Below are 57215 nucleotides of genomic sequence, written 5' to 3'. Positions count from 1 at the left end.
GTAGTTGGCACCGGCCACTAGCTCTCCCTGGCGCGTCGGCGCCGCCTGGCCGTGAACACCGTCGCACCCGCCAGGAGCACCACGGCACCCGCCGCGACCCAGGGCGCGTAGTCGCTGGAGCCGGATTGGTCCTTGATGAGCTGGTTGACGTCCGCCGCGCCCTCGCCGCCGGTGAAGGCCACGTTCTGCGCGGGATCCGGTTTGGCGGACGACGGTCGCGGCTTGGGCGGCGGCAACACCCGCTCGCTCGACACCGGCGCCTCAGTCGGGGCGGGAGCCTGCTCCGGAGTACCTGGGGCAGGCTTTGGAGTGGTCGCCGGGCTTTCCGCGCGGGGCCGCTCCCCCGCCGGTGGCGCGGGCTGCTGGCGCTCGTTCGGGTCGTTGGTGTTCGGCTTGACCTCCTCGGGCGCGTTGCACAGCCGCCCTTCCGTGCCAGGGCGAACAGGTGCGACGCGGGGAACCGGGTTGGAGTCGGCGGTCGCGTTGAGCGAGTACGACCAGCCCTCGAACCCGCCGGGGATGAACTGCCGGTTCTTCACGCCCCACTGGCTGTAGGTCCACGAGCAGTTGTTGCCCGCGTGCCAATAGGACCAATAGCCGCCCGCCGGCGGGGTGTCGAGGCACAGCTCGCGGTACTTCTCGCGCCCGTTCACCGGCACGACCTCCACAGCGGACGGACGGTTCTCCACCCGGCAGATGAACGCCTCGCCCCACCGCTGCACCCCGGCAACCTGGAAACCCGCGCCCTTCAAAGCATCCAGGCCGGTCCCCGCAGTCGCCCCCGGGAAGCAGCGGACGATGGTGGTGCCGCCGAGCTGCTGGAAGTCCACCACGACGGTGACACCCGTGTCGCCGCTGCAGAAGCCCGGGCGGCCCTTGCTGTGGTCGATGGCGGACGCGGGCGTGGCGGTCGCCAGAACGGCGACCGCCACGGCCGAGAGTGCTTTCGCTAGCCTGCGGGTCATTGCACCGTCAGGGTCGCGGTGGAGTAGACCGACCCGCCGGTTCCGGTCGCCTGGACCGTGTACACGTAGGTGCCCTTCGCGGTCGGCGTGATCGACTGGGTGCCACCGGGGTTGGCGAGCGAGCCGGTCCAGGTGCCGCCGCCGGAGCCGGGCGCGGTGGAGAACGCGGTCACACCCGTGGCGTTGGTGGAGGTCCAGGTCAGCGAGGTGCTCTGGCCGAGGGTGATCTTGCGGTCCAGATCGTCGACGGACAGGCTGACCGTCGGGTTGCTCGCGCTGACCGCCGGGTTGGTCGGGGTCACGCCCGGCGCCGGGTTGGTGGTCGAGGTCTTGTTCAGCGAGTACGACCAACCCTCGAACCCGCCCGGGGTCACGTTGCGGTTGAGCGCGCCGTAGCTGCTGTAGGTCCAGGTGCTGCCCGCGCCGTTGGCGTGCCAGTAGCCCCAGTACGCCTCGGCGGGCGGCGTCATGGCGCAGGACTCCTTGTAGGTCGGGGCCGACGTGCGCGGGATCGTCTCGGTCGACGACGGCCTGCCCTCGATGCGGCACACGAAGCCCAGCCCCCACTGCAGGGTGCCCGCCACCGCGATCCCGGCGTCCTGCAACGCCTTGATGCCGGTGCGCTGGGTGCCGGGGCTCGCGTTGGGCGAGCAGCGGGTGATCGTCGGCGCCGCGGTGCCGCCGTTGCCGTCGAGCTCGTTGAAGTCGATGACGACGGTGACCCCGCTCAGCGCGTCGGCGCCGGTGCAGATCCCGGCGTACCCCTTGGTGGGGTCGATCGCCGATGCCGAGGTCGGCGCGAGGACGGCGACGCCGATCGCCGCCGCCACGACGGCCAGGGTGGGGAGTCTTCTCATGGGGAAACCGCCTTGCGGGTCGTGTTCCGACGGGTGATCTGGCGAGAGCCGACAATGGCGGCGACGAGGAGCAGGGCGCCGATCCCGACCACCCACACGGCGGTCGTGTTCGCCACCCCCGCTGCCCGCGCGCGTTCCGCGGTGTCCGTCTTGACCGACGCGACCGTGGGCAGGCGCAGCACGGGGGCGATCGGCGCGGTGTCGAGGCCGACCCACGACGTCCCGGCGACGCCCTGGGCCACCGCGATGCTGGTGACCAGTTCGCTCTCGCCGTCGGGCAGCTTGGGCATCCCGCCGTCGGGGTGCAGCAGGCTGCCGAGGGTGGCGGCGGTCGACTTGACGTCCAGGCCCGCCGCCTGCCGTCCACTCGCGACGACCGCGCTCAGCACGGTGTCCGTGCCCGCGTTGCCGTCCAGGACGACGCCCTCCGGGGTGACCTTGGCGTTGAGCGCACCCGCGGCGGCGACGAGCCCGTCGAGCCGCTTGGTCGACCACCCGGTGGGGATCGCGGGCCCCTTCGCGCCCCCTGCCGGGGCGACGCTGCTCGACGACGGCTCGCTCGGTGTCGACTCAGGGCTCGTTGACTCTGGACTGGTGCTTGGCTCTGCACTGGTGGACTCAGTGCCGTTCGGCGTGCCTGCCTTGTGCGGAGCGGCATTCAGCGCGACGACCGCCTTCGCGGTGGCGGCCAGGTCACCGGAACCGCACCCCTGGATGCTGAGGTCGACCGGGAACGTGCCGTCCCGGCACTGGCGGCCGAGCAGGGCCCCGAGGGCCGCGGTGCCGTCGTTGTCGGCGATGGCGGCCAGGGTGACCCACACGTGCCGTTCGGTCGACTGCGAGGCGTCGCCCTGCGCACCGGTGTCGACGTAGGTCCCGTCCGGTTCGCGCAGGGCGTTGAGGCTGATCGCCAGGTCGCTGACGGTCTTGTCGACGTCGGCTGGTGCTCCGCCGTCGGCTTTCAGGAAGCGGCCGAGCAACTGGAGCTTCGCCAGCGGCTCGGCGTAGGCGGCGTCGGCTTTCTCGTAGGGCGCGCCGTGGGCGTATGCCTTGACCGAGTCGGCGTTCAGGAGGAACAGCGTCGCCTGCTGGACCGCGTCATCCTGGCCGCCCAGTGCGCGCAACCCGAACACGAGGTCCGCCGTGGCGTCATAGTCCACAAAGGACCTTCCGTCCTGGTTCACCTCGATGTGGTCGCCGTCGACGAGCCTGCCTGCCAGGAAGGCCGCGAGCTTGGCCGCGGGGGTGCTCGCCGGGGTCTCCACGGGTGGCGGGACAACCGGGATGACATCGGTCCGCGGCGCGGTAGCGGGCGGCGGGGCTTGGGCACCCGCACGCGAGCTGACGGGGCGCGGAGTCCTGGTGCGTGGGCGCTGGGCGGCGGTGACGGTCTCCGTCCTCGTCTCCGGCGCCACGGTGGTGGATGTCGTCTGCTCAGTCGTTGTCACATTGGGCGTCGTCACGTCGGGCGTGGTCGTCGGGGCAGGCGTGGTGGTCGACGTGGGCGTGGGCGTTGTGGACGGAGACGTGGGTTCCTCGCCCCCATCGGGGATGTTGCCCTTGGTGAGGTCGTAGAAGCCGACCTGGGAGAGCCCTAACGACGCCTGCGCGCTCGCCCGGATCCAGGTGGGCAAGTCGCTCCCGATCCCGTTGCGCCGAGCGCTGTCGTAGCCCGCAGGGGTGTAAGCGATGCCGCCGAGTTCGCCTGCGATGGGCGTGTCCTTGTCGGCGGCGGTGACCTGCGCGGACTTCAGGAACCGCACGCCCTTGGCCACCTCGGCGTCCGCCCCGCCCGCGTCGGCGAGGGCCTGGGTGATCAGCCCGGTGCTGTTGGCGTTCGGTGTCTCGGTGCCGACCCCGCCACTCCAGCCGCCGCTGCTCGCCTGGTTCTGCTTGAGCCAGGCGACGGCGCGCTCGATGGGGTCGTCGAGGTCGGGTGCGCCCGCGTGCCGGGCGGCGAGCAGGGCGGAGAGCGCGAGGCCGGTGGTGTCACCGTCCGGTGAGGACTGGTCGTACGGCTCGCCCTCGTCGCAGGTCGAGAACTTGTAGCCGTTGGGCAGCACGTCCTCGTCCTGCTCCGGGGTCTGCGCCGTCGGGATGACGCCGAAGAAGATGCGGAAGTAGCCGTCGGAGCACTGCTGGGTGAGCAGCCGGTCGATGGCGAGCTGGTCGTTCTCCCCCACGCCCGCCAGCCCGATGACGCCGAGGGACTGGCCGAACATGTTGGCCTCGTTGCTGACCATCTCCGACCACTCGGGATTCTTCGAGTAGTCGCTGATCCGGCCCTTGTGCGGCCCGGAGCGCGCGATCGACGCCTTCGTCTCGGCGACCATGTCGTAGCCACCGAAGTCGCGCGGGTTCCGTCCGGACACCTCGGCGGCGACCAGGGTCTTGGCCGTCTGTCCACCTCGGATGATCGCGTCGTAGCCCATGTCGGGCAGCAGACCGTCCCAGGTGAAGTAGTCGTTGGCGAACTTCTCGTCGTCGAGGTAGGTGACGATCGGCTCGACGAGGGCGCCGTTGCCCGAGGCGTACCCGGCCAGCAGGATGTCGATCATCAAGCCGTGGTCGGGGAGGCTGCCGCCGAGCGGGTTCTCGATCGTGCCGTCGGCGGCAAGTTGGCGGGCCAGCCAGTGGGAGTTGGACTTCGCGGCGGTCCGGTCGGCATCGGCCGCGGCGACGGTGGCCACACCAGCGGTGACCAGCGCGGCGACGGCCACGACAGCGGCAACTCGACGGAGGCCCTTGCTCAACGCCCCGGTCATCCATCCTCCTTGACGAGCACGGAGGGAGACCGACGCGGCAGCGCCCGATGTCACCTCTGCTCTCGCGACAGCGGTTCGACTGCTGGTTGCCCGCGCGGTGGTCCGACTCGCCACTGGTGTGGCCCACGGTTGCGCGACAGTGCCGGATTCCGACCGGCTTCCCCATCGCGGGCAACGACTATTCGGTTGTGACAGCCCGGGTGGAGCCGGGCGCGGGCAGCGTAACACCCGGATCGCGGGGCTCCACACCACCAAATGGTCTCCGCACCGGTGTGACGTGCGCACAACCGTTGGCACGGCTGCGAAAGTTCTTCGGCAATCCGGGCCCGCCGGGGCGGGGTCGCGTGGACCCCGCCCCGGCAAGGCGTCAGACCTGTGCGCGCACGCGAATAGCGGCCGAGACGAGATTGCGCAACGCGGGCTCGACCTCCGCGTAGCCGCGGGTCTTGAGGCCGCAGTCCGGGTTGGCCCACAACCTGGTGGCGGGCACCGCCTTCGTGGCCTCGGTCAGCAGACCGGCGACCTCGTCGGTGCCGGGCACCCGGGGCGAGTGGATGTCGTACACGCCCGGTCCGACCCCGCGCGCGTAGCCGATGGCGGCGAGGTCGGCGAGGATCTCCATCCGGGACCGGGCGGCCTCGATGGTGGTGACGTCCGCGTCGAGGCCGTCGATGGCGTGGATCACGTCGCCGAACTCCGAGTAGCACAGGTGGGTGTGCACCTGGGTCCACGGCGCCGCGCCGCCGGTGGCGAGCCGGAACGCGCCGACCGCCCAGTCCAGGTACGCCTTGCGGTCGCGTTCGCGCAGCGGCAGCGTCTCGCGCAGCGCGGGCTCGTCGACCTGGATGATCCCGATGCCCGCGGCCTCCAGGTCGGCGACCTCGTCGCGCAGCGCTAGCGCGACCTGGTCGGCGGTGTCGGCCAGCGGCTGGTCGGTGCGCACGAAGGACCAGGCGAGGATGGTCACCGGGCCGGTGAGCATGCCCTTGACCGGCTTCGGGGTCAGCGACTGCGCGTGCTCGGCCCAGCGGACGGTCATCGGCGCGGGCCGGGACAGGTCGCTGTGCAGGATCGGCGGGCGGACGCAGCGGGAGCCGTAGGACTGCACCCAGCCCAGTTCGGTGTGGGCGAACCCGTCGAGCCGCTCGGCGAAGTACTGCACCATGTCGTTGCGCTCGGGTTCGCCGTGCACGAGCACGTCGAGGCCGATCTCCTCCTGCAACCGGATGACCCGCTCGACCTCCTCGCGCATCCGCTGCTCGTAGCCCGCCTCGTCGATCGCGCCGGTGCGCAGGTCGGCCCGCGCCTGGCGCACCGCGCCGGTCTGCGGGAACGACCCGATGGTCGTGGTGGCCAGGGCGGGCAGCCGCAGCCGGGACTCCTGGGCGTCGGCCCGGTCGGGGTAGGGCACGCGGGTCCGGTGCTCGGGGGTGACCTCGGCCAGCCGCGCCCGGACGGCCTCGTCGCGCGTCGCCGTGCCCGCGGCGGTGTCGCTGAGCAGGTCGGCGGACTCCCCGCCGAGCAGGACGCGGCCGAGCCGGACCACCTCGTCGACCTTCTGCTTGGCGAACGCGAGCCGCGAGCGGACCTCGGGCGCCAGGTCGGTCTCGGCGTCGAGGTCGAGCGGGACGTGCAGCAGCGAGCACGAGGTGGACACGGCCAGCACGGCGCCGGTGTCGGCGATCCGGGCACCCAACTCGGCGGCGCGGTGCAGGTCGGTCCGCCACACGTTGCGGCCCTCGACCAGACCGGCGACGACGATCTTGTCGTGCAGCAGGGAGACCCGCTCGATCGCCTCGGGGGCCGCGACCAGGTCCAGCGAGACGGCCTCGACCGAGCTCTCGGCCAGCACGGGCAGCGCCTCGCCCCAGTCGCCGAAGTAGCCCGCGACCAGGATGTTCGGCCGGTCGGACAGGTTCGACAGCCGGTAGTAGGCATCCTGCAGGGCGGCCAGCTCGTCGGGGGTGCGGTCGGCGACGAAGGCGGGCTCGTCGAGCTGCACCCACTCCACGCCTGCCGCGCGCAGGGTCTCCAGCAGTTCGGCGTACTGCTCGACCAACCCGTCGAGCAAGCTCAGCGGCGCGAAGTCCGCGGGCGCGTCGGCGGACGGCTTGGCCAGCAGCAGGAAGGTCACCGGGCCCACCAGCACCGGCCGGGTCTTGATGCCCAGCGATGCCGCCTCGCGGTACTCGGCGACCGGCTTGTCCCCGGTCAGCGCGAACCGGGTGTCGGGGCCGACCTCGGGCACCAGGTAGTGGTAGTTCGTGTCGAACCACTTCGTCATCTCCAGCGGCGTCACCTCGTCGGTGCCGCGCGCCATCGCGAAGTAGGTGTCCAGCGCGTTCAGGCCCAGGTCACGGTGCCGCGCGGGGATGGCATCGAACAGCACGGCGGTGTCGAGGACCTGGTCGTAGTAGGAGAACGTGTTGCCCGGGACGCTGTCGAGCCCCGACAGCTCGCGCCACGCCTGCGCGCGGAGCCCGGCGGCCACGTCGTGCAGACCCGCCTCGTCCAGACGGCCGGACCAGTACCGCTCCACCGCCCGCTTGAGTTCACGCCTGCCGCCGATGCGCGGGTACCCCAGCACGGTCGACCCGATGGGAACGTTCACAGCTCTCTCCTCGTGAGCTCGGCGAACAGCCCAGGGCACGGGAGGACCACCATCGACCACAGCGGCGGCGGCCCACCCGAGAGGCCCCAGACCAGCGCGCGCCACAGCGACGCGCGCACCGAGGGCAGGTCTTCGGACTCGTGGGCACCACTCTCACGCCTACTGGCCGTCGCTTCCCAGGCTCGCGCCCAGTGCTCATCTGACGGCGGTCGTTCCCACTCACCGCTGCGGGGCAGTCCCGGATTCCCACCGGGTTCCCTGTTGCCTCGCCGGACGCGCTCCCGCGCACCCGGCGAACCATCGGCATCCCCGACCCTAGCCGACCCCCAGCCGCACCGGCACCGCCCAAACGCGCCATCCCACGCCCGGACGTGCCCCTGCGATGGGTGCGGGTCAGCGGCCAACCACCGGCAGGCGTCGACGGGACCCGACGCTCACCGCTCCTGTTCAAGCCTGGCGCAGGTCGCTTCCAGGACGCCGAGTGCGGCGGAGAGTGCTGGGCGGCGGCCGGTGGGGGTGCGCCAGACGCCGTAGATGCGGCGCAGGGGTGGGGCTTTGACGGTGAGGGCGCGGACCGTGGGGGGCAGGGTGCCGCGGCCCATCCGCGGTACCAGGGCCAGGCCCAGTCCGGCGCCCACCATCTCGATCTGGCTGGCGTACTCGCTGACGATGTGGGTGAACCGGTCCGGGTGCGGTGAGCGGCGGTAGGTGTTGAGCAGGAAGTCGTGCGCGACCGACCCGGGTTCGTAGAGCCAGGACTCGTCGGCCAGCTCGTCGAGTTCGACCGAGGCGCGGTCGGCCAGCGGGTGGGTGTGGTGGGCGAGCACGTCAGAGAAGTCGTTGCCCAGGTGCCTGGCCTGCAGGCCGTCGGGCAGCGCGAGCGGGATCGCCAGCCAGTCGTGCGCGACGCCGAGGTCGACCGTGCCCCTGGCGACCAGTTCGACCGCGCGGTGCGAGTCGGCCTCGATCAGCCGGGGTTCCAGCTCGGGCCAGGCCAGGCACAGCTCGCGCATCGCCGCCGGGATCACGCCGCGGGCCGCGGTCGGGAACGCGGCGATGCGCAGCGTGCCGGTGACCGTCTCGGTCTGCGCCTGCAACTCGGCGCTCATGCTCTCCAGCTCGATCACGATCCGGCTGGCCGACTCGGCCAGGATCCGCCCGGCCACGGTCAGCGTGGTGCGCCCGCCCTGCTGCTCGACCAGCGGCTGGTGCACGTCGCGGCCGAGCCGGGCGATCTGCTGGGAGATGGCCGACGGGGTGTAGCCGAGCGCGCTGGCCGCCGCCGTCATCGACCCGTGGGTGGCCAGGGCCTCGATCGCGCGCAGCCCCGCCAGGCTCACCGTCAGCACGCCCGCATCACCCCGTCTCGCCCCGGCCGGTCCAGCCATGGTGGCACACCCGGCACGGGACACAGTGGACCGACGATCACCCCGGCAGGTACAGCACCGCGTCCACCTCGACCAGCACCGACCGCAACCCGGCCACCACGGTGGTGCGCGCGGGCCTGGTCGCGCCGAAGTGCCTGGCGTACTCGGCGTCGAACTCGGCGAAGTCCTCGGTCCTGGTCAGGTACGCGGTCACCTTGACCACGTCGCCGAGCCCACCGCCCGCCGCCTCGGCGACCGCGGCCAGGTTGCGCAGCACCAGGTCGGTCTCGGCGGTGATGTCGCCCGGGGTGTACGTGCCGTCCGGCGCGCGCGGGACCTGTCCCGCGACGTAGACGAACCCGCCTGCCCGGACGGCCTGCGCGTAGTGGCCCGCGGGCGCCGGGGCGCGGTCGGTGGAGATCATCGCCTGGCCGCCCGGATGGCCTCGGAGACCTGGTAGGCGTTGAACCGTTGCCCGGTCGCGAAGTCCGCGTCGATGCCGGCCAGGAAAGCGAACGCCGGGGCGAGCCGGTCCGGCGGCACGATGCCGATCCGCATCTCCTCGGTGTAGTGCGAGTCCGACATGGGCGTGTCGATGGGCCGCCCGGTCGACATGGTGTTGACCGCGATCCCGTGCTCCTTGCCCTCGATCGCGAGCACCTTCATCAGGCCCTCCTGGGCGTGCTTGCCCGGGGTGTAGGCGGTCTCCTTGACGAACCCGAACAGCGCTGAGCCGGAGGACATGAACACGACGCTGCCGCCCTTGGCCTCGACCATGCCCGACCAGACGGTCTTGGTGAGCACGAACGCGGCTTGCAGGATGATGTCGACCTCGCGCCGCCAGTTGTCGAAGGTGACGTCCAGCATGGACACCTCGCGCAGCACGGCGGCGTTGTGGATCAGCACGCGCGGTGTGCCGTAGTGCGCCAGTGCCTGCTCGGTGGCGGCCCGGGTGGCCTCGGCGTCGGCGAGGTCCACCACGACCGGGAACACGTCGGCACCGCCGCCGCGCAGCTCCTCGACCAGCCTGTCGAGCTTGTCGGCCTGCACGTCGAGCAGCGCGACCCGCATGCCGCCCGCGACGAGCTCGCGGGCGATCTCCCGGCCCAACCCCTCGGCGGCACCGGTCAGGAAGGCCACCTGACCCCTGATGTCGATCATGCGGAGACCCCTTCCCTGGCGACTCGGATGGCCTCGGAGACCTGGTAGGCGTTGAACCGCTGCCCGGTCGCGAAGTCCGCGTCGATCCCGGCCAGGAACGCGAACGCCGGGGCGAGCGCGGCGGGCGGGACCATGACCGCGCGCAGGGCGTCGGAGTAGGTGTAGGCGAGCGGGCCGTCGATCGGCGCGCCGGTGCCGATCGAGTTGACCGCGATGCCGAACTCCTTGCCCTCCAGGGCGAGCACCTTCATCAGGCCCTCCTGCCCGTGCTTGCCCGCCACGTAGGCGGCCTCGTCGGCGAAGCCCAGCGTGGCCGAGCCGGAGGAGACGTAGACGATGCTGCCGTCGCGGGCGTCGACCATCGCGGGCCACACCGCCTTGGAGAGCACGAAGGCGCTCTGCAGGATGCTGTCGCACTCGGCGCGGAAGTCGGCGAAGTCCAGGTCGAGCACGGACACCATGCGGAAGACGGCGGAGTTGTGCACGAGCAGGCGCGGCGCGCCGAAGCGGGCCAGCACCTCCTCGGCGGTGGCGGACAGCGTGGTCGCCGAGGTGAAGTCGGTGACGAAGGCGTGCACCTGGGCACCCTGCGCGCGCAGGTGCTCGGCCAGCGCGGTCACCTCGTCGGCCTTGTCGTCGAGCACGGCGACGACCATGCCCGCGGCGGCGAGTTCGCGGGTGACCGCGTAGCCGATGTCCTCGGCGTCGCCCGCGACGATCGCGAGCCTGCCGGTGGGGTCGATCATGTGGTGGCGCTCCTGTTCGGACTGGGGGTGGCTCAGGCGATCTCGGTGACCAGGGCGACGACCTGGCCGGGTGCCTCGATCCTGGCCAGGGTGGGTCGCAGCAGCGCGAGGGCCGTGCGCGGGAAGGGGGCACGGAAGGTCTCGACGACCTCGCTGGTGACCGGGTGCAGCAGGTGGCCAATGACGGTGCCCTCGTCGACGACGGTACCGAGAGCGGCCTCGCGCAGGACCGGCTGGTAGATGCCCGGCGCGGAGGTGGACAGGGGGCGCTTCTCGCCACCGACGAGACCGGGCTCGTCGGGCAGGCCCGCGTCGGTGAGCACGCCCGCCTTGCCCAGCGCGCGGCGCAGCCCCCTGGTGACGGTGGCCGCCCGGTCTTCCTCGTGCTCGCCGCGCCCGCCCATCTCGATCCAGACCGCCACCGCTCCCCGTGACCGGGCATGGCCGGTGAGGCTGGTGGCGCGGTCCGGGCCGTCCATGATCAGCGGGGTGCCCATCCACTCGGCGACGTGCTCGCCGCCGGGGAACCGGTAGGTGAAGCAGTTGATGTTCCAGCTGCCGCCGCCGTGCACGTCCAGGACGATGTCGGTGCCGTCGACGGCGTGCTCGGCGAGCACCGCGGCCAGCCGCTGGGTGTGCGAGCCGTTCGGGTCGCCGGGGAACACGCCGTTGAGGTCGAGCAGGTCGAGGTGGGTCTGCCTGGCGTCGGCCTCGGTGGCCAGGGGGTGCGCCACCGGGACCACCCGCAGCGTGCCGACGAGGTCGTCCAGCGGGGTCTCGGCGAGCAGGCGGTTGACCGCGAGCGTGCCCCACGGCCCCTCGTCGCCGTGCACGCTGGCCACCACCAGGCCGACCGGGCCACCCGTGCCCACGGTGCCGACACGGACGTCCACGGTGCCGTAGGCGAGTGACGAGGTGACCGGGTGGTCGGTCCACGAGATCGCCCCGGCCAGGGTTGTGGGGTTGGGCTGCATATCCGCTCCTTGCCTGCCGAGATATGTCGGCGAATCGGTGCCTGGGGATTCTGCGCGGATAGCCTCGCCGAACACAAGACAGAAGTCGCAAACGCGCGCTGTTAGGTATGCTAAACCTCATCACCACTGGTCAGGGTGCGGTTAGCAGATCTTAAAGCGGCCGTGTAGCAACTCTCGCTTGTCTGTCCGTCATTCCTGCCTGTTCACTCTGTGGACCGCGGCAAGGGAACCGGACGAGAGATGTGAGAACGCAGCATGGACTATCGAAAACATTCCCGGAGCCTGGTCGGTGTGCTGGCCGTCGTCCTGGTCGTCCCCGCCTGCGGCGGTGGCGCGGCGGACGGCGGCGGGAACACCACGAACCAGGTCAAGGCCGAGGCGAACTCCGCCAACTCCGGCACCGCCAAGCAGGGCGGCACCATCACCTACGTCCTCGAGCGCAACATCCTCAACTGGAACCCGCTCGGCGCCGACATCGGCGTGGCGACCCAGTTGGTCGCCGACGCCTACGACCCGGCGCCGTTCGTCACGCTGCCCGACCTCAAGACGATCGAGCTCAACCGCGACCTGCTGGTCAGTGCCGAGCAGACCGGCGCGTCCCCGCAGACCCTCGTCTACAAGATCAACCCCAAGGCCGTGTGGAACGACGGCACGCCGATCACCGCCGCGGACTTCGACTACGTCTGGCGCGCGTCGGACCCCAGGGTCTGCCCGAAGTGCGAGGCCGCGTCGACCATGGGCTACGACGCCATCACCTCGCTGGTCGGCACCGATGACGGCAAGACCGTCACGGTCACCCTGAGCAAGCCGTTCGGTGACTGGAAGGCCCTGTTCGGCCCGATCCTGCCCGCGCACGTGGCCAAGAAACTGGGTGACGACGGCACCCCCGAGGGCCTGGCGAAGTCCTTCAACGACGGCTTCCGCTACAAGGACTCCTTCCCGGACTGGTCCGGCGGCCCGTTCATGTTCAAGTCGTGGACCACCAACCAGGCGGCGACGCTGGTGCCGAACCCCAAGTGGTACGGCAAACCGACCACTTTGGACAGCCTGGTCTTCCGGGTCATCACCGACACCACGCAGGAGGTGCCCGCCCTGCAGAACAACGAGGTCCAGATCATCAACCCGGACCCGCAGGTCGACCTGCTGCGCAACGTCCAGGCGCTCAACGGCGTCAAGTACCAACTGGTCGAGGGCCTGCGCAAGCAGATGATCCTGCCCAACATGAACAACCCCGCGATGCAGGACGTGGCGCTGCGCAAGGCGCTGTTCACCGCGGCGGACGTGCAGCAGACGATCTCCAAGACCGTCGGGCAGTTCTCCGAGGGCGCCAAACCTCTGCGCAACCGCATCTACGTGCCGCAGCAGCCCGGCTACAAGGACAACCTGGGGACGCTGGGCACCGGTGACATCGCCAGGGCCAAGTCGATCCTGAGCGACGCGGGCTACAAGGTCGACGGCGACAAGCTCGTCGACCCCAAGGGCACCCCGGTGCCGACGCTGACCATGCGCTACATCCAGAACAACCAGATCCTCAAGACCGTCTGCGAGCTGTTCGCCGCCAACGCCAAGCAGCTCGGCGTCACCATCGACGTGCAGACGACCGACTCGATCGGCGCCACGGTCACCCACCAGCCCGGCAAGGACTTCGACCTGTTCGCGATGGGCTGGATCGGCCAGACCTTCGTCTCCACGCAGTACTCGCAGGCGTTCATGACCAAGGGCGGGCTCAACTTCGGCGGCTACAGCAGCGCCAAGGTCGACGACCTGCTGACCAAGGCGCTCGGCGCGACCGAGGAGTCCGATGTGGCCGGATACCTCAACGGGGTGGACGCGCAGATGACCGAGGACGCCTACATCCTGCCGCTCTACCAGGTCCCCGACCTGCTCGCCTACAAGGCCGACCTGGTCAACGTGCGGGCGAACGGGACCTACTTCGGCCCGCCGTACAACGCGGGCGAGTGGGGCATCGGCGGATAGCACCGACCGCGCGGCGGTGGTGCCCCCTCGCAGGGGGTGGGGTACCACCGCCGCGCCCGACCTGTGGCTGGAGGAGTCCGGATGCTGGCCTACGTACTGCGGCGCCTGCTGCACACCATCCCGATCATCCTGGTCGGGTCGTTCATCACCTTCGTGATGGTGAGCGCCTCCGGTGACCCGCTCGGCGACCTGCTGGCCAAGCAGCCGCCGGTCTCGCCCGCGATCCTGGCCGCGGAGCGGCACCGGCTGCGGCTGGACCTGCCGCTGCTCGAGCAGTACTGGCGGTGGCTGACCGGGATCGTCCGCGGCGACTGGGGACCCTCGGTCAGCCGGATCGACATCGGGCACGAGATCTGGCCCCGGTTGCTGGTCTCGGTCCGCCTGGTGGTGCTCGCGGTGCTGCTGGCACTGCTGCTGTCGCTGGTGATCGGCGTGATCAGCGCGGTCAAGCAGTACTCGTGGGTGGACTACCTGTTCACCTTCGCCGGGTTCCTGCTGCTGTCGATGCCCGCGTTCTGGCTGGCGATCCTGCTCAAGCAGCAGGCCATCGACGTCAACCAGGCAGCCGGGAGCACGTTGTTCTACACCGTCGGCGACGCCTCGATCCCGCCACCGGTCGGGTTCTGGCCGACCGTCGCCGACATCGCCGGGCACATCGTGCTACCGACGATCGTGCTGGCGCTGACCACCTTCGCGCCGTGGAGCCGGTTCGTGCGCTCGTCGATGGTCGAGGTCCAGCAGAGCGACTACGTGCGGCTGGCCAGGGCCAAGGGCCTGCCCCGCCGCACGGTCCTCATCCGGCACGCGCTGCGGACCGCGCTGATCCCGCTGACCACCGTGGTCGCCATGGACCTCGCCGTGCTGTTCTCCGGCGCGGTGATCACCGAGACGGTGTTCCAGTGGCGCGGGATGGGCTCGTTCCTGCTCTCGGCGGTGCGGGACAAGGACATCTACGCGGTGATGGCCTGGCTGCTGCTGGTGTCGGTGATCGTCGTGCTGTTCAACCTGGTCGCGGACCTGCTGTACGCGGTGCTGGATCGGAGGATCCGCCTTGGCTGACACATCCCACCCGGCGACCGGCGACCCGGTCTCGGTGAGCCGCGCGCGGCTGGTGGTGCGCCGATTCCTGCGCCACCGGCTCGCCACCGCCAGCCTGGTCTTGTTCGTGCTGCTGGTGCTGCTGGCCTTCGTCGGCGGCGCGCTGTGGCACTACGGGTACGACACGTTCACCCCGGACAACTCGCAGCCGCCGTCGGCGGCGCACCCGTTCGGCACCGACGCCACCGGCTACGACCTGTTCGCCCAGGTGCTGCGCGGGACCCAGCGCTCGATCGAGATCGCACTGTTCGTTGCCGCGGCATCCGGGATCTTCGGCAGCGTCTGGGGCGCGGCGGCGGGCCTCTACGGCGGCCGGGTCGACACGCTGATGATGCGGGTCGCCGACCTGGTGCTGATCTTCCCGGCCATCGCGGTGGCCGCGGTGCTGGCCAACAACGTCGCGACCGGCGGCCAGGGCTGGCTGCTCATCGGCGTCGTCCTCGCGGCGCTGACCTGGCCCTACGTCGCCAGGCTGGTGCGCGGGCTGGTGCTGTCGCTGCGCGAGCGGGAGTTCATCGCCGCCGCCCGCACCTTCGGCGCCGGGTCGTGGCGGATCATCTTCCGGCACATCCTGCCCAACGCCATGGGCACCATCATCGTGGCGGTGACGATCATCGTCGCGGTGGCCATCCTGGCCGAGACGGCGCTGTCGTTCATCGGCTTCGGGGTGCGCGCCCCGGACACCTCGCTGGGGCTGCTGGTCAGCCAGAACCAGACCGCGGTGTCCACCAGGCCCTGGCTGTTCTACTTCCCCGGGCTCTTCATCGTGGTGATCGCGCTGTGCGTCAACTTCATCGGCGACGGCCTGCGCGACGCCTTCGACAACACTCGGTCCCGGAGCCGCACATGAGCCCGACGACGCACCAGACGACGGCGGACGTGCTCAGCGTCCGCGACCTCACCGTGGAGTTCCCCGACGAGCGCGGCCGGGTCCAGGCCGTGCGGGGGGTGTCCTGGTCGCTGCGCGAGGGCGAGGTCCTCGGCGTGGTCGGCGAGTCCGGCTGCGGCAAGTCGGCCACCGCGCTGGCGGTCATGGGGCTGCTGCCGCCCGGAGCGCGGATGGGCGGGTCGGTGCGCCTGCACGAGCAGGAGTTGGCCGGGCTGGGCGACAAGGGCATGTCCTCGGTGCGCGGCCGCTCGGTCGCGATGGTCTTCCAGGACCCGCTGTCCTCGCTCAACCCGGTGTACTCGGTCGGCTTCCAGGTGGCCGAGGCGGTCCGCGCGCACCACCCGGGCACCAGCAGGGACAACGCGGTCGAGCGGGCCGTGCGGCTGCTGGAGCTGGTGGGCATCCCGAACGCGCGCGACCGGGTCGGCGACTACCCGCACGAGTTCTCCGGCGGCATGCGCCAGCGGGTGGTGATCGCGATCGCGATGGCCAACGACCCGGACGTGATCATCGCCGACGAGCCGACCACCGCGCTCGACGTCACGATCCAGGCCCAGGTGCTCGACGCGCTGCGCACGGCGCGCGCGGAGACCGGGGCGGCGGCGGTGATCATCACCCACGACCTGGGCGTGGTGGCCGGGCAGGCCGACCGGGTGGTGGTCATGTACGCGGGCAAGGTCGTCGAGTCCGGCACCGCCGACGATGTCTTCTACCGGCCCAGGATGCCGTACACCCTCGGTCTGCTGGGCAGCCTGCCGCGGCTCGACGGGCGGTTCGGTGCTCGGCTGACGCCCATCGCGGGCACTCCCCCGGCGCTCGACCGCCCGATCCGCGGGTGCGCGTTCGCCCCCCGGTGCCCGTTGGCCCGCGAGCGGTGCCTGATCGAGGAACCGGGGCTGCGCGAGGTCGACGGGCACCTCACGGCGTGCCACTTCGCCGAGGAGCTGGTCGACAAGCGCCCCGAGGACGTCTTCGTCCCGGTCATCGCGCCCGTGGCGCTGACAACGCAGAGCCCCGTGGCACTGACAACGCAGAGCCCCGTGGCGCTGACCGCGGAGCGTCCTGTTCGGACTGATGGGCCGCTGCTGCTGGCCACCGGGCTGGTGAAGCACTACCCGGTGCGCGGCGGCGGGTTCTTCCGGCGCCAGGTCGGGCAGCTGCACGCGGTGTGCGACGTGTCGTTCTCGCTGTCGGCGGGCGAGACGCTGGGGCTGGTCGGCGAGTCCGGCTCGGGCAAGTCGACGATCGCGAAGCTGCTGATGTCGCTGGAGGCGCCGACCGCGGGGCGCGTGGAGCTGGACGGCGCCCCGGTGCGCGGCCGCAAGCACGCGCGGGACCTGCAGATGGTGTTCCAGGACCCGATGGGCTCGCTCGACCCGCGGATGACCGCCGCCGACCTGGTCGCCGAGCCGCTGCGGATCAACGGCCTGGCCAGGCAGGACGCCCGGGCTCGGGCGCTGGAGCTGCTGGCCTCGGTCGGGCTCGGCCGAGGCCGGTCGGGGCGGTACCCGCACGAGTTCTCCGGCGGGCAGCGGCAGCGGATCGGGATCGCCAGGGCGCTGGCGCTGCGGCCCCGGGTGCTGATCCTGGACGAGCCGGTGTCGGCGTTGGACGTCTCGGTGCAGGCGGACGTGATCAACCTGCTGGAGGACCTGCAGGACGCGCTCGGGCTGTCGTACCTGTTCATCGCGCACGACCTGTCGGTGGTGCGCCACATCGCCGACCGGGTCGCGGTGCTGTACCTGGGCCGGGTGGTGGAGGTGGGTGAGCGGGACGCGGTGTTCGACCACCCGTCGCACCCCTACACCCAGGCGCTGATCTCCGCGGTGCCGCTGCCGGACCCGCGCAAGGAACGGGTGCGCGAGCGGATCCTGCTCAGCGGCGACGTGCCCAGCCCGGTGGACCCGCCGTCGGGCTGCCGGTTCCGGACCCGCTGCCCGAAGTTCCTCGGCGCGCTGACCGAGGTCGAGCGCTCGTTGTGCGTCGACGAGGTCCCCGACCTGGTCGAGCGCGGCCAGGGCCACCCGGTGGCCTGCCACTTCGGCGGCCCGCGATGAGCGGGCGCGGCGGCCGGGTCGCCGGGAAGGTCGCGCTGGTCACCGGCGCGGCGCGCGGGGTGGGGCGGGCCTGCGCGCTGCGGCTGGCCGAGGAGGGCGCCGACCTGGTGCTGCTCGACATCGGCGTGGTCAGCCGGGTGGAGACCGTGCCGGAGTCGCTGGCCACGGCGGGCGAGCTGGACCGGACGGCCACCGAGGCGCGCGCGCTGGGCCGGACCGTGGTGTCCCGGCTGGTCGACGTGCGCGACGGCGACGCACTGGGCGCGGCCGTGCGGGCCGGGGTCGCGGCTCTGGGGTCGCTCGACATCGCGGTGCCCGCGGCCGGGGTGCGCTCGCGCGGCACGGCGTGGGAGATGCCGGAGGCGCAGTGGCGCACGATGATCGACATCAACCTGACCGGGGTGTGGCAGACCGCGAAGGCGGTCGCGCCGGTGATGGTGGCGCAGGGGTCGGGGTCGATCGTGTTCATCGGCTCCGCGCTGGCCCACCGCGCGGTGCCCGGGTACGCGCACGTGGCGGCCGCCAAGCACGGCGTTGCCGGGCTGGTCAGCGCGTTCGCCCTGGAACTGCTGGACTTCGGGGTCCGCGCCAACAGCGTGGACCCCGGCGCGCTCGGCCCACCGGGACCGTCGGCCGCGGACGTCGCGGACGCGGTGCTGTTCCTGGCCTCGGAGGAGTCCCGGTACATCACCGGGACCTCGACGGTGGTCGACCGGGGGTCGAGATGGGTGTGACAGACCGGCGCGAGGACCTCGCGCCGCGACAAGAGGGAGCGAATCACATGGCGGCCACCCGCTATCGCGTCGAGGCGCGGCGACTGCTGCGCACCCACCTGCCGGAGCGCTCGGACGCACTGGGCATGTCGGTGCGCGAGGCGGACCTGAGCCTGCGGCTCGACGGGGCCGGGCACGGGTTGCTGGACACCACGCACTTCGACACCGTGCGGTTCCCGCCGCCGGTGTGGGCGGCCGAGGTGTTCGCCGCGGCGGCCGAGGACGGCGACAACGCCTACACCGCTTACCGCGGCGGTGCCGAGGTGTTGCGGACCTGCGCGCGGTCGGTGTCCACCCTGCTCGGCGTCGAGGTGCACCCGGAGCACGACATCGCGGTGACCACCGGTACCCAGGGCGGGCTGTTCGCCACGTTGAGCGCGCTGGTCGACCCCGGTGACGTGGTCGCGCTGGCCGATCCTGAGTACCTGTTCGTGGAGCGGATGCTTCGCTTCCTCGGCGCCGAGGTCGTGCGGGTCCCGATGATCGACGACCCGGCCGGGCCGCAACTCGACCTGGCGGCCCTGGAGGCAGTGGCCCGCGGCGGGATCCGGCTGGTGCTGACCTCGAACCCGAATAACCCGACCGGCACCGTCTACACCGAGCAGACGATCGCGGGCCTGGGGCGGCTGGCCGTCGCGCACGACTTCCTGGTCGTCGTGGACGAGCTGTACTGCAGGCTGGTCTACGACGAGACCCCGTACTTCCACCTCGCCGCGCAGCCGGGACTGCGCGACCGCACCATCACCCTGCTGGGCGGCTCCAAGACCGAGTCGCTCAGCGGGTACCGGGTCGGCGTCGTGGTCGGTCCGCCCGAGGTGATCGACGCGGTCGAGCAGGTCATGGCGATCTCCTGCCTGCGCGCGCCCGCCTACGCCCAGCACGTGCTCACCCGGTGGCTCACCGACGACGTCGAGTTCGTCCGCGACCGCGTGCTCGAACTCCGCGCCCTGCGCGAGATGACCGCCGAGCGGCTGCGCCAGGTGGACGGCCTGGTCGTCGAGCCGGGCAACGGGACCGCCTACCTGTGGCCGGACGTCTCGGCACTGGGCCTGAGCGACGTGCAGGTGGCCAAGGCGCTCCAGGTCGACGCGGGGGTCGTGGTCAGCCCCGGCTACCAGTTCGGCCCGTCGGGCATCGGTAGGTTCCGGGTGTGCTTCGCCCGCGACGAGGCGGTGTGGAGCGCCGCCCTCGACCGGATGGTCGTCGCCCTGAACGGAGCCGCGTCGTGACCGTGCGCGTCCTCATCTGCTCCCCGCTCGAACGCGAACACGTCGACCGGATCACCGCGGTCGACCCCTCGGTGGAGGTGTTGTACGAACCGGAACTGCTGCCGGTCCCCCGCTACGACGGCGACCACGGCGGTGTCTTGCCCGAGCTGAGCGCCGACCAACAGGCGCGGTGGCGGGAACTGGCCGCTTCGGCGGACATCGCCTTCGACTTCGACCGGCGCGACCCGGCGTCGATGCCGGGGAACTTCCCCCGCCTGCGGTGGGTGCAGGGCACGAGCGCCGGGCTGGGGCGGTTCACCGACCGGTTCCCGCTGGACCTGGACCGGGTGGTCGTCACCACGGCGGCGGGCGTGCACGCGCGACCGCTGACCGAGTTCACGCTGATGGGGTTGCTGTACTTCGTCAAGGACGTCCCCGGGTTGCGCCGGTGGCAGGCGGCGCACGAGTGGACCAGGTATACGACCGGCACGCTGCACGGCAAGCGCGCACTGGTCGTGGGGCTTGGATCGGTGGGCAGGCAGGTGGCGATCACCCTGTCGGCGCTGGGGGTGGACGTGGTGGGTGCCGTGCGCCCAGGCGGGACCTCGGGTGCGCCCGGGGTGTCGTCGGTGGTCGAGTTCGGTGCCATCGGGACGGTCCTGCCCTCGGTGGACGCCGTGGTGCTCGCCTGCCCGCTCACCGAGCAGACCCGGGGGCTGCTGGGCGCGGCCGAGTTCGCCGCGCTGCGACCGGAGGCGGTGCTGGTGAACGTGGCCAGGGGCGAGGTGGTCGACGAGGACGCGCTGGTGGTTGCGCTGCGGGCCGGGCAGTTGCGGGGAGCCGCGCTGGACGTGACGGCCGTGGAGCCGCTGCCGGTGGACTCGCCGCTGTGGGACCTGCCGAACGTGTTGATCTCCCCGCACTCGGCGTCGACGGTGGCGGGTGAGAACGGGCTGATCACCGACATCTTCTGCGACAACCTGCGGCGGTGGCTGGCCGGGATGCCGCTGCGCAACGTCTACCGGGCGGAGCTGGGGTACTGAGCCGCGGGCGTGCTCACAGCTCGTAGTCCGGGCGGAGGTAGTGGCGGTAGAGCGTGTCGGCGACCGACTCGGGGTCGCCGACGCCCAGGGTGTCGAGCAGGTCCTGGTGCAGCTTCGGCATGTCCGCCAGGTCCAGCTGCTGCTCCTCCAGCGAGGACCGGATCACCGCGCCCATCTGGCCGTCCAAAGTGGACCAGAGGGAGGTCAATCGCGCCTTGCCCGCCGCGCGCACGATGGTGCCGTGGAACTCGGTGTCCAGGTCCACCACCGCGGCCATGTCGTGCGCGGAGGCGGCGTGGGTCATCCGGTCGATGATCTCGGTCAGCGGTCCCAGCAGACCCCCGGCGCCGCGCGCGAGCACGGCGCGGACGGCGCCCTCCTCCAGCACGTACCTGGCGTAGCAGGCGTCCTGGATCTCGTCGTGCGACAGCCGGGTGACCACGCTGTGACGGCGCGGGCTGATCTCGACCAGGCCCTCGGTCTGCAAACGGGTCAGCGCGAGCCGGACCGTCGAGCGGCTGACGTTCAGCTCGGCGGCGATGGTCGCCTCGACGACCCGGCTGCCCGCGCGGAGCTCGTTGTTGAGGATCCGGGTGCGCAGCAGGCGGTGCACGGTGTCGGGCAGCGACAGGTGCTCCAGCGGCTCAGGCATCGGTCAACCCCAGCAGCGCCGCGGTGACCCCGACGTGGTCCTCCGGTTCGACCACGACGTCGAGCAGGTCGGCCGGGGCGCAGAGCACCGGCATCGCGCCGGGGCCGTGCCCGGGCAGCGGACTCGCCCCGTGAACCACCACCGCCACGGTCACCCACCCCTCCCTGCGGCCGACGTTGTGCCGGACGTCCACGTCATCGACGCATACTAGATCGCCCAACCGCAGGTGCTCGGCATGCAGGCGCGGCGCGGTCTCGGGGTCGAGCTGGAGGTCGATGTCCCACTGGTGGGCGGGCCTGCCGACACCGTTGCCGATCAGCTGGGACGGGACCCGGGCGCGCACCGACAGCGGGGCGGTCAGCGCGGGCAGCAGCGCGGGGTCGATGTTGAGGGTGGTGACCCCGTCGGCGGCGGGCGCGCCCTGCCCGACAGCGCGGATGGCGACCTGGTCGTCGGGCAGCAACCGAGCCAGCACATCCTGGTCGAACACCGTGATGACCCGCCCCTCCCCGCCGCGTTTGCCCAGGACACGGCCCACCGCGCCCGCGGCGGCACCGGTGCGGACGACCGCCTCGTTGCCCAGGCACGCGAACGCGGTCAGGGCATGGCGGGCCGCCGGATCCGGGTGACCGAGCGTGGCACCGGGAGCGGGGTGATCGGCATCGAACCCGAACACGCTGTCCCCGAGCCGCAGCCCCAACACCACCCCCGCGTCGGCAACCGGCAGGAACGGCCGCCCATCGCGATCGACCCGATACGGATACCCCGCCATCCGCGGCGTCTCCACCACACCGAGCAGCGTCGTGGCGACCAGCGCACCACCCACCGGCGTTCGATCACCGTTCACAGTCGCTGTCCTTCCGAATCGTCGGGACGCTGTGTCCCGCTAGCCGCATCGCTTGCCTGTGGGTCGTCGACCAGGTCGAAGGCGTGGGTGGGGCCGGTGAGCAGGGTGCTCGGGCCGGGACCGTGGCCGAACAGGCGGCAGTCGCCGGTGGTGAGGGGGCCGATGGCCAGCCAGTCGGGGCGGTGGGTGCGGCCGAAGCGGTGATCCTGGTCGAGTAGGGCTACCAGGTCGCCGATGCGCAGGGGAGTCGCAGTGGGGAGCATCAGGTCGGTGTTGGCGTACTCGGACACCATGCCGGTGCCCGCGCCGACCGCGGTGGCCGGGATCCGGGCCGCCACCGGGACGCGCAGCCTGCCGTCGGGGCCTGTGGTGATCCGCAGCCGGTCGAGCAGCGTCGGGTCGAGGTTCTTGACCGTGACCTCCGGGTGGTCCAGCAGCCGGAGCCCCTGCCCCCGCGCGCGGATCGCCACGCGGTCGCCGGGGGCCATCTCCGCCATGGCGTCCTGCGGCAGGTCGACCAGCACGTAGGCGTGTTGGCCGATGACCCGACCGGTCGCGCCGGTCGCGGGTCCACTCAGGACGGTCACCGGATTCCCGACGCAGGTGAGGAACTGCAGGGCGTTGTCGGCTTCCTGGTCGCGGTGGCGGACCGACAGACCTGGCTCAAGGTGGTCGGCGTGGTGCCCGGTGACCGGGGTGCCGATCCCGGCGCCGAGCGTGACCCCGCCCATGCCCGGCAGCAGGAACGCGGCACCGTCACCGTCGACCCGGTAGGCGAAGCGGTCCGACAGCGGTGGCCAGACCTCGCCGACGAGCACCTGGGTGAGCAGCCGGTCGGCGTTGGTCCTCATGCGACACCGAAGCGGAAGCCGTGGCCCCGCACCGCGGGGGCGCTGACCGCGCCGTTCCACACGTTCATGATCGGCTGCGACCGGAGCACGTCGCCGACACCGTCCACAGTGGCCAGGAAGTCGAAGATCGACTGGGTGAACCTGGCGCCCGCGAGGGGTTCGGCGACGGCGCCGTCGGTGATCCGGAAGCAGGCGTCCCTGCTGACGCCGGTGATCGTGCTCGCCTGGCGGTCGACCAGCCTGGTGTACCAGAACCGCTCGACGTACACGCCGCGCTCCACCCCCGCGACCAGTTCGGCCTCGGTCGCCTGCCCTGGGTCCATCACCACGTTCGCGGGCACCGGCGCCGGGGCGGCCTCCCTGGCGGTGTGCGCGTGGCCGGTCGGGTGGGAAGCGGTGGCCAGGTCGGTGACGGGATCGCCGACCACTCCCCCGGCCAGCAGCGGCACCCGGGTCTTCGGGGTGCCCTCGACGTCGAACGGGATGGGCAGGCCGTACGGGTGGTGCGCGTCGTCGGCGACGGTCACCAGCGGGGACGCGACGGCCTGGCCCGCCCGGGTGGCGCACACCCCGACCCCCGCGGCCGCGAGATCACCGGAGAACCCCAGCACCCCGAGGAAGCCCAGCAGTTCGGCGGTTGCCTGCGGGCCGAGCACCACGGTGTAGCTGCCCGGCGCCAGGTCGACCCGGCCACGGCTCGCCAACGCCCTGGCGAGCGCGGTGTCGATCGCCGCGCCGGTGCGCAGCGCGTCGCTGGAGCGGTGCAGGTCCGTCCACTGCGAACTCCCGGTCCCGGTCGCGACGGTGAGGCTGCCGGTCGCCTCGGTGGCGACCGCGTGCCTGCTGATCCCGGTGCTGGTGGCCACCGCGATCCGGGTGGCGGCCCGGCCGATCATGCCCGCCGCCGACCCGCCCGCGGCCCCGGCAGCGCGCATGGCCCGCCCGGCCAACCTGACCCGGGCAGCGGCGTCGAAGGCGGCGGTGTCCTCGTGCCAGAGGTCCGGGTCGGTGGCAGGCGCGGGGTCACCGACCCGGGCGGTCCCTGACTGCCCGGCGGCGCGGGCCAGGTCACGGGCCATGGCGGCGGCCGAGCGCACGGCGTCCGGCACGCGGTCGAGTCGACTGGTGGACACCGTGCCCGCGTGCCCGTCCACCACGGCGCGCACGAGCACCTGCACCTCGGTGATGTCCTGCGGCTGGTGCACCCGATCGCCAGCGAACCGGGTGTACTCCCCCGCGCGGGCCAGCAGCGTGGCCTCGACCTGGTCGGCGCCGCCACCGCGGGCGGCGGACTCGACGGTCGCGATGGCGCGTTCGGCGCTCAGCGGTGCGGAGAACCCGGTCATCACGCCACCCCGATCCGCAGGTCGCGCACGAGCGCGGGCGCCGCGCCGTGGCTCAGGAAGCTCCACTGCTTGGGTTCGCCCTTGCCGCACGGGTACCCGAAGATCCGCGCCTCCTCCGGTCCGGCCACCGCTTCGACGGAGTTCCAGAACCGCGGCGTGATCCCGCCGTAGGAGAAGTTCTTCAGCAGCCTGCCGCGCTTGCCGCCGCGCACCTCGTAGGCCACCTCGGTGCCGAACTGGAAGTTCAGCCGCCGCTCGTCGATCGACCAGGAGCGGTTGTCCTCGATGTAGTACCCGTCGCCGAGGCGGTCGCAGAGTTCGTCCAGGGAACCGGAACCGGGTTCGAGGTGGACGTGGGTGGCGAAGCAGACCGGCGAGTAGGCCCAGCCGTCGGCGCGCGCGGCGCCGGTCAGCGCGGCGCCGGTGCGGGCAACGGAGTCCAGGTTGGACAGTGCGTTGCGGATGACGCCGCCCTCGACGAGCGCGCGCCGGTGCGCGGGGGTGCCCTCGTCGTCGTAGGCGAAGCTGCCCCTGGTGCCCGGGACGGTCGGGTCGCTGGTGATGTTCACCGCGGGCGAGCCGTAGCGCAGCCTGCCGATGTCCTCGACGCCGATGAACGAGGTGCCCGCGAAGTTGGCCTCGTCGCCGATCATCCGATCGAGTTCCAGCGCGTGCCCGGCCGACTCGTGGATCTGCAGCGACAACTGCTGGGCGCCGATCACCACGTCCGCGGTGCCCGACGGCGCGACCGGAGCGGTCAGCAGCGCGACGGCCTCCTCGCCCACCCTGGCCGCGTTGGCGACCAGGTCGCGACCGAGGACGAACTCCCAGCCCGCCGCCCCGGTGTCACCGTGGAAGGAGTTCGGGTAGCTGCGCCGCTGCACGTCGCCGTGGCCTGCCGCGATCACCAGCACCAGCACGCCGGTCTCCACGAAGTGCTGGTGCTGGCGGGACCCGATCGAGCTGCCGAAGTGCCGGTGCTGGCGCTTGGCGTTGACCCCGGCCTGCGCCGAGACGATCTCCGGCGGCGCGCTCGCCGCCGCCAGCGCGGCCGAGAGCAGGTCGTGGCGCTCGTCCGCCGAGACCGCGAACGGGTCCTGCTCGACCGCGGTCTCGTACCGCCCGCTGCGCGCCTCGACCTGCGGCAGGCGGATCGGCGCGGACGTCCCGGCCGAGGCGACCGCGAGGGTGTGCGCCCGGCGCGCCGCGGTGGCCGCGTCGGCGGAGTCGGCGAGCGGCAGGGCGGCGAAGCCCCACACCCCGTCGACCAGCACCCGGACCCCGATGCCGACGTTGTGCTCGACCCGCGCGTCGGTGGCCGCGCCGAGCTGCCGGTACACCCGCGTCTCCTCGGCCTCGACCAGCCGCACGTCGGCGTACTCGGCGCGACCGTCCACCGCGTCCAACGCGACCTCGACGATCTCGCGGGCCGCGGCGTCATCGGCCAGCGCGCCCCACCCGTGCGCGCTCACGCGGCACCGCCGAGCGGGAAGTCGACCCAGGCGCGGGTGCGGTGCGCGGCCTCGAAGGCGTTGATCGTCTCCTGCACGAGCGCGCCCTGGCCGAAGTCGCCCTGGTTGGCGGGGGTGCCGTCGAGCAGTTCGCCGACGAAGTCGGCGCACAGGTTGGCGTAGAACAGCGAGTCCCAGTCCTCCCGCGAGGTGCCGCCCTCGGGGAAGAACTCGCGGGGGATCTCCCGCTCGACGAACTCGACCGCGTCCTTCGTCGCGGTGCGGATGCTCTGGCAGGTGCCGTGCTCGGCCACCAATCGGATGATCACCGCGCCCGCCGAGCCGTAGACCCTGGCCTCGATGCCGGGCAGGTTGCCCACCGCGACGTAGGAGGACTGGATGGAGGCGAGCAGGCCGGGGCCGAACTCGCAGATCCACATGTCGCCGTCGTCGATGTTGAGCCGCTGCGACCGGCCGGTGCTCGCCACGACCCGCTCCGGCACGAAGTTGCGCATCGTGCCCACCACGGAGGTCAGCTCGCTCCCGGCCCACCAGTGCATGATGTCGATGATCGGCGCGCCGTAGCCCTCGATCGAGGACACCGCGAGCACGTCGGGGTCGGCGTCGGGGTCAACCTGGCGCATCGGCGTGCGCGGGTCGATCCACTGGCTGTTCTGCTCGAAGCCGTTGAACAGGTAGGGCTCGCCGACGAAGCCCTCGTCGATCAGGCGCTTGGCGTACTGGACGGCCGGGGCGTAGCGGAAGGTGAAGCCCAGCTTGGTCTTGAGGCCGTTGGCCTTGGCGAGCGCGGACAGGCGCCGGGTCTCGCGGTAGTCGCGGTGCACCGGCTTCTCACACAGCACGTGCTTGCCCGCGACCAGCGCGGCCTCGGAGATCTCGAAGTGCGCGGTGTTGGCGGTGGCCACGTCGACGACATCGATGGTCGGGTCGTCGAGCACCTCGCGGTAGTCGGTGGTCAGCCGGTCGATCCCGAAGTCGCGCCCCGCCCCGGCGAGCGCGTCCCGGTCGGTGTCGACCAGGGCGACGACCTCCGCCCGCGGATCGCGCGACCACCCGGGGATGTGCGCCCGCCTGGCCCACCGCCCCGCTCCCACGACCGCGACCCGCACCCTGTCCCGCGCCATCCCCGGCTCCTCTCACCAGCCCCCGAGGAGGGTGACGCTAGGCCGATTGTCGATTGCCGACAATCGGCAGTGACGCGGGTCACTTCAGTGGGCCCGGGTGTCCGGGCCCACTGAATGGACAGATCAGGAGCGGCCGAGTGCCGCCACGACGTCGGCGGCGCGGACCGGCAGGGAGAACATCGGGTAGTCGTAGGTGATCGCGTTGTCGTGCTCGGCGGCGGAGGTGGCCGCGACGCAGTCGGTCAGGGTGATGACCCGGTAGCCGTTCTCGTAGCCGGTGCGCATGGTGGACTCGACGCAGCAGTTGGTCAGGAACCCGCCCAGGACGATCGTCGTGATCCCCTTGCTGCGCAGGATGAAGTCGAGGTTGGTGCTGGCGAAGGTGTCCAGCCCGCGCTTGCCCTCGACCACGATGTCCCCCTCGGCCGGGGCCAGGTCGTCGACGATCTCCGCGCCCCAGCCGCCCTTGACGAACGCCTTGCCGTCGACCACGCCCTTGAGGATGCCGTACGGGTGCGCGGAGATCTCGTTGTAGCCCGCGGTGAAGGTGATCGGGGCGTGCATCACCGTCACCCCGGCCGCCCGCGCGGCGTCGACCACGGCGCGGGTGTTGGCGAGCATCCCGGTCGCGTCCATCACGCCGGACACGGCGTCGTGCAGCACGCCACCGGGTGAGGTGAAGTCGTTCTGGTACTCGATCAGCACCACGGCGGTGGTGGTCGGGTCGAGGGTCAGCTGGTCACTCATCGGACACCCGTCTCATCGCAGGCAAGCGGACCCCGGCATCACACCGCACCACAGTGCTGGCGTCCACCGCCCACCTGGGTGGACACGAGTCTTCCGCGGCAGGGCGCGTCCTCTTAGGACGATCGGGTGGGTCGACAGCGGTGGCGGGGGTGCGGTTGGCTGCTGCCATGACCGAGGTGCTGCGGGTGGGTGCGGTGCAGTTCGAGCACCGCGATGGCGACAAGGCGTACAACCTGGCGCAGGTGACGCGGTTCGCCGTCGCCGCGGCCGAGGCGGGGGCACGGCTGGTGGTCTGCCCGGAGATGTGCCTGGTGGGGTATTGGCACCTGCGCCGCCGCACGGTCGGGGAACTGCGGGACCTGGCCGAGCCCGCGGACGGACCGCTGGTGGGCGCGCTGCGGGAGCTCGCCGCCGAGTTGGGGATCGGCGTCGGCGCGGGTTTCCTGGAGAGCGCGGGCGAGCAGCTGTTCAACTCCTACGCCGTGTGCCTGCCCGATGGCGCGGTCCACGTGCACCGCAAACTGCACGCGTTCGAACACGAGGCCATTTCCAGCGGGGCGGGCTACACGGTGTTCGACACACCGTGGTCCGCGCGGATGGCGATCCTGATCTGCTACGACAACAACCTGGTCGAGAACGTGCGGGCCTGCGCGTTGGCGGGTGCGACCGTGCTGCTGGCGCCGCACCAGACCGGGGGCACGCACTCGCGCAGCCCGCACGGCATGAAGCCCATCCCGCTGCCGGTGTGGGAGAACCGCGACAGCGACCCCCGCGCCGTCGAGGACGCCTTCCGCGGCGCCAACGGCCGGGAGTGGCTGCTGCGGTGGCTGCCCTCCCGCGCGCACGACAACGGCCTGTTCGTGGTCTTCGCCAACGGCGTCGGCCGCGACGACGACGAGGTCCGAACCGGCAACAGCATGATCATCGACCCCTACGGCCGCATCGTGGCGGAGACCTGGGCCGCTGGTGACGAACTGGTGCTGGCCGACGCCGACCTGGACCTGGTCCCGCTGTCCACCGGGCGCCGGTGGCTGGCGGCGCGTCGCCCCGAGCTGTACGGACCGCTGGCACAGCGGCTGGGCACCGAGCGCGATCCGAGGACGGCTCGGTTCAGTCCGGATCCAGTCGCCTAGCGCGGAGTGGTGTTGTGGTGCCGACCTGCGCTAGCGCGCGAACAACGAACGCCCCTCCGGCATGCGCTTCGCACGACCTAGGCCACCCTGCCGCTGACCGCGGCAGGGTGAGGGGTCAGTCGGTCAGGCGGTGGTTGCCGAGTTGGGTGGTCATGCCGGGGTCGCGGTGGTCGAAGAACTGTGAGGTCCCGGTGTCCAGGGTGGCGATGCGGGCCATCTGGTCGTCGGTGAGGGTGAAGTCGAAGACGTCGAGGTTCTCGGACATCCGGTCGGCGCGGACGGATTTGGGGATGACGACCACGTCGCGCTGGATGAGCCAGCGCAGCACTACCTGCGCCACCGACTTGCCGTGCGTGTCGCCGATCTCGCTGAGCACCGGGTGGGTGAACAGGCCGTTCCGGCCCTCGGCGAACGGACCCCAGGACTCGATCTGGACGCCGCGGTCGCGCATCAGGTCCTGGTCGGCGGTGCGCTGGTGGAACGGGTGGGTCTCGACCTGGTTCACGGCGGGCGTGATCTCGTTGTGCTCGGTGAGGTCGACGAGCCGGTCGGGGTGGAAGTTGGACACGCCGATGGCCTTGGCGAGGCCGTCGCGGTGCAGGTCCTGCATGGCGCGCCACTGGCCGTGGACGTCGCGGTAGGGCTGGTGCATCAGGTACAGGTCGACGTGGTCGAGACCCAGCTTGCGCAGCGAGGTGTCGAAGGCGCGCCGGGTGTTGTCCTCGGCCGGGTTGTCCTGGACCCACAGCTTCGTGGTGACGAACAGTTCTTCGCGCGGGATGCCGCTACTGCTGATCGCGCGCCCCACCGCTTCCTCGTTGCCGTACGCCGCAGCCGTATCGATCGAACGGTAGCCCGCGGCGAGGGCGTCGGTGACGACCTTCTCGGTCTGCTCAGGCGGGACCTGGTAGACGCCGAAGCCGAGGATCGGCATCTCGACGCCGTTGTTCAGGGTGACGTTGTGCACGAGGTTCCCTTTCGCGCGGATGGCTGCTCGGTCATCGGTCGAGCATGCGCATCTGCTGCTCGGTGTGGTGCTCGCCGGATGGCGGGGACAGCGATTCCAGGGTGGCGATCTGCTCGGCGGTGAGGTCGACGGCGTCGGCCGCGGCGTTCTCCTCGACGCGGGCCACGCGCTTGGTGCCGGGGATGGGGACGATGGTGTCGCCCTTGGTCAGCAGCCAGGCGAGGGCGACCTGGGCCGCGGTGGCGCCGATGTCGGCCGCGATGGTCGTGACCTCGGCGGCGAGTGCCACGTTGCGGTGGAAGTTCTCGCCGGTGAAGCGGGGGTTGGTGGCGCGGAAGTCGCCTGCCGCGATCTGTTCGGGTGAACGGATCGCGCCGGTGAGGAAGCCGCGACCCAGGGGCGAGTAGGGCACGAACCCGATGCCCAGCTCGCGCAGCAGCGCCAGCACCCCGTCCTCCGGGTCGCGGGTCCACAGCGAGTACTCCGACTGCACCGCCGTGATCGGGTGCACGGCGTGCGCCCGCCGGATCGTGCTCACCCCGGCCTCGGACAGGCCGATGTGGCGGACCTTGCCCTCGGCCACCAGCTCGGCGACCGTGCCGACGGTGTCCTCGATCGGGGTGTTCCGGTCGACCCGGTGCTGGTAGTACAGGTCGATGTGGTCGACGTCGAGGCGTCGCAGCGAGCCTTCGACGGCGGTTCGGACGTTGGCCGGACTGCTGTCCGGGGTGTCGCGGCCGGTGTGGGAGATCAGGCCGAACTTGGTGGCCAGCACGACCTGCTCGCGGCGGCCCCGCAGCGCCCGGCCGACGAGTTCCTCGTTGGTGTAGGGCCCGTAGACCTCGGCGGTGTCGATGAGCGTGACACCCAACTCCAGCGCCCGGTGCAGGGTGCGGACGGACTCGGCGTCGTCGCTGCCCGCGCCGGTGTAGCCGTGGGACATGCCCATCGCGCCCAGTCCGATGCGGCCGACCACCAGGTCACCCAGCTTGGCGTGCTTCACGTTCGCTCCGTTCGCAAAAGGATCCGCCCTCGATGATGCACCCTCCCGGTCAGGGGTGGACGTCGAGCGCGGCGAACCGGGTGGCGCGCAGGTGCCAGGCCATGATCCGGTCGATCGACAGCACCTGACCGGACAGTCGCTCGTAGTGCCTGACGGTGGCGGTGAGCACCTCCACGTCGGGGAAGGCTCGCAGGTCGTACTCCGGTTCCGCGGCACTGGCGGTCTCGAAGTCCACGAGCCTGATGGTCCTCCACAACGGATCGTCTGTCCACAGTGGATACTCCGCTAGGGCAGCGGGGTGTGCGCGGGGTCCACGGGCTCACGCGGCGGGCCGGGCGGGGTGCCGTTGCCGAAGGGGGTGCCGCCCAGGGACTCGCGGCCGTGCGGGGTCAGCCAGGTCGAGAGGTCCGGGCCCTTGGGGATGATGCCGGTGGGGTTGATGTCGCGGTGGACGGCGTAGTAGTGCTCCTTGATCTGGGCGAAGTCGACGGTGTCGCCGAAGCCGGGGGTTTGGAAGAGGTCCCTGGCGTAGGACCAGAGCGCGGGGAGCTCGGTCAGGCGGGAGCGGTTGCACTTGAAGTGGCCGTGGTAGACCGGGTCCCAGCGGACCAGGGTGGTGAAGAGCCGGATGTCGGCCTCGGTGATCGTGTCGCCGACCAGGTAGCGGCGGGTGGTCAGGCGCTCCTCCAGCCAGTCCACCGCCGCCCACAGCCGGTCGTAGGCTTCCTCGTAGGCGGCTTGGTCGCCCGCGAAGCCGCACTCGTAGACGCCGTTGTTCACGTCGGTGAACACGCGCTGGTTCACCTCGTCGATCTCCGCCCCGTGCGCCTCGGGCAGCAGGTCCGGTGCCCCTGGGCGGTGGTGCTCGCGCCACTGGGTCGACAGGTCGAGGGTGATCTGCGCGAAGTCGTTGGTGGCCACCGCGCCGGTCGTCGTGTCCACGATCGCGGGCACGGTGATGCCGCGCGGGTACTCGGGATCCCGCTTGAAGTACGCCTCTTGCAGCCGCTCGATGCCCAGCACCGGGTCCCGACCACCCGGGTCCAGGTCGAACGTCCACGACCGCGCGTCGTGCGTGGGGCCAGGCAGCCCCAGCGACAGCACGTCCTCCAGCCCCAGCAACCGCCGAACGATGATCGCCCGATTCGCCCACGGACACGCCCGCGCGGCCACCAACCGGTAGCGGCCCGGCTCGACCGGGAAGCCGTCCTCCCCGTCCCGCGTGACCCGGGTCGTGATGTAGTTCGAGTCGCGGGTGTACGCCTCGCCCTCGACGGAGTACGAGCCACCCTGCCCCTGCTCACCATTCGCCACGCCGCCGAGCCTACGCGCGACGGGTTCACCCGCTGTCTGATCATCGGAACGCTGTGAGAGGGGATGGCCGTGCGGCCGGAAGTCAGGGACCTGGTCGACGCCGGTCCGTTCCCGGACGAGGACGCCGACGAGGAGATCATCGAGCGCACCCAGGGGCTGCTCGACCGGGTCACCTCGCCGGTCACCGACGAGGAAGCCCAGGCACTGGCCACGGTCTTCGGCCAGGACAACTGCTACGGGATGTCCTGGGCGCTGCTGCACCTCATCGAGACCGCGCCCGGCGCACGCACCGCGCGGTACCCGGCGCACCCCGAGAACCCGTGGCGCGAACTGCTCAACAACCGCGTCCGGGCGGCTGGGGAGGACTGATCGACACGGGCGCCGACCCCCTGCGGTGTGGCGGCCGTCCGGAGCCGGTGTTCGCCTTCGCGGGGGTCTTGGCGTCGTCTACGATCCGTCGACCCCCGCCAAGGGGACCCGGCGGCCTAGGAGACGCGACCTCGATGGACTGGACGGTGGCGTCGGGGCAGGGCCTGGTGGTCAGGGTCTCCGACAGCAGTGAGACCGAGGTGTTCCCCGCTTTCTACGCGGGTTACGACCGTGCGTTCGTGCTGCCGGACGAGAAGGAGGAGCGGGCCGGGTTCGTCGAGTGCCTCGCGCTCAACCACGGGCCGGTGTTCGAGCGCGTGTCGGCGCGGTTCGGTGCGTTCCGCGAGCTCGTCCTGGCCGCCGAGGTCGACGGTGTCGCGGTGGGTGGGGCGAACGTCATCGTGACGCCGTTGCCCGCGTGGTCCGTGGTGACGGTGCACCTCAACTACGTCTACGTACTCCCCGAGGCGCGCGGCCGTGGTCTGTTGCGGAGGCTGGTCGACGCCTGCCGGGACGTCGCGAGCGCGCTGTTCCCCGGGGTCGGGCCGGTCGTGGTGTTCCTGGAGCTCAACGACCCGTCGCGGCTGACCGCCGAGCAGTACGCCAGCGACTCGGCGGCCTCCGGTGTCGACCAGTTCGACCGGATCGCCATCTGGGCCCGGCTGGGGCTCCGTGTCGTCGATTTCCCCTACGTGCAGCCGCCGTTGTCGAAAGCGCAGGAAGCCGACGACAAACTGCTGCTCGGCGTCCTGGCCGACCCCGCTTTCCGCCTGCCCGGCGCGCTGCTCGGCGACCACCTTGAGCGGTTTTTCGCCATCTCGGTGCTCAAAACCGGGACAATCGAGTCGAACCTCGCGGCATCGGAGCAGGTCAGCCGGTGTCGCGAGATTCCGGAAGTCGCGCTCGTCGATCCAGTACCGCATCTCGACGCCCTGCGGAAAGAGTCCGGCGCACAGCGGAAAGGCTTTCGCGAACGGCTGGTGGAGCTCACCCGCGCCCGGGGGTGATGAAACACCCGGCGACCGGATGCGATCTTGTCGAGGGCTATCCGGCATCGACGGGGATCGAGCACATGGGCGCACAGCACGACGACGCGGAGCTCACGGCTCTGCGCGCGGCAGGTGGGCGGCAGCACTTCACGCTCTCGCTGCTGGTGGCGCACGAGCGGTTGCAGCAAGCACTGCGAGAGCAGACAACCGACCTGGAGTGGAACAAGGACCTGGTGCGCGAGTTGCGGTCGCACCAGGACAGCAGCGAGCTCTCCCAGGCGATCGAGCCGCTCTTCAGCGACATCGCCGACCGCAAGCGCGGCCTGTTCGTCGAGGACTTCCTCATCGACACCGCCAGCGTCGACCCCGGTCTGGGACTCGGGCCGAACATCCGCGACGTCATCAGCCTGACCGTGCCCCGGCAGATCACCTGGTCCACCGAGGGTGAGACGCTGCGGGCCGATTTCGACACGGCGGTCGAGTTCACCGAGGTGCGCTGCCGCGCGTTCTGGGTGGCGCACTCGAACTTCTCGTTGTCGTACCACCTGTCGTTCGAGATCCCCTACCAGCACACGGCCGCGCACTATTTCGCGCTGTCCCTGGTGCAGAAGGTCTTCTTCCCGACCGAGGGAACCGACACCCTGCACGTCGAGGGCCTGCCCACCGTCATGGTCGATTCGCGGTTCGGTTCCACACCCACCTCGTCGCTCCCCGCCTTCGTGCGCGAGCAGTTCATGCGCGACGCCGACGAGCTCTTCGAGACCGTGTTCACGGTCAAGAAGGACAAGGTCGATGTCAAGAGGGTGATGTCGCTGACCAGGGAGAAGTTGGCGATGAAGTTGCTCGAACCGGAGGACGAGCCGGAACCACGAGCAGAGAAGCTCCCGCAGACCGTGCCGCCCATGGGCGGCTGGAACCGCAAGGCCGTGTCCGTGTTGGAGGACCCGTACTTCTTCGCGCTGCTCGACCCGGGCACGAGGGCCGCGCTGGAGGACGTGGACCAGGTCGACCCCACGACGATCGACGGGGTCGACGTCTACCGCCAGGCGGTGCTCGACGACTGCGATCCCGAGCACCTCGCGTACTACTTCCTGTCCGGGTTCTTCCAGAACGTCATCGACTTCCTGCGCCAGGACATCTCCGAGGTCCAGGACGGCACCGACCCGATCTACCCGCCGCCGGAGGCCGACTCCGGTTACTCGATCGTCTACGCCTCGCCGACCTCGCTGTACCAGGTCATCGCCGAGGCCCGCAGCCTGCGCCAGGGCAGGCCGTGGATCGGCACCTGCCCGTACCTGTTCCTGGTGCACCTGATGACCATGCACAACGAGGACCTGGTCCGCCGCTACGAGCAGCAGGTCAGGACCCTCATCACGCACATGGACGACGTGCGCCACCTCGCCTCCGACGAGGAACGGCGGCGGTCGTGGCGCCGGGACTGGAGCAGCGACCTCACCTTCGAGCGGTTCCGGCGCTTCCGGCTCGACCGGTTCGACGAGATCCAGCGCCACCGCTACTTCAACGTCCTGCGCTACGACACCGAGCGCGCGTTCTACGAGGACATCGAACGGGTCCGGGGCATCCACCAGCGCGAGCAGTACTGGGCCGAGGTGGTCACCGAACTCGAGACCACCGTCGACGACCTGCACTCCGCGCAGAAGCGCACGGTCGACGACAAGCGCAACCGCCTGCTCGGGATCGTCACCGTCGTCGGCATCCTGCAGGTCGCCTTCCAGGTGCTCGACTACTTCTTCGAGGACCGGCTCGACGCCACCAAGCTCGAGTACGCGTTCGGCATGATCGCGGCGGCGCTGGTCATCGCGGTGGTCTACTTCCGCCCCGCCCGCACGCCGAAGGCCCCGACGTTGAGCAAACGGCGGCTGACCGAGTTGATCGAGCAGATGCCGCGCGGGCCGGGTCGCCGGACGAGGCGGAGGCGGGACATGCCCGTGCCGGTGGTCAAGCCGCGGGCCTGACGAGCGGGGCCACCGGTGTCGGACCACTGTGGACGGGCGGCTCGCGCGGGGTTCCGGGCGGTGGGCCGCGGGGATAGGCTGTTCCGCCATGGACCTGGAGATCCGGCACTTGCGGGCGGTCTGCACGATCGCCGAGGCGGGGAGCCTGTCCCAGGGTGCGGCGCGGTTGGGGATCTCGCAGCCGTCGTTGTCGACGTTGTTGCAGCGGGTGGAGCGGACGGTCGGCGGGCGGTTGTTCGAGCGCAGTCGGGCCGGGGTGGTGCCGACCGAGCTGGGCGAGGACCTGGTGCGCCGGGCGAGGGTCGTGCTCGCGGAGCTGGACGCGTTCGGCACCGAGACCGCTCAGGGCGCAGGCGGGCCGATCCGGTTCGGGACGGTGCACATGGAGTGCGTCGCCGCGTTGTTCGAGCGGTTGGAGTTGTCGTTGCCCGGGGCGGAGGTGTCCATGCAGATCGAGCCGTCGAGCACCGCGCTGGCCCGCTCGCTCACCCTCGGGCACCTCGACGTCGCCGTGCTCGGGGTCGCCGAGGACCACGACATCCCGCTGCCAAGGGACATCGGGCAGCGGATCATCGTGCCGTGGGTGCCGGTGTACGTCGCGCTGTCCGCCGAGCACCCACTGGCCGGGGCCGCCGACGTGCCGCTGGCCGGGCTCGCGGACGAGGCGTGGATCAGCCCGCCCGGCGCGGACGACGGCTCACTGGCCGCGCTGCGGGCCGCGTGCAGGCAGGCGGGGTTCTCGCCGGACGTCCGGTTCGAGGTGCCCAGCGGCGGCGGGCGGCGGCTCATCGCCACCGGGCGGGCCGTGCAGCTGGTGGAGCCCACCTCCCAGGGAGGGCCGGGGATCGCCGTGCGGCCGCTGGCGGGTGAGCCGATGCGGATCCGGCTGCTGCTGGCCTGGCGCAGGCAGCGGCTCGGTTGGGAGCAGGCGAACCGGGTCTACGCCGAGGTGGTGGCCGCGTACTCGGAGCAGGCGATGGCCAGCCCGGTGTTCCGGACCTGGTGGCAGGAGCACCGCGAAGCCCGCCCCCCGGCCTGAGCCGAGGGGCGGGCACCCTGCGGAGAAGGGTCAGTAGCGGGTCGTCACCACCACGCCCGCGCAGTCGTTCGCGCCCTTGAGACTGATGTACAGGTAGCCCGAGGGCGGGCTGCTCACGGTGATCGCTTCCTGGTTGCTCGCGCCGGTAGACCTGTGCGTCGCGGTCGCCGTTGTCGCCCACGAGCTGGTGCTGGCGTAGAGGTCGCAGTTGCCCGTGCCGCCCGAGGCGTTGATGGTCAGCTGCGTGGTGCCGGACGGCAGGGACAGGTAGAAGTAGTCGTAGTTGCCACCGATGGCCGAGCGGTTGGAGCGCTGGCAGTTCTTGCCCAGGACCCTGGTGTCCGACCCGGTGCACTCGGGCAGTGCGCTGGAGCCGACCGTCACCGCCTTGGTCGTGGTCGCGGTCGCACCCCGGTCATCGGTGACCGTCAGGCGGACGGTGTAAGAGCCGTCGGCAGCGTAAGTGCGGCTCGGAGAGGTCGCCGTGGAGGTCGTTCCGTCGCCGAAGTCCCAGCGGCGGGACGCGATCGTGCCGTCGGAGTCGGTGGACCGGTCGGTGAAGGTGACCGTGCGGCCGCTGGTCGAGCTGGTGAAGTCCGCGACCGGCGGCTGGTTCGTGGTCCCGCCGCCTCCGCAGCTCCCCGCCGCGCAGGCCGACAGCCAGGTGTACCAGTCGTTGTCATAGCGCGAGCCGATGGTCGTCTTGAGCAGCGTGCGCGCCGCCGCCCAGTTCCCGGCGCGGTAGTGGCCCAGGACAGCGGTCACGTCAGCGGGATGCGACTGGATCATGTACCGGACGGCGAGGTAGCCCCACCGGTAGATCCGGGTCGTGTCGTGGGAGTAGGTGGTGTCGAACAGCGTGCTGAGCGCGTGGGTCCGCTTGCCCGCCTCGGCGATGGCGGCGTCGTAGGGCACGTTGCGGTACTGGTAGGAGACGTACTCGGCGAAGCCCTCGATCCACCAGATCGTCGGCGTGGTCACGTTCGAGGTGAAATCACCCGCCATGTCGAAGCGGCCGTCGAGGTAATGCGTGTACTCGTGGTTGAGGTTCCAGATCTGGAAGCTCGGCCGCAGCCACTCCGCCTCGTAGGCGATGAACCGGGCCTGGTTCCCGGTCGCCGAGGGATTGCCTTCGAGGTACATACCACCGTTGTTGGTGTCGATGCCCCACATCACGCCCGCGTACGTCTGGTAGTCGGTGCTGGAGTTGTAGACCACGACCTCCAGCGCGGTGTTGCGGTCACCGGTGACCGGGCCGGGATCGCTGACCACGCGGTGGAAGTACGCGTCCTGGTTGAGCAGGCTCGCGCAGGTCTGGGACAGCTCGGCGGCGGTCATCTCCTGGGCACGGATCCGCAGGGTCGCGGCGCAGGTGTGGTTGATCGGCAGTACCTCGGCCTGGAGCCGGTTCTGCAGGTCACAGGCGCCGTAGTAGGCGCAGTTGGCCTTGTCGTAGCCGTCGACCATCTCGGCGACACCGACCCACAGCGGCGCTGTCGTCCCCCGGATCGAGGACACGTCGGTCAGGGCCTTCGCCTTCGGCCGGGCCGTGGCCAGGAGCGCCGGGTGCTGCAAGAAGCGGCCCAGTTCCCGCCCGGCGTTGGAGGTCAGGTAGGCGCGGTCACCCGCGAGCAGGCCCAGGTTGCGGATCGCGAAGGCCCGCAGGGTCTCCAGCACGCTGGGGTCGGCGGTGATCGCGGTGACAAACTCCGGGACCTGGTGGCCGCGGAACAGGACGGTGTAGACGTTGTTGACGGCGTTGAGCATGTGCCAGGACGAGTCGTAGGTGGTGTTGTAGCCGTCGAGGAGGCGCTTGACCACGAACAGGTAGCGGGCGTTCTCCTGGGCGCTGTCGATCAGCGTGACCGCCTCGGACAGGCTCTCCCCGTTGGCGTCGCTGACCGTGAACGCGCGCGAGTTGGCGAAGAAGCTGTCCAAACCGGACCGGATGGCACTGCGCATCGCCGATCCGTACGGTCCGACGACATCCGGGTTGTACCACTGGACGTAGTAGCCAGCCCGGAGGTAGAGGACGAGCTGTGCTGTGCCGGTCGTGTTGTTGCCGGGGTAGGTGGATCCGTTGTCGCGCAGGCCGTAGGCGACGTAGGTCATCTGGTCTTCACGGAAGGCGCGGGTGGCGTCGGTTCCGGTGAGGGAGAAAAGGCTGTTGACGCAGTCCGTTGTGGAGGAACGGATGAAGTCGACCAAAGCCCAACCGGTGCGGCTGGTGAAGCCGCTGGTGTCACACGCGGCCAGTGCGGCACGGGGTTGTGCGTCGTAGTCGCGCCGCTGTTGGGTCTTCGACGCGGGAGCTCTTTCCGCGACCGGGATCCGCTCCCGGGCGATGTGGTCTGCTTCCTCGACAGCCCCCGCGGACGGCGGCAGGGTCCCGCGCTGGGCGGGCGCGGACTGCCCGGAGGCGAGCGGGGTGATAACGGCGGCTAACAGGGTGAGGGCGCTGATGAGCAATACCAGCGGCCCGGTTTTTCGGACACGCGAAAGGGACATGGGTTTTCCGTTTCTCGGCACGGCCGCTGTGCGGCCACTCGGCGGAATACGCAGGGAACCGCCTGCTCAAGCAGACTCACACAGCGAGAACGGACGTGGTCATGTCACTCGTCTATAGGGGCGGGCTATGGATCCGGTGCGGGTGGTCGAGCATCTCGGTCGTCGAGAGTGCCGTGAGTTGTTCGGCACCCCGGGAACCAAACGGGTCCGGCGCGCGACCACTGCGTCAGTTCCCACCCTTACCCCGCACGAGGTGCTTGATGTCCGCTCCACCCCTTGACGATGTGCGCCAGCCCAAGGTGGCCGACCGGTGGTCGGTCGTGCCGCTGCTGCGCCGGTTGCACTTCTACGCGGGCGTCTTCGTCGCGCCGTTCCTGATCGTGGCGGCCGCGACGGGCCTGCTGTACTCGCTGGCGCCGCAGATCGACTCCGTGCTCTACGGCGACGTCCTCACCGTGCCCGCCGCGACGGGCACGCCCCGGCCGCTGGCCGAGCAGGTCACCGCCGCCCAGGCCGCGCTGCCGGAGGGCTCGGTCACCTCGGTCTCGGTGGCCGAGGACCCGGACCTGGCGACGAGGGTGGTGTTCGCGGCGCCGGGGCTACCCGAGGACTACTCGAAGGCGGTGTTCGTCGACCCGTACACCGCGCGCGTGCAGGGTCAGCTGACCACCTGGGCGGGGGCGACACCGGCCGTGACCTGGCTCGACCAGCTGCACCGGGACCTGCACCTCGGCGAGACGGGCGCGCTGTACTCGGAGATGGCGGCGAGTTGGCTGTGGGTGATCGCGTTGGGCGGGGTGGTGCTGTGGCTGGCCCGCCAGCGCACTGCTCGTCGTCGCGTCCGCTCGGTGGTCCTGCCGGAGGGTGGCGCCAAGGGGGTGCGTCGGACCCGGTCGTGGCACGCGAGCCTCGGTGTGTGGACGCTCGTAGGCGCGTTGTTCCTGTCAGCCACCGGCCTGACCTGGTCCACCTACGCGGGGGAGAACTTCGCGGCCGCTCTTACCGCGCTCAATGCCAAGGCGCCCTCGCTGGACACGGCGTTATCCGGCGGCGCGTCCCCGGCACCGTCAGAGCACGCCGGCCACGGCGGGTCGGGTCAGGCGACGGCCGTCGACCCGGCGACCTTCGACCGCGTTCTCACCTCAGCGCGGACGGCGGGTCTGGACGGCCCCCTCGACATCACCGTCGCCGCGGCGCCGGGCTCGGCCTGGACAGCCGCCCAGGCGGACAACACCTGGCCCATCCGCCTGGACAAGATCGCCCTGGACCCGGCCACCGCCACCATCACCGCCCGCGCCGACTGGTCCGACCGCCCGTTCCTGGCCAAGCTGTCGTCCCTCGGCATCCAGGCCCATATGGGCGTCCTCTTCGGTCTCGCCAACCAGATCGCCCTGTTGCTCTTGGCCGCGGCGATCCTCACCCTCGCCGTCCTCGGCTACCGGATGTGGTGGCAACGCCGCCCCACCCGCGCCGACCGCCGGACCTCGTTCGGCACCCCACCCACCCGCGGCGCCTGGCGGCAACTCCCGTTGTGGGCGATCGTCCCCGCTCCCCTGCTGCTGATCGCCGTCTGCTGGGCGCTGCCCGTGCTGGGCGTGAGCCTGCTCGCCTTCCTGGTGGTGGATCTACTCGTCGGCCTCCGTCGCGACAGGACGACTCAACCGGCGACGCGGAGGTAGTGGCCCCAGTAGCCCTGGTGGGCGCCGTACCGGTCGGCGAGCGCGGTGAACTCCGCCTCGCTGACCGGTCGGCCGTAGACCTTTGCGGCGGCGCGGAGCCCTTCCTTGTCGGGGGCCATGCGCTCCATGCGGCCCAGGCCCCGGATGAGGATGAAGGTGGCCGACCAGGGACCGACGCCGGGCAGGCCGAGGAGACGGTCCCGGACCTGGTCGTAGTCGCCGGTGCGCAGGTAGGTCTCGTCGATGTCCGCCCACTCGCGCAAGCCCCGGTGCAGGTAGCTCGCCTTGCGCGCGTTGCCGATGAGGGCGTGCAGGGTGGGCTCGTCGAGCAAGAGCAGTTGGTCGAGGTCGGGGAAGGCGGACAGCGGCGAGCCGTCGAGGGTGATCGTGTTCGGGAAGTGCTCGACGAGGGCGAGCTTCATCTTTCGGGCCACCGGCATCGGGACCCGCTGGCACAGGACCGCCCAGCAGAGCATCTCCAGCGGCGACGGGAACTTGACCTGGTGGTAGCCGTGCAGGCGCTCGACGACGCGGGCGAACGGCGGGTCCTCGGCGGCGAGGGCGTAGAACTCGGTGAGGTCGTCGTCGAGACCGAGGTGGAAGGTGAGGCGAGCGGCCACCGCGGCGACCGTCTCATCGGTGATGGGGTCCGCTGACTCGAGCTCGCACGCCAGCCCGCCGTCGGCGGCACTGAGACGGGCGCCGACGACGACCCCGTTCTCCCGCAGGGCCTTGGTCAGCACGTCCGCCTGGGCGCCCTGCTCGCCGACCATGGCCGGGAAGCCGCGGATGAACCGCAGGCTCGCGGCGAAGTCGAACGGCGCGGCGGCGGGCAGTGTGGTGCGCACGGCGTTGGTCATGGTTCCTCCGGGACGTCGATGCCCCAGGATGCCCCGGACCACCGACACTCGCGCGCGCCTGCCAGGCGAGTGCCCTGGCAGGCGTCGGCGGAGGTCAGGACGACCCGAGGTCCACGGTCGTGTCGAGGCGGAACGCGAGCAGGTCGGCGAGGTCGAGGGAGGAGTCGAGGCCGAGGGCGGTGAGCAGGTCCGGGTTGGGGCTGTGGCCGCGGATCAGGTCGATGTCGATGGTGAGGGTGGTCCTGGGGACGGGGTTGGTGGGCAGGGCGGTGCCCAGGGTGTCGTCGATGGCGGCGGCGAAGGCCGGGTCGAGGGTGACGCCGCTGGTGGCGAGGTCGAGGGTGATCGTGGTCGAGCCGACGGGCTTGGTGGCGCGGGCGGTCGCCGGTGCGGTGATGGTGCCGAGGCGGATGCCCGGGCGGAGGCCGACCTTGGCGGTGATGACGCCGGACTTGAGGTCGGCGGACATACCGGACACGAGCAGCGTCTCGGTGCCCTTGGCCAGCCGGAGACCACCGAGCAGCAGGGCGCGACCACTGCGGATCTGGCGGTCGTAGGAGATCGTGCTGCCCTTGGCCACCTTGAAGTTGACGTCGTCGTCGATGTGCCCCGACCCACCGATCGTGGCCGCACTGACGCCTTGGCCGCCGAGGTCCAGCGCGCCCTCGAGGTCGATGACCAACCCAGCCCCGGTGATCGGCGAACTCCCCAGGACCGCGACTTCAGCCCGGGGTGGTGGCGCGGCGTCGGCCACCGACCCCGGTGCCGCCAGACATAGCGCCAACAACCCGGGCACAGCTCTGCGGATCCACTGAGAACCAGTCATCCCCCGTTGCTACCAGCCCCAGCCCCCACCCACGACCGCTCTCACACGAACGAGGCGATCCCCCGGCGTGCCCTGTCATGACCTCCGGGGCGGGCATGCTCGCCCTGGAGGCCAAGGGGGTCTGGGCGAAGCCGCCGAACAGTGCCCACTGGCGGCCCGAGGCGCGGACGGTCGCGAGGCGGTCGGCGACGGCCGTCGCGGGGTGTTGGGCGGTCACCCTTGTTGTGTAGTAGGCGATGTTGGTGCCGACGAGCAGTTGGAGCAGGCCCGCGCCGCTGGTGGGGTCGGCTGGGGCGAGGTAGGTCCAGCCGGTCACGGGGACGGCGGGGAGGTTGTGGTGGGAGTTCTCGACGACGGCGAAGGCGAGTGAGTCCGATCCGCCGGGGGTGACCTCGATGTAGTAGACGGCGCGGGTGTAGTTGCGGCCGCTGTAGGCGAAGTTCCAGTAGCACTTGCGGCCGTTGTGGCCGCCGCGGACGGTCGGGTAGCAGATGCTGAACGGCATCGTCTCGTCGACCTGCCGCAGCGTCCCGGCGTTCTGCACGGCGACGACTGCGCGCCGCCCGGCGACGGCCTCGAGCGCGGTGTCCTCGCTCCAGAGGTGGGCATTGCCGCCGAGGTCCCAGGTGGCGTATTCGAGGGGGACGGTGGTGGCCTGGGCCGGGACGGTGAGTGCGGCCAGGGCCATCGTGACGGCGGCAGCGGCCGCCAGGACACGTCTTGTGGTGGTCGCGCGCGACATGCGGAATCTCCTGTGGGGTAGAGAATCCGAAGCGCGGATTAGTGTCCTGCCTGCCACCCGGGATGGGCAGCGTCCTACAACGCCACCACGCCGTCGTGGCGCTGGTTTCACCCCCACCCACCCCCGGCCCCCTACCGAGGGTCAACACCTTGCGCTGAACGGCATCGCGCGGCGGCCGCCCTGCGCCATCCCCAGCGCAAACCCGCGCCCCTCCCTGTGTCGGGAAGGGCGCGGGTGAGGCGTCAGACCTCGGCGAGGATGGTGTCGATCTGGGCCATGGCCAGGCGCATGCCCTCTTCCATGCCCATCTCGGCGAGCTTCTCCAGTTCGGCGACCGAGGAGAAGTGGGTCACCGAGGTCATCCTGGTGCCGGTGTCGGTGGGTTCGAGGGTGATCACGGTGTTGGTGGTGGGCATGGTGTCCACGGGGTTGCCGTCGTCGTCGGCGAAGCCGTCCTCGAACTCGAGACGGGTCGGGGCGTCGACCGCGGTCACGCGCCACCAGCCGCCCGCCTTCTCACCCTCGGGGCCGCTCATGAAGTACGCGGAGCGGCCACCGACGGTCAGCTCGTGCTCGGTGAAGGTCGCGGGCCAGGTCGGCGGACCCCACCAGCGCTCCAGCTGACGCGGGTCCTCCCACACCTGCCACACCCGCTTGACGGGCGCGCCGAACTCCGCGACGAAGGTCAACGTCAACGCCTCGGTGTCCTTGTTGGTGCTGATCACGGTCATCGTCAGGTCCTCTCAGGAGTGTCGTCTTCGGCCAGGATGTCCTCGATGGCCCGGGCGCGGTACCGCCAGATCTGCTCGTAGGACTCGAGCAGCCTGGCCACCGTGCGCAGGATGTCCGGGTTTCCCCGCACGAGTTGCTCCCTCCCTCGCCGCTGCTTGGTCACCAGTCCGGCCCGCTCGAGCACCGCCACGTGCTTCTGCACCGCGGCAAAGCTCATCGCGTACCGCCGGGCCAACGCCGAGACCGACTGCGGCTCCCGCAGCACCCGCTCCACGATGTCCCGCCGGGTAGCGTCCGCCAGCCCGTGGAACACCCGGTCCGCATCGGCGTCGCCGAACCGATCTACAACCACACGGTTGTACGTTAGGCGACCCCCGACCGAAGCGCAACCCCCGAACCCCTCCCCCGCCGCACTCGTCTCAGACGTTGGCCAACCACGCGCCCCTCGGAGTCACCGGCCCCAACCGGTCGAGACTGTGCGACGTTGGCCCCCGCCGGGCCCTCACGATCGTTGGCCCCAACATGCCCCTTTACAACGTTGGCCGACCACGCGCTCCTCGGATCCGCTGGTGCCAACCCTGCTCGATGGGGCGGACTTGTTTTGTGTGGGAGAGCGGCACCCGTAGCGTCGCTCACCGTGGCAGGGCCTGCTCTTGGGCCCCTGCTTTGTGGTTCTGCCCGGGTGTCGTAGGGGCCCCGCGCAAAACAAGTTCGCCGCATCGAGCTCTTCGCCTTCTCGCGCCCCGACGCAATGCCGCAGGCGAGCCGTCCACCGTCGACGGCGCAGCCGAGACCTAAAGCCGCCTCCCCCAGGTCGGCAAGCATCACCGACCCACCGATCAGATCGTCACCACCACCTTCCCGCGGACCCGACCGTCCTGCATGTACTGGATGGCGTCCGCCGTCTGCTCCAAGGGGAACGTGCGGTCGATGGCGGCGGTGATGGTGCCCGCGGCTGCCAGGTCGGCGAGTTCCTGGAGATCCGCCTGGCGTTCCGAGGCGACCAGCGAGGTGAGGCGCTGGCTGACGAACGGGGACATCAACGGCGCCCACAGAGCCCGTTGGAAACCGCCCAGGACGCGGCCGCCGGTCTCGCTGCCGACGATCACGACGCAGCCGCGGGGGGTGAGGGCGCGGCGGAGGTGGCGGACCGTGCGGTGGCCGCCCATGTCGACGATGACGTCGTAGTGGCGGCCGCCGTCGGTGATGTCCTGCTTGGTGTGGTCGAGGACGTCGTCCGCGCCCAGTTCGCGAACCAGGTCGACCTTGCCGGTGCCGCACATGCCCGTCACGCGCGCGCCGCGCGCCTTGGCGATCTGCACGGCGAAGCTGCCCACGCCGCCCGAGGCGCCGATGACCAGCACGCTCTGCCCTTCCTGGACCTTCGCGGTGTCCCGCAACGCCCGCAACGCGGTCAGTGCGGACACCGTCGTCGCTGCGGCCTGGACCGGGGTCACGTTCTCCGGGCGCGCGACGAGCTTGGCGGCCTTGGCCGGGGCGAGCTCGGCGAACGCGCCCTCGCAGATGCCGAACACCTCATCCCCCGGGCGCACGTTCGTCACCGCCGCGCCCACCGACTCGACCCGGCCCGCGACCTCCCGGCCGCGCACCGGCGTCTTCGGTCTGCGCAGCCCGGTGGCCATTCGCGCCGGGTACGGCAACCCGGCCATGAGGTGCCAGACGCCGCGGTCCACTCCCGCCGCGTGGACCCGCAGCAGCACCTCGTCGGCGCCGATGGTGGGCGGGTCGATCTCGGCGACGCGCAGGACGTCGTGCGCCTCGCCGTACTCGTCCTGGACGACCGCTCGCATGGCTAGCTCCCTTACGTTGTAAACTTACGTTGTAAGAATGAGGCTTACGACGTAAGGTGTCAAGTGTGGTGGAGAAACGGACCAGACTCAGCCGGGACCAGGTGCTCGCGGCGGGCGTCGAACTGGCGGACGCGGTGGGCATCGAGGCGCTGACCATGCGCAAGCTCGGCGACGCGCTCGACGTCAGAGCCATGTCGCTCTACCACCACGTGGCCAACAAGGAGCAACTGCTCGACGGCATGACCGACCTGGTGTTCGCCGAGATCGATCTCCTCGACGACACCGACTGGCGCACCTCGATGCGGGTCCGCGCCTTCTCCGCGCGCGCGGCCATGGGTCGCCACCCGTGGGCACTGAGGCTGATGGGCTCGCGCACCACACCCGGCGAGGCGACTGTGCGCCACCACGACGCCGTCCTCGGTGTCTTACGCCGCGCGGGGTTCCCCTTGACCCTCGCCGCGCACGCGTTCTCGGTGCTAGATGCCTACATCTACGGCTTCGCCGTGCAGGAGCAGAGCCTGCCCTTCGACACTGAGGAGGCGCCGACCGAGTTGGCCCAGGCGATCCTCGCCCAGTTCCCTACCGACAGGTATCCGTACCTGGCCGAGTTGACCGCGCGCTACCTGGAGGACCATGACTACAACTACGCCCAGGAGTTCACCTACGGCCTGGACCTGATCCTCGACGGTCTTGAGAGAGCCCTGGCTGTCGGTGCGGCTGCCTATACTCCCGCCCGCGAGTGAGGGAGTGGGGATGGCTGGGCGGCGTAAGAAGACCTTGGGTGTCCAGGGCGACGAGTTCTTCCAGATCGTGGGCGCGTTAGCGGAGGTGACAAGGGCGGAAGGATCGACCTACAGCTCGTTCAGCGTGAGCGGCCGCAAGTTCGGTTACCACTGGCCGCACACGCAGACAGTGGGGCTCAAGCAGACCTTGTCCGAGCAATTGGCCCTGGTGGCCGAGCGGCCGGAGGTGTTCGAGGTCCAGTTCACCTCGGGCGGGTTCGGGTGGGTCGTGGTCCAGCTCACCGGGATCGACCGCGACGAGCTGACCGAGCTGGTGTTCGAGGCGTGGCGGCTCACCGCGCCCGAGGACCTGGTGGCAGCGGCTGCCGATCCGGCGTCGCGGCGCGGCTGAAGGTCATCTCCCGGGTGATCGGCGTGCGGCGCAGCGTGAGGGTGTCCAGCACGTAGTTCATGGTCGGCCGCCACGGCAGCCGTGAACCCTGCCTGGGCAGTTCGGCCAACCCGCGCTGTACGTAGCCCGCGGTCAGGTTCACGAACGGCTCCTCGGTGACCTCGGGCGGCGGCGCTGACGGGGTGGCGACGTCGTAGGCGTGGTGGGACATGTGCCGCAGCAGCCGGTCGAGGTAGCCGGCGACGAAGTCGAGCTTCAGCGTCCACGTGGCGTTGGTGTAGCCGAGCACGTAGACCATGTTCGGCACGCCGGCCAGCATCATACCCAGGTACGTCATGGTGTCGGCGGTGCGCACCGGCCTGCCGTCGACCGACAGCTCGGCCCCGCCGAACAGGCCCAGGTTGAACCCGGTCGCGGTGACCAGGATGTCGGCGGGGACGACGTCGCCCGAGGTCAGCCGCACGGCGCCGTGGTCGAACCCGGCGATCGTGTCGGTCGCCACGGTGGCCCGGCCCGAGCTCAGCGCCGTGAAGAAATCGCCGTCCGGGACCATGCACATCCGCTGGTCCCACGGTCCGTAGCGCGGGGCGAAGTGCTCGTCGACCGGGTAGCCCGCGGGCAGCGCGGCCACGGCCGCCTTGCGCAGCATCCGCCGCACGAGCTCGGGGCGGCGCTGGCTGAGCTGGTAGAACGCCATCGCCGTGGCGATGTTGCGCCACCGGATCACCCGGTGGCCCAACCCGCCGGGCAGCAGTCGGGCCAGCCTGGGCGCGAGCGTGTCCGCCGACGGCAAGGACAGGACGTAGCTGGGCGAGCGCTGCACCATCGTCACGTGCGCGGCGTCGCGGGCCAGCGCGGGCACCAGCGTCACCGCGGTCGCGCCGCTGCCGAGCACCACCACGCGCTTGCCCGAGTAGTCGAGGTCCTCTGGCCACGCCTGCGGGTGCACGACCTGGCCGCCGAAATCGGCGATCCCAGGCAGGTCGGGCTGGAAGCCGCCGTCATTGCGGTAGTAGCCGCCGCACATGAGCAGGAACGAGCAGGTCAGCGCGACCTCGGTGCCGTCGTGGTCGATCCGAAGCTCCCACCGCGCCCGCTCGGAGTCCCAGTTCGCCGCGACCAGTCGGTGCCGCAGCCGGACCTCGTCGAGCACCCGGTACTCGCGGGCGGTCTCGCGCAGGTAGTCCAGGATCTCCGCTCCCCCGGGCATCGTCTCCGCGCGCGCCCACGGCCGGAACCGGTACCCCAGGGTGTGCATGTCCGAGTCCGACCGCACGCCGGGGTAGCGGAACAAGCTCCACGTGCCGCCGGTCTCGTCCCGCGCCTCCAGCAGGGTGAACGTCGTCCCCGGGCGCTTGGTCCGCAGGTGACACGCCATCCCGATCCCCGACAGCCCAGCGCCGACGACCACCACATCCAGGTGCTCCACGGCGGTGTAGCTTGCCCGCACCGGCCGCCGCAGGCCAATCAAGTCCAGTGTGGACATGCGGGGCCTTGGTCCTGAGCGCACCCTTGTTGTCCGCGGCCGCACGAGGACGCACGGGGGCGTTCTGCGCGGGTCGCGGTGCCCGAACACTGGCGGGACCCCGACCGCTGTCCACCAGGAGTGCGCACCTTGGCCGCTGACCTGATCCTCACCAACGCCACCGTCCACACGGTGGACGCCGACCGGCCGAGGGCGACCTCGCTGGCCATCGCGGGCGGCCGCGTGGTGGGTTACGACGACGTCGAGCGCGGACCGGACACCGAGGTCAGGGACCTGGGCGGCGCGTTCGTGATGCCGGGCCTGGTCGACGTGCACAACCACCACGCCCTGGCCGGGCGCGCCGAGCTGTTCGAGCTGACCTTCGGCGGCGACCTGGGGTTCGAGGCCATCCTGGACGCGGTCCGCCGCTGGTCGCGGGGACTGGAGCCGGACGAGTGGGTGGTCGGCGGGGCGTGGGCGTCGACGCTGGTGGAGACGCTGTCGCGGGAGTCGGCGCGGCGGGCCTTGGACGAGGCCGCGGGCGGGCGCCCGGTGTCGTTGTCGGACGACAGCAGGCACAACCGGTGGGTGAGCAGCCGGGCGCTGGAGCTGGCCGGGGTGACGGCGGCGACGGCCGACCCGGCGGGCGGGGTGATCGTCCGCGACCCGTCGACCGGTGAGCCGACCGGGGTGCTGTTGGAGGCCGCCGGGGTGCTCGTCGAGCACGCAATGCGCGACACCCGGACGTTGACCGCCGAGCAGCACGCGCGCGCGTCGCGGCACGCCATCGAGATCCTGCACTCCTACGGGATCACCGCGTTCCAGGACGCCGGGGTGTCGGTGGACATCCTCGGCGCGCTGAAGTCGCTGGACGAGGCCGGGCAGCTCGACGCGTGGGTCGTGTCGTCGCTGTTGATCAACGACCCGATCTTCGGGTTCGACCCGATCGGGCTGCCGCTGATCGAACTCGGCTCCCGCTACCGCACCGAGCACCACCGCCCCGACTTCGTGAAGATCTTCCTCGACGGTGTCCCGCCGACCCGCACCGCCGCGTTCCTGGAGCCCTACCTCCCGGACGAGGTGCACGGCGCCTGCTTCCACGGCGCAACGACCATGCCCCCCGCGGAACTGGAGGGCTGGCTGCGCACCGCTGCCCAGGCCGGGCTGTCCGCGAAGATCCATTGCACCGGTGACGCCGCCGTGCGGGCGACACTCGACGCTGTCGCAACGTTGCGCGCCGAGGGGTACGACTCGGCGAAGTACCAGGTCGCGCACGGGCAGTTCGTGCACGCGGACGACCTGGTGCGATTCGCGGAGCTGGGGGTCTCGGCCGACATCTCGCCGTTCCTGTGGGTCCCTGGCGTCATCCCGACCGCGATCGCCAACGTGCTCCCCGCCGAGCGCGCGTCCCGGATGCAGCCCAACCGCTCACTGCTCGACACCGGCGCCCTGGTCGCGGGCGGCTCCGACTGGCCGGTGAGCGAGTCCCCCAACGCCTGGGAGGGCATCCAGGGCCTGGTGACCCGCCAAGACCCCAACGGCATCTTCGGCGGCTCCCTGTGGGCGGAACAGGCCATCTCCCTGGGCGAGGCCATCGAGGCGTTCACCCTCTCCGGCGCCCGGGCCATGGGCGTGGACGACGTGACCGGCTCTCTTACCCCGGGCAAGTCCGCGGACTTCATCGTCCTAGACCGCGACCCCTTCACCCGCCCCATCGCCGAGGTAGCCACCACCACGGTCACCGAGACCTGGTTCGCGGGCCGCCAGGTCTTCCAGCGCTAGTCAGCCACCGCTGGCGTCGCCCTGGCGATCACCCTGCGGACGACGCCGGTTCTCCCCACCATCCGTCGCACCGGGCGGGGTGTCCCCGTTCGCCTCGGACCGCTGACCGGATCGCTGGTCCTGCCGCTGGCCCTGGTCATCCCCGCGCTCCTGGTGCGAGGCCGACATCCCAGGCCCGTGGTCGGCAGCCCCGTGCCCGAGGGCAAACCCCGCCGCACCCCCGACAACCAACATCCCCGCGGCAACAGCGGCCACCACCGCCCGCCCAACCCGCCACTTGCCCTTGCCGGTCGACACCTGCGGCGCCGCGAAGGTGGGCATCTGCTGCTCAGGCCCCTGAACGGCCTCGGCAACAGGGGCGGTCTGCTCGGACTGCTGATCCGGCGTCTGCGACATGGTGGTGATTCCTCTCGACTCGGGCTGACACCCAGGAGAGTCGACCGCGCCGCCTGCCGAACCAGATGAGCCCGCTATGCGTTGCCTGTGCGCTTCCTGAGCGCGGTCAACGCAGATCAGCCGTTGGCGGGCTCGCCGCGCGCGCCCTCCGGCCAGCGCGACAGGCTCTGGTAGTACTGCTCGGCCTCGGGGTTGGCCGCGTACTCCAGGAGGTTGCCGACCTTCTCGGCGAGGACGTCCCGCACCTCCCGCGGGGTGGCGAAGAAGAACTCCCGCCGAGGGTTGGCGTGGTTGAGCCTGCGGAGCGCGAACGCGTTGTGCAGATCGTTCTCCAAGGTGACCGCGTCGTCGGAGAAGTACAGGGCGTGGACGTCGAACGGAAACGGCACCGACGCGCCGCCCAGCTCCCGGATCCGGTCCAGCGGCTCCAGCCGCCGGGTCATACCGATCTTCACCACGTGCTTGCCGAACGCGCCGACGTTGCTGATCACGTAGACGTAACCGGCGCGGATGTTGGCTGCGCGGAAGTCGTTCTGTTCGATGGCGGCATCGATCTCGGCCAGCCGCCTCTCGATGTCGGCCACCTCGGACGCGGTGCCCTGCGCGCGCAGGGCGGCGAGGGTGTTCAGGTAGTGCGCGCGCTCCTTGTCCAGCTTCTCCCGCTGGGCGGCCAACTCCTGCTCGGCCTTGCGCTCTTCGCGAAGGCGCTCACGCTCCTCCCGGCCGGCCTCGCGCTCCTCCTGTTGCTTGAACCGGTAATCCGCGGTCAGCTCCAGCTCGGTGACGCGCAGGGCGTGGTACTCCGGCGAGACCCGCATCTCCATCATCTTGCCGAGCCGGGCGATGGTCGCCGCCGCCGTTTCCAGCCGCTTCGTGGCCGCGGCCAGTGCGCCCGCGCGCAACGAACGGACGCAGTTGTCCGCCTCGGCGTTGTAGGCCCGGAGCATGAGTTTGGAGAAGTCGGCGGTCATCCGTCGACCGGCGGCCAAGGAGTTGTTGTAGGAGAAGCGGTCGGCGGCTTGGATGGCCTTACCCGCCTTGACGAGTTCCTTGACCTGCTCGCGCAGCTCGGCCAGCCGCTCCCGGTACAGCTCCGCGTTCTCCAGCGGGTGGTGGTAGTGGTAGATGCCCACCTGCTGCAGCAGCCGCGCGTCGTCGAGCTCGACGAAATCATCATCGCCACTGGGGCTGTGCTGGACCGCCCGACTGTTCGCCTCGGCCAGCTGCCTGCGCAGCGCGTCGACCTCGGCCTCGAGTTCGCGCACCCTGACCGGCGGCGGTGTGGTGTCGGACGCTGGTGCGTCGACCGGCTCGGCGGTGGTGCTCGCCGCAACTGGCGACGGGGTCACTGACTCCACTCGCTCCGCAGCCGGAGGAGTCGAGGTGGCGCCATCAGGCGCGAGTTCGGGCGGGGCAGCAACTGCCGTGGGGGCAGCAGGTTGCGCCAACGCTTCGTCAGCCACCCAGAACGCCCACCCCGAGGGAGCCGGTGGCCAGCTGGGCTCCGGCGTCCAGCCTTCGGGTGGGACCCAGCCGGGTGGCGGCGCGGGCCACCCCGGCGGGGCGTTGAAGCGGAATCCTCGCATCGTGGGCGTGCTCCGTGGATGGGTTCAGTGGGCCTGGATGCCGGGAGCGAGCTTGATCGGCGTGAGCGCGTGCGGGTTCTTCGACACGACCGCGCCGAGGTGGCGCAGGGTCTCGACGGGTGCGACCCGCCGCAAGTCGATGTCTTCGAACGTGGCCCGGTCGACTGCGACGGCGACCAGCGCGGTGATGGTGTCCTTGCCGGTGGCCGGGGCGATGTGGGCGACGGAGCCGACCAGGGAGATGCTGGTGACCTTGTGGCCGCGATCGGCCTCCCAGACCTCGTGCAGCGTGCGCAGGGTCATGTTGTTGACCAGCGCGGCGTAGCGGTCCTTCTGCTCCTTCTGCGTCTGCGTGGCCGTGGTGATCTGGTCCTCCGTGCGGACGTACTTGTACGCCCGCACGGTCGGCAGGTCGCTCGGCACGGGGAACTGGAGCTGGATCGACAGCTCTTGGGTGTCGGCGTCGTAGGTGTACGCGGGCGGCCACGGCCACTCGGCCGGGTAGACGGAGTTGCCGAAGACGATGCCGAGGTACTCCTCGACCGCTTCCGGGGTACCGCGCTCCAGGTCGCGGATCAGTGCGTCGAGGTCGGCGTTGGACGTCTCGACCTCGCGCTGCCGCTGCGCGCACTCTTCGTCGTACCGGGCTCGGTCGGCGGCGAGACGGGATTGGCGGGCTTCTATGGCGGACTCACGCCGGCGGACCCGTTCGAGCCCGCGCTGAAGGCGCTCGGCCTCGCGCTGGCGGCGGGCCTGCTCGCGCCCGGCCGCGGCCTGGGCGCGCTGCCGGTTCTTCTCTGCGACAGCCGCCTGGTGAGCCATTTCCGCCCGGAACTGCCATGGAATCATCGGGGACATCCGCGACTGTCCGGAGTCGCGCGGTGACAAGGCGCTCGAGAGGCCGCAATGCGCAGGTGTTGAGCCGAAGTTGGCAGGTCCCGCGACGCGGACCGATTCGAAGTTGGCTCTGTCGGCAAAGGTGGACCATTCGAAGACGCAGGCGGGGATGAGAGACTCTGCGGGTCCACACAGGCCCGACCGCGGGTTGAGGACCAGGTGGACGAACTCGTCGGTGCCGTGCCACCGCGGCCAGGAGGTACTCGTGAAGCTGTTGCTCACCTCGGGGGGCGTGACGAACCCGAGCATCCACGCGGCACTCGTCGACCTCCTCGGCAAGCCGATCGCCGAGTGCCACGCCCTCTGCGTCCCGACCGCCCAGTGGGGGCACCCCCAGTGCGGGCCGCGGTCGGTCCGCGGGGCCATCGCCGCCGAACCCACCTGGCGGCACTTCACCGGACTGGGCTGGGCCTCGCTCGGCGTCCTCGAACTGACCGCCCTGGGCACCATCGGCGCACAGCGATGGGTCCCCTGGGTCCGCGAAGCGGACGTGCTGCTGGTCGACGGCGGCGACGCGACCTACCTGCACCACTGGATCCGCGAATCAGGACTGGCCGACCTGCTGCCCTCGCTGACCGACACCGTCTGGGTCGGCGTCAGCGCAGGCAGCATGGTCCTCACCCCGCGCATCGGCGACTACTTCGTCGAGTGGCCGTCCGCACCCGACGACCGCACCCTGGGTCTCGTCGACTTCGCCATCTTCCCGCACCTGGACGCCTTCCCCACCAACACCATGACCGACGCCCAGCGCTGGGCCGCCGACCTCGACGTCCCCGCCTACGCCATCGACGAACAAACAGCGATCACCGTCGTCGACGGCACCGTCGAGGTGATCTCCGAGGGCCGCTGGACGAGGTTCGAACGCTGACCGGACTCACCGGCACGCCGAGCGTCCAGCGGGGGCGTCGTTGACTTCGGCAGGCAGTCAAGAGGGTCGGACGCTGTGGAAGGCGATCGGCGCACTGGGTGCGTGGTCAGCGGAAGCAGCGGACGTAGTCGGGGATCAGTCGGCGCCCACCACGTGACCAGGCGGACCTGGCCGCACGCCTGGAGGCGTACCGCCCCGAACTGCGCCCCACACCGCAGGCCCGCGACGCGGCCAGGTTCCTCCTGCTCAACCCACCACTGCCTCAGTCCACCCGTACCACGGCTGTGCACCTCGGCGGCCCCTGTCAGTAGGCCAGGTTGCGCCAGCCCGGCCCGCGCGGGCGGAAAAGCCGCAAGGCTTACGTGTGCAGGTGGCGGATGAACTCGCGGGCCCGCTCGATCCCCATCCGGTGGTTGGTCAGGCGCTGAGCGCGCGGGTCGGTCTCGGGTGGTTTCGTCTCCCATTCCGCGTCGTCGTTCAGTTCTTCCATGTCGAGGTGGGCTAGGTAGGCCAGGAGTTCGGGTCGAGTGGTGGGATCCGTGGTGAGCCGCTCGCGGATGGCTGTTGTGAAGCCGCTGCGGTAGCGGGCGCCGTGGTATTCGTCGACGATGCCGAGGAAGATCGTGTCGAGGCTGGGGAACGCCGAGCGCTCGATGACCTCTGGGGGTAACGGGGTGTGGCGTGCGCTCCGGTTCGAGCAGTCCTGTTCCAGGTCGAGTTCGAGCAGTGACCGCGCGGCTCCGGAGACGGCGAGCGCCCTGAGCCCGTCGTCGTCGATGGCCGTGTCGTGCAGGGACAGCTCCCACAGTTGGGGCAGCAGTGGCCACTGGGCGAGCGCCGCACCGGATCCCACGCTGTTGTAGTCCAGTAGGACGCTGCGGAGTTCGGGGGCTTCAGTGGTCAGTATGAGGGTGCTGATCTCTTCTTCCTCGAAGCCGGTCCCGGTGAGGTCGAGGGTGCGCAGCGTGCGCCAGACCGGAGCGTCGCGCAGGGCGGCAGGCCATCCGCTGCACAGGTTACCTGCGATGTTGAGCGTGGTGAGGGCCGTTAACGTGGTGGAGGTCAACAGCGCCGTGATCCCCTCCACACCCAGTCCGCACAACGAGACCTTCAACGTGGTCAGGTTCCGGATGTTGCGGGAGTTCGCCCAGGCGCTCATGCCCTCGTCACCGATTGGCTGCACGGAGTTGCCGTAGTAGCTCCCGACCACACCGCGTCCGCTGAGGTCGAGGTGCTCCAGGACCGGCAGGTCGGCCTCGGTCGCCAGCAAGGCGGCCCCCGGCGCGTCGAGGTTGTTGCGGCTCAGGTCGAGGTGGCGGAGCCTGGGGAACGCACCCGCGGCGGCGAACGCGGCGGCGGTCCGGTCCGTGGCCACGAGGTCGGCCAGCGTCAGGCTTTCCACTCGCTGGTGATCGAGTGCCCCGACCACCAGTGCGATGGTCGGGTCGTGGATGGGCAGCAGTTCGAGGGTCAACGCGGTCACCCTGCCGAGGACGCCGCTGGCGACGATGGCCTCGACCCCGCGGGCGCCCAGGCCCATGCGGCCGAGTACGAGTTCGACACCGCGCACGACGAGTTCACGCAGGCCGGACAGGTCGGCGGCGGCGAAGAACGCCGCGCAGGCGTCGTCGTCCTGCTCGATGACGTTGCCCGCGAACGGCTCCAACAGGGGTGACTCGCCGTTCCACCCGCAGCGGAACCCGATCCCGAGCCGCTCGAGCCGGGCGAGTTCCGGGCGGGCGGCCAACTCCCGGGCTTCGTCGAGGTCACGCACCAGGACGTCGGCGGACCGCAGGTCGGGCACGAGCCCCGACCGCAGCAGGTACGCCAGGTCGGCCCCGGACACAGCCACGTGCCGCAACCGCCACAGTCGGCAGGCGGGCGGCCGGAACGTGGGCAGGCCGGAGTGCAGGAGCGAGTCGCCGAGGTCGAGCAGGCTCAACGACTCGAGCCGGGTCGCCGCCTCGTGGTCGGCGAACCGGGCAACCTGCTCGTTGTCGTGTTCGCTGAGGAACTCGACGCCGACGGCGCGCAGGTCCGGCCAGTGCGCCAAGGAGTCGGTGATGGCGGTGAGCGAACTCCTGCGCGTGGGAGACCACCCGGCCACGATGGAGGTCACCTGGCGCACTTCCGGCTGCACACGCGGGTCCGGGAAGGGCGGGTCGAGCATCTGGCACCGTTGCGTACGGATGTCCAGTGAGCGAACAAGCGGCCAAGTCGCCTTGGAGTGCCCTAATGTGGCCATCGCATACCACGACCACGGAGCCTCGCGCACCGAATCCGGCCACGCGGCAAGTCCCTGGTCACACCTGGCAATCAGTTCCGGCGCGCTGCCCGCACGATCCACCGCGGCACAGAGCGCCCGAAACGCGATCTTGCTCGGTGGTCCGGCGAGAATCCGGTCAATGCCGTAGTCGTCCACGAGAGCAGTGTATATCGACAGTCCACTGTGGACTAATGGTCATCCACTCAGGACTCTCCGCCGCCGAGCAGGCGCCCACCGGTACCCTGGGGTGTAACGCAGGCTGGCATCCATGACCATGCCGATCTCGGTCGAGGCGTCGTGGTTGGCCCGGCGTTGACGCTGGGTACCAGCGATGACCACACAACACCGACCGAGCTGGGCAGTGTGGTCATCGCCCGGGACAAGCCGGGCACGAGCACGCGAGAGCCGACGGCGACGTTGACCTGCCGCAGATCAAGCCCGAACTCCTCGCGCAGCCCTTCCAGATTCTTCCATCGGTGGCCTCCGCGCCCTGGTCTGGCTCGGCGAAGTGCTCGGATCAGATCTGGCTGCGTTGGGCGAGTAGTTCGCGGACGCGAGCAGCCGGTTTCCCCGCGACCGAGCCCAACCGCACAGCGATGTCCGCAGCACTGCGGTCGATCCGTGTCGAGTGCACGCCTTCGGCGAGACCCACGAACTCAGTCCACGCGTCCACAGCGCCGTCGACGTCCTCGCGGCGGAATCGGATATTGCCCAGGTCGGCCAAGACCATGGCGCGGGTGCGGCGGCGGTCGAGGCCGAGCGAGAGCGCGTGCTCGATGTGTTCCTCGGCGGCGCGCATGTCTCCCATGCGGGCATGGACCAGTGCCGCCTCGTGAGCCCACCGCCCTGGACTGTAGTGACCGGCCCAACTGATGCCAGGCGTGTCCACCGCGAGGTCCATGGCCTTCTCGGCCACCGACAGTCGGGCGCGAGCAGCCGCGAAGTCGCTGTCTGCTGCTGCCGTGCGCGCGTGAGCCGTGGCGTAGTAGGCCCGCGCTTTCGGCTCGCCAAGATCGGCGGTCGCGGTGACCAACTCGCGCCCGACGGCCTCGTTGTAGGGCCCGTCCAACCACCGCCCGAGGTCATCGACCAGGTAGCGAACGACCAGGTGACGCGCGTGCGCGCCCCCCAGTTCCGACGCGGTGTACCCCAGGGCCGTGGTCATCGCGCGGATCGCGGCGACCTCTCCGGCACCGACGCGAACGCCTCCCGCGTCGTTTTCAATGCCCTCCTTGACCTCAAGGGGTCGATGCGCCGGGTGTGGGATGATCTTCGTGGTCGAGTGATCGGGGATCGTTTCGGTGGTGTGTCGTGTGGTGTTGGGTTTTGATGAGCGGGAGACG

At 70.9% G+C, this 57215-nt stretch carries 51 protein-coding genes and 1 riboswitch (1 of these 52 running past the window's edge); of the genes, 17 read left to right on the top strand and 34 right to left on the bottom strand.

Going from position 1 to position 57215, the window contains the following annotated elements:
• The 10 genes from CLV68_RS14960 to CLV68_RS14915 all read right to left on the bottom strand — a co-directional run.
• Window positions 1–18 carry the start of an energy-coupling factor transporter transmembrane component T gene (locus tag CLV68_RS14960; RefSeq protein WP_121391252.1) on the bottom strand. Its footprint begins 1089 nt before the window's first position, so 18 of the gene's 1107 nt are visible here — the first part of the coding sequence; its start codon is at window positions 16–18; its stop codon lies beyond the left edge, outside the window.
• A complete protein-coding gene (locus CLV68_RS14955) occupies window positions 18–965 on the bottom strand; it encodes an ABC transporter substrate-binding protein (RefSeq protein WP_121391251.1) in 948 nt (315 codons plus the stop codon). Before CLV68_RS14955 ends, CLV68_RS14960 begins: the two co-directional genes overlap by 1 nt.
• Window positions 962–1822, bottom strand: a complete 861-nt coding sequence (locus CLV68_RS14950) for a hypothetical protein (protein WP_246009885.1) — start codon at window positions 1820–1822, stop codon at window positions 962–964. The genes CLV68_RS14955 and CLV68_RS14950 overlap by 4 nt, the downstream gene beginning before the upstream one ends.
• Window positions 1819–4587: a hypothetical protein gene (locus CLV68_RS14945; protein ID WP_121391250.1), complete on the bottom strand. Its 2769-nt coding sequence runs from the start codon at window positions 4585–4587 to the stop codon at window positions 1819–1821. The genes CLV68_RS14950 and CLV68_RS14945 overlap by 4 nt, the downstream gene beginning before the upstream one ends.
• A gap of 367 nt (window positions 4588–4954) precedes the next feature.
• Entirely contained in the window at window positions 4955–7198 is a 2244-nt protein-coding gene (gene metE, locus CLV68_RS14940) for a 5-methyltetrahydropteroyltriglutamate--homocysteine S-methyltransferase (RefSeq protein WP_121391249.1), read from the bottom strand.
• A gap of 106 nt (window positions 7199–7304) precedes the next feature.
• A riboswitch (cobalamin riboswitch) is annotated at window positions 7305–7515 on the bottom strand.
• A 117-nt stretch (window positions 7516–7632) separates the two neighbouring features.
• Window positions 7633–8547 (bottom strand): LysR family transcriptional regulator, encoded by a 915-nt coding sequence (locus CLV68_RS14935; RefSeq protein WP_121391248.1) that lies wholly within the window; start codon window positions 8545–8547, stop codon window positions 7633–7635.
• Window positions 8548–8623: 76 nt separating this feature from the next.
• Window positions 8624–8989, bottom strand: a complete 366-nt coding sequence (locus CLV68_RS14930) for a RidA family protein (protein ID WP_121391247.1) — start codon at window positions 8987–8989, stop codon at window positions 8624–8626.
• Complete coding sequence (locus CLV68_RS14925) at window positions 8986–9726, bottom strand: SDR family NAD(P)-dependent oxidoreductase (RefSeq protein ID WP_121391246.1); 741 nt, start codon at window positions 9724–9726, stop codon at window positions 8986–8988. The genes CLV68_RS14930 and CLV68_RS14925 overlap by 4 nt, the downstream gene beginning before the upstream one ends.
• On the bottom strand, window positions 9723–10472 hold the full coding sequence (locus tag CLV68_RS14920) for an SDR family NAD(P)-dependent oxidoreductase (protein ID WP_121391245.1): 750 nt from the start codon (window positions 10470–10472) through the stop codon (window positions 9723–9725). Before CLV68_RS14920 ends, CLV68_RS14925 begins: the two co-directional genes overlap by 4 nt.
• A gap of 32 nt (window positions 10473–10504) precedes the next feature.
• The gene (locus tag CLV68_RS14915) at window positions 10505–11446 is read right to left on the bottom strand and encodes a succinylglutamate desuccinylase/aspartoacylase family protein (RefSeq protein WP_121391244.1); all 942 of its coding nucleotides are present in this window, start codon (window positions 11444–11446) and stop codon (window positions 10505–10507) included.
• Between the two features lie 255 nt (window positions 11447–11701).
• Between CLV68_RS14915 and CLV68_RS14910 the strand changes: the two genes are divergently transcribed.
• From CLV68_RS14910 to CLV68_RS14880, 7 genes are all read left to right on the top strand, one after another.
• Window positions 11702–13423, top strand: coding sequence for an ABC transporter family substrate-binding protein (locus CLV68_RS14910; protein ID WP_121391243.1), 1722 nt, complete (start codon window positions 11702–11704; stop codon window positions 13421–13423).
• 81 nt (window positions 13424–13504) lie between these two features.
• Entirely contained in the window at window positions 13505–14482 is a 978-nt protein-coding gene (locus CLV68_RS14905) for an ABC transporter permease (protein ID WP_121391242.1), read from the top strand.
• Window positions 14475–15371 (top strand): ABC transporter permease, encoded by an 897-nt coding sequence (locus CLV68_RS14900; RefSeq protein WP_121391241.1) that lies wholly within the window; start codon window positions 14475–14477, stop codon window positions 15369–15371. The genes CLV68_RS14905 and CLV68_RS14900 overlap by 8 nt, the downstream gene beginning before the upstream one ends.
• Window positions 15368–17467, top strand: a complete 2100-nt coding sequence (locus CLV68_RS14895) for a dipeptide ABC transporter ATP-binding protein (protein ID WP_121391240.1) — start codon at window positions 15368–15370, stop codon at window positions 17465–17467. Before CLV68_RS14900 ends, CLV68_RS14895 begins: the two co-directional genes overlap by 4 nt.
• On the top strand, window positions 17464–18201 hold the full coding sequence (locus tag CLV68_RS14890) for an SDR family oxidoreductase (RefSeq protein ID WP_121391239.1): 738 nt from the start codon (window positions 17464–17466) through the stop codon (window positions 18199–18201). Before CLV68_RS14895 ends, CLV68_RS14890 begins: the two co-directional genes overlap by 4 nt.
• 47 nt (window positions 18202–18248) lie before the next feature.
• Window positions 18249–19469: an aminotransferase class I/II-fold pyridoxal phosphate-dependent enzyme gene (locus CLV68_RS14885; protein ID WP_121391238.1), complete on the top strand. Its 1221-nt coding sequence runs from the start codon at window positions 18249–18251 to the stop codon at window positions 19467–19469.
• Window positions 19466–20491: a D-2-hydroxyacid dehydrogenase gene (locus tag CLV68_RS14880; RefSeq protein ID WP_246009884.1), complete on the top strand. Its 1026-nt coding sequence runs from the start codon at window positions 19466–19468 to the stop codon at window positions 20489–20491. Before CLV68_RS14885 ends, CLV68_RS14880 begins: the two co-directional genes overlap by 4 nt.
• A 13-nt stretch (window positions 20492–20504) precedes the next feature.
• On the opposite strand, the gene CLV68_RS14875 is transcribed toward CLV68_RS14880, so the two are convergent.
• From CLV68_RS14875 to CLV68_RS14845, 7 genes are all read right to left on the bottom strand, one after another.
• Window positions 20505–21143 carry a GntR family transcriptional regulator gene (locus CLV68_RS14875; RefSeq protein ID WP_121391237.1) on the bottom strand — a complete coding sequence of 213 codons (639 nt, stop codon included), beginning with the start codon at window positions 21141–21143 and terminating at the stop codon, window positions 20505–20507.
• Window positions 21136–21990, bottom strand: coding sequence for a DUF4438 family protein (locus CLV68_RS14870; protein WP_246009883.1), 855 nt, complete (start codon window positions 21988–21990; stop codon window positions 21136–21138). Before CLV68_RS14870 ends, CLV68_RS14875 begins: the two co-directional genes overlap by 8 nt.
• Entirely contained in the window at window positions 21987–22841 is an 855-nt protein-coding gene (locus CLV68_RS14865) for a DUF4438 family protein (RefSeq protein WP_121391236.1), read from the bottom strand. Before CLV68_RS14865 ends, CLV68_RS14870 begins: the two co-directional genes overlap by 4 nt.
• Window positions 22838–24187 (bottom strand): TldD/PmbA family protein, encoded by a 1350-nt coding sequence (locus CLV68_RS14860; RefSeq protein ID WP_121391235.1) that lies wholly within the window; start codon window positions 24185–24187, stop codon window positions 22838–22840. Before CLV68_RS14860 ends, CLV68_RS14865 begins: the two co-directional genes overlap by 4 nt.
• A complete protein-coding gene (locus CLV68_RS14855) occupies window positions 24187–25659 on the bottom strand; it encodes a TldD/PmbA family protein (protein ID WP_121391234.1) in 1473 nt (490 codons plus the stop codon). Before CLV68_RS14855 ends, CLV68_RS14860 begins: the two co-directional genes overlap by 1 nt.
• The gene (locus CLV68_RS14850; RefSeq protein WP_121391233.1) at window positions 25656–26783 is read right to left on the bottom strand and encodes a Gfo/Idh/MocA family protein; all 1128 of its coding nucleotides are present in this window, start codon (window positions 26781–26783) and stop codon (window positions 25656–25658) included. Before CLV68_RS14850 ends, CLV68_RS14855 begins: the two co-directional genes overlap by 4 nt.
• 123 nt (window positions 26784–26906) lie before the next feature.
• Complete coding sequence (locus tag CLV68_RS14845; RefSeq protein WP_121391232.1) at window positions 26907–27530, bottom strand: cysteine hydrolase family protein; 624 nt, start codon at window positions 27528–27530, stop codon at window positions 26907–26909.
• Window positions 27531–27697: 167 nt separating this feature from the next.
• Here CLV68_RS14845 and CLV68_RS14840 point away from each other — a divergent pair, with 167 nt between their 5' ends.
• Window positions 27698–28663, top strand: coding sequence for a nitrilase family protein (locus tag CLV68_RS14840; RefSeq protein WP_121391231.1), 966 nt, complete (start codon window positions 27698–27700; stop codon window positions 28661–28663).
• Between the two features lie 115 nt (window positions 28664–28778).
• Here the strand turns inward: CLV68_RS14840 and CLV68_RS14835 are convergent, their stop codons facing one another.
• The 4 genes from CLV68_RS14835 to CLV68_RS14820 form a co-directional block, all read right to left on the bottom strand.
• Window positions 28779–29597 (bottom strand): aldo/keto reductase, encoded by an 819-nt coding sequence (locus CLV68_RS14835; protein ID WP_211346659.1) that lies wholly within the window; start codon window positions 29595–29597, stop codon window positions 28779–28781.
• Window positions 29598–29661: 64 nt separating this feature from the next.
• Window positions 29662–30633 carry an aldo/keto reductase gene (locus tag CLV68_RS14830; protein WP_121391229.1) on the bottom strand — a complete coding sequence of 324 codons (972 nt, stop codon included), beginning with the start codon at window positions 30631–30633 and terminating at the stop codon, window positions 29662–29664.
• Between the two features lie 49 nt (window positions 30634–30682).
• A complete protein-coding gene (locus CLV68_RS14825; RefSeq protein ID WP_121391228.1) occupies window positions 30683–30868 on the bottom strand; it encodes a hypothetical protein in 186 nt (61 codons plus the stop codon).
• 50 nt (window positions 30869–30918) lie between these two features.
• A complete protein-coding gene (locus CLV68_RS14820; RefSeq protein ID WP_246009987.1) occupies window positions 30919–31872 on the bottom strand; it encodes a glutathione S-transferase family protein in 954 nt (317 codons plus the stop codon).
• A 144-nt stretch (window positions 31873–32016) separates the two neighbouring features.
• On the opposite strand from CLV68_RS14820, the gene CLV68_RS14815 reads away from it, so the two are divergent.
• The 4 genes from CLV68_RS14815 (at window position 32017) to CLV68_RS14800 (ending at window position 36320) form a co-directional block, all read left to right on the top strand.
• Entirely contained in the window at window positions 32017–32316 is a 300-nt protein-coding gene (locus CLV68_RS14815) for a hypothetical protein (RefSeq protein ID WP_147459998.1), read from the top strand.
• 134 nt (window positions 32317–32450) lie between these two features.
• Window positions 32451–33323 carry a GNAT family N-acetyltransferase gene (locus tag CLV68_RS14810; RefSeq protein ID WP_121391225.1) on the top strand — a complete coding sequence of 291 codons (873 nt, stop codon included), beginning with the start codon at window positions 32451–32453 and terminating at the stop codon, window positions 33321–33323.
• Between the two features lie 65 nt (window positions 33324–33388).
• Entirely contained in the window at window positions 33389–35281 is a 1893-nt protein-coding gene (locus CLV68_RS14805; RefSeq protein ID WP_147459997.1) for a hypothetical protein, read from the top strand.
• A gap of 88 nt (window positions 35282–35369) precedes the next feature.
• Window positions 35370–36320 carry a LysR family transcriptional regulator gene (locus CLV68_RS14800; protein ID WP_121391223.1) on the top strand — a complete coding sequence of 317 codons (951 nt, stop codon included), beginning with the start codon at window positions 35370–35372 and terminating at the stop codon, window positions 36318–36320.
• Between the two features lie 30 nt (window positions 36321–36350).
• Here CLV68_RS14800 and CLV68_RS14795 read toward each other — a convergent pair whose 3' ends face one another.
• Window positions 36351–38828 carry a collagenase gene (locus tag CLV68_RS14795; RefSeq protein WP_121391222.1) on the bottom strand — a complete coding sequence of 826 codons (2478 nt, stop codon included), beginning with the start codon at window positions 38826–38828 and terminating at the stop codon, window positions 36351–36353.
• Between the two features lie 260 nt (window positions 38829–39088).
• Here CLV68_RS14795 and CLV68_RS14790 point away from each other — a divergent pair, with 260 nt between their 5' ends.
• Entirely contained in the window at window positions 39089–40507 is a 1419-nt protein-coding gene (locus CLV68_RS14790) for a PepSY-associated TM helix domain-containing protein (protein ID WP_121391221.1), read from the top strand.
• Here the strand turns inward: CLV68_RS14790 and CLV68_RS14785 are convergent.
• The 6 genes from CLV68_RS14785 to CLV68_RS14760 form a co-directional block, all read right to left on the bottom strand.
• A complete protein-coding gene (locus tag CLV68_RS14785; RefSeq protein WP_121391220.1) occupies window positions 40486–41367 on the bottom strand; it encodes a DNA-3-methyladenine glycosylase family protein in 882 nt (293 codons plus the stop codon). The genes CLV68_RS14790 and CLV68_RS14785 overlap by 22 nt on opposite strands.
• A gap of 94 nt (window positions 41368–41461) precedes the next feature.
• Complete coding sequence (locus tag CLV68_RS14780) at window positions 41462–42049, bottom strand: hypothetical protein (RefSeq protein ID WP_147459996.1); 588 nt, start codon at window positions 42047–42049, stop codon at window positions 41462–41464.
• A 40-nt stretch (window positions 42050–42089) separates the two neighbouring features.
• Complete coding sequence (locus tag CLV68_RS14775) at window positions 42090–42935, bottom strand: hypothetical protein (RefSeq protein WP_121391218.1); 846 nt, start codon at window positions 42933–42935, stop codon at window positions 42090–42092.
• 242 nt (window positions 42936–43177) lie between these two features.
• Complete coding sequence (locus CLV68_RS14770; RefSeq protein WP_121391217.1) at window positions 43178–43666, bottom strand: SRPBCC family protein; 489 nt, start codon at window positions 43664–43666, stop codon at window positions 43178–43180.
• A 2-nt stretch (window positions 43667–43668) separates the two neighbouring features.
• The gene (locus CLV68_RS14765) at window positions 43669–44019 is read right to left on the bottom strand and encodes an ArsR/SmtB family transcription factor (RefSeq protein ID WP_121391216.1); all 351 of its coding nucleotides are present in this window, start codon (window positions 44017–44019) and stop codon (window positions 43669–43671) included.
• Window positions 44020–44506: 487 nt separating this feature from the next.
• On the bottom strand, window positions 44507–45478 hold the full coding sequence (locus tag CLV68_RS14760) for an NAD(P)-dependent alcohol dehydrogenase (RefSeq protein ID WP_121391215.1): 972 nt from the start codon (window positions 45476–45478) through the stop codon (window positions 44507–44509).
• Window positions 45479–45546: 68 nt separating this feature from the next.
• On the opposite strand from CLV68_RS14760, the gene CLV68_RS14755 reads away from it, so the two are divergent.
• Together CLV68_RS14755 and CLV68_RS14750 are read left to right on the top strand one after the other, a co-directional pair.
• On the top strand, window positions 45547–46221 hold the full coding sequence (locus CLV68_RS14755) for a TetR/AcrR family transcriptional regulator (protein ID WP_121392284.1): 675 nt from the start codon (window positions 45547–45549) through the stop codon (window positions 46219–46221).
• Between the two features lie 10 nt (window positions 46222–46231).
• On the top strand, window positions 46232–46612 hold the full coding sequence (locus CLV68_RS14750; protein WP_121391214.1) for an MmcQ/YjbR family DNA-binding protein: 381 nt from the start codon (window positions 46232–46234) through the stop codon (window positions 46610–46612).
• Here CLV68_RS14750 and CLV68_RS14745 read toward each other — a convergent pair.
• On the bottom strand, window positions 46554–48098 hold the full coding sequence (locus CLV68_RS14745; RefSeq protein WP_121391213.1) for a flavin-containing monooxygenase: 1545 nt from the start codon (window positions 48096–48098) through the stop codon (window positions 46554–46556). The genes CLV68_RS14750 and CLV68_RS14745 overlap by 59 nt on opposite strands.
• Window positions 48099–48227: 129 nt before the next feature.
• Between CLV68_RS14745 and CLV68_RS14740 the strand changes: the two genes are divergently transcribed.
• Entirely contained in the window at window positions 48228–49859 is a 1632-nt protein-coding gene (locus CLV68_RS14740) for an amidohydrolase (protein WP_121392283.1), read from the top strand.
• Here the strand turns inward: CLV68_RS14740 and CLV68_RS14735 are convergent, their stop codons facing one another.
• The 3 genes from CLV68_RS14735 to CLV68_RS14725 all read right to left on the bottom strand — a co-directional run bounded on the left by CLV68_RS14735 (window position 49860) and on the right by CLV68_RS14725 (window position 52690).
• Entirely contained in the window at window positions 49860–50255 is a 396-nt protein-coding gene (locus tag CLV68_RS14735) for a hypothetical protein (RefSeq protein ID WP_121391212.1), read from the bottom strand.
• Window positions 50256–50371: 116 nt separating this feature from the next.
• Window positions 50372–51604, bottom strand: a complete 1233-nt coding sequence (locus CLV68_RS14730; RefSeq protein WP_211346554.1) for an SNIPE associated domain-containing protein — start codon at window positions 51602–51604, stop codon at window positions 50372–50374.
• 261 nt (window positions 51605–51865) lie between these two features.
• Window positions 51866–52690 carry a hypothetical protein gene (locus CLV68_RS14725; protein ID WP_147459995.1) on the bottom strand — a complete coding sequence of 275 codons (825 nt, stop codon included), beginning with the start codon at window positions 52688–52690 and terminating at the stop codon, window positions 51866–51868.
• 253 nt (window positions 52691–52943) lie between these two features.
• Between CLV68_RS14725 and CLV68_RS14720 the strand changes: the two genes are divergently transcribed.
• Window positions 52944–53606 carry a Type 1 glutamine amidotransferase-like domain-containing protein gene (locus CLV68_RS14720; protein WP_121392282.1) on the top strand — a complete coding sequence of 221 codons (663 nt, stop codon included), beginning with the start codon at window positions 52944–52946 and terminating at the stop codon, window positions 53604–53606.
• 358 nt (window positions 53607–53964) lie between these two features.
• Here CLV68_RS14720 and CLV68_RS14710 read toward each other — a convergent pair whose 3' ends face one another.
• On the bottom strand, window positions 53965–55776 hold the full coding sequence (locus CLV68_RS14710) for a leucine-rich repeat domain-containing protein (protein WP_170224374.1): 1812 nt from the start codon (window positions 55774–55776) through the stop codon (window positions 53965–53967).
• Between the two features lie 613 nt (window positions 55777–56389).
• Window positions 56390–57037 carry an NsdA family TPR-like regulatory protein gene (locus CLV68_RS14705; protein WP_121391208.1) on the bottom strand — a complete coding sequence of 216 codons (648 nt, stop codon included), beginning with the start codon at window positions 57035–57037 and terminating at the stop codon, window positions 56390–56392.
• Between the last annotated feature and the right edge of the window lie 178 nt (window positions 57038–57215).

Source organism: Actinokineospora cianjurensis (assembly GCF_003663795.1).
Classification (GTDB): Bacteria; Actinomycetota; Actinomycetes; order Mycobacteriales; family Pseudonocardiaceae; genus Actinokineospora; species Actinokineospora terrae.
The sequence above is the reverse complement of the archived record's forward strand: the minus strand, read 5'-3'. Positions and strand labels throughout refer to the sequence as shown.

Coding starts and splice junctions, on each gene's coding strand:
- CLV68_RS14955 (WP_121391251.1), bottom strand. CDS start 965: ATGACCCGCAGGCTAGCGAAAGCACTCTCGGCCGTGGCGGTCGCCGTT.
- CLV68_RS14950 (WP_246009885.1), bottom strand. CDS start 1,822: ATGAGAAGACTCCCCACCCTGGCCGTCGTGGCGGCGGCGATCGGCGTC.
- CLV68_RS14945 (WP_121391250.1), bottom strand. CDS start 4,587: ATGACCGGGGCGTTGAGCAAGGGCCTCCGTCGAGTTGCCGCTGTCGTG.
- CLV68_RS14930 (WP_121391247.1), bottom strand. CDS start 8,989: ATGATCTCCACCGACCGCGCCCCGGCGCCCGCGGGCCACTACGCGCAG.
- CLV68_RS14925 (WP_121391246.1), bottom strand. CDS start 9,726: ATGATCGACATCAGGGGTCAGGTGGCCTTCCTGACCGGTGCCGCCGAG.
- CLV68_RS14920 (WP_121391245.1), bottom strand. CDS start 10,472: ATGATCGACCCCACCGGCAGGCTCGCGATCGTCGCGGGCGACGCCGAG.
- CLV68_RS14915 (WP_121391244.1), bottom strand. CDS start 11,446: ATGCAGCCCAACCCCACAACCCTGGCCGGGGCGATCTCGTGGACCGAC.
- CLV68_RS14910 (WP_121391243.1), top strand. CDS start 11,702: ATGGACTATCGAAAACATTCCCGGAGCCTGGTCGGTGTGCTGGCCGTC.
- CLV68_RS14905 (WP_121391242.1), top strand. CDS start 13,505: ATGCTGGCCTACGTACTGCGGCGCCTGCTGCACACCATCCCGATCATC.
- CLV68_RS14895 (WP_121391240.1), top strand. CDS start 15,368: ATGAGCCCGACGACGCACCAGACGACGGCGGACGTGCTCAGCGTCCGC.
- CLV68_RS14890 (WP_121391239.1), top strand. CDS start 17,464: ATGAGCGGGCGCGGCGGCCGGGTCGCCGGGAAGGTCGCGCTGGTCACC.
- CLV68_RS14885 (WP_121391238.1), top strand. CDS start 18,249: ATGGCGGCCACCCGCTATCGCGTCGAGGCGCGGCGACTGCTGCGCACC.
- CLV68_RS14875 (WP_121391237.1), bottom strand. CDS start 21,143: ATGCCTGAGCCGCTGGAGCACCTGTCGCTGCCCGACACCGTGCACCGC.
- CLV68_RS14865 (WP_121391236.1), bottom strand. CDS start 22,841: ATGAGGACCAACGCCGACCGGCTGCTCACCCAGGTGCTCGTCGGCGAG.
- CLV68_RS14860 (WP_121391235.1), bottom strand. CDS start 24,187: ATGACCGGGTTCTCCGCACCGCTGAGCGCCGAACGCGCCATCGCGACC.
- CLV68_RS14850 (WP_121391233.1), bottom strand. CDS start 26,783: ATGGCGCGGGACAGGGTGCGGGTCGCGGTCGTGGGAGCGGGGCGGTGG.
- CLV68_RS14845 (WP_121391232.1), bottom strand. CDS start 27,530: ATGAGTGACCAGCTGACCCTCGACCCGACCACCACCGCCGTGGTGCTG.
- CLV68_RS14840 (WP_121391231.1), top strand. CDS start 27,698: ATGACCGAGGTGCTGCGGGTGGGTGCGGTGCAGTTCGAGCACCGCGAT.
- CLV68_RS14835 (WP_211346659.1), bottom strand. CDS start 29,597: ATGCCGATCCTCGGCTTCGGCGTCTACCAGGTCCCGCCTGAGCAGACC.
- CLV68_RS14810 (WP_121391225.1), top strand. CDS start 32,451: ATGGACTGGACGGTGGCGTCGGGGCAGGGCCTGGTGGTCAGGGTCTCC.
- CLV68_RS14805 (WP_147459997.1), top strand. CDS start 33,389: ATGGGCGCACAGCACGACGACGCGGAGCTCACGGCTCTGCGCGCGGCA.
- CLV68_RS14800 (WP_121391223.1), top strand. CDS start 35,370: ATGGACCTGGAGATCCGGCACTTGCGGGCGGTCTGCACGATCGCCGAG.
- CLV68_RS14795 (WP_121391222.1), bottom strand. CDS start 38,828: ATGTCCCTTTCGCGTGTCCGAAAAACCGGGCCGCTGGTATTGCTCATC.
- CLV68_RS14790 (WP_121391221.1), top strand. CDS start 39,089: ATGTCCGCTCCACCCCTTGACGATGTGCGCCAGCCCAAGGTGGCCGAC.
- CLV68_RS14785 (WP_121391220.1), bottom strand. CDS start 41,367: ATGACCAACGCCGTGCGCACCACACTGCCCGCCGCCGCGCCGTTCGAC.
- CLV68_RS14775 (WP_121391218.1), bottom strand. CDS start 42,935: ATGTCGCGCGCGACCACCACAAGACGTGTCCTGGCGGCCGCTGCCGCC.
- CLV68_RS14770 (WP_121391217.1), bottom strand. CDS start 43,666: ATGACCGTGATCAGCACCAACAAGGACACCGAGGCGTTGACGTTGACC.
- CLV68_RS14760 (WP_121391215.1), bottom strand. CDS start 45,478: ATGCGAGCGGTCGTCCAGGACGAGTACGGCGAGGCGCACGACGTCCTG.
- CLV68_RS14750 (WP_121391214.1), top strand. CDS start 46,232: ATGGCTGGGCGGCGTAAGAAGACCTTGGGTGTCCAGGGCGACGAGTTC.
- CLV68_RS14745 (WP_121391213.1), bottom strand. CDS start 48,098: ATGTCCACACTGGACTTGATTGGCCTGCGGCGGCCGGTGCGGGCAAGC.
- CLV68_RS14735 (WP_121391212.1), bottom strand. CDS start 50,255: ATGTCGCAGACGCCGGATCAGCAGTCCGAGCAGACCGCCCCTGTTGCC.
- CLV68_RS14725 (WP_147459995.1), bottom strand. CDS start 52,690: ATGATTCCATGGCAGTTCCGGGCGGAAATGGCTCACCAGGCGGCTGTC.
- CLV68_RS14710 (WP_170224374.1), bottom strand. CDS start 55,776: ATGCTCGACCCGCCCTTCCCGGACCCGCGTGTGCAGCCGGAAGTGCGC.
- CLV68_RS14705 (WP_121391208.1), bottom strand. CDS start 57,037: ATGACCACGGCCCTGGGGTACACCGCGTCGGAACTGGGGGGCGCGCAC.